Annotated in this window: 43 protein-coding genes (1 of these 43 running past the window's edge); 24 read left to right on the top strand and 19 right to left on the bottom strand. The window is 68.1% G+C overall.

The features are described 5' to 3' along the window. On the top strand, positions 1 to 527 hold the 3' portion of the coding sequence (locus BLS50_RS02555) for a lysylphosphatidylglycerol synthase domain-containing protein (protein ID WP_027813503.1). The gene continues 523 nt to the left of window position 1, outside the view; 527 of the gene's 1,050 nt are visible here — the last part of the coding sequence; its start codon lies off the left edge, out of view; the stop codon is at positions 525 to 527. A gap of 88 nt (positions 528 to 615) precedes the next feature. Next, complete coding sequence (locus tag BLS50_RS02550; RefSeq protein WP_074800519.1) at positions 616 to 1,170, top strand: hypothetical protein; 555 nt, start codon at positions 616 to 618, stop codon at positions 1,168 to 1,170. A 3-nt stretch (positions 1,171 to 1,173) separates the two neighbouring features. On the opposite strand, the gene BLS50_RS02545 is transcribed toward BLS50_RS02550, so the two are convergent. Then, on the bottom strand, positions 1,174 to 1,470 hold the full coding sequence (locus BLS50_RS02545) for a BrnA antitoxin family protein (protein ID WP_059836664.1): 297 nt from the start codon (positions 1,468 to 1,470) through the stop codon (positions 1,174 to 1,176). Then, entirely contained in the window at positions 1,454 to 1,750 is a 297-nt protein-coding gene (locus BLS50_RS02540; RefSeq protein ID WP_074800515.1) for a BrnT family toxin, read from the bottom strand. Before BLS50_RS02540 ends, BLS50_RS02545 begins: the two co-directional genes overlap by 17 nt. Before the next feature lie 406 nt (positions 1,751 to 2,156). Between BLS50_RS02540 and BLS50_RS02535 the strand changes: the two genes are divergently transcribed. The 11 genes from BLS50_RS02535 to BLS50_RS02480 all read left to right on the top strand — a co-directional run bounded on the left by BLS50_RS02535 (position 2,157) and on the right by BLS50_RS02480 (position 14,816). Next, on the top strand, positions 2,157 to 2,846 hold the full coding sequence (locus tag BLS50_RS02535) for an ABC transporter permease (RefSeq protein ID WP_074800513.1): 690 nt from the start codon (positions 2,157 to 2,159) through the stop codon (positions 2,844 to 2,846). Continuing rightward, complete coding sequence (locus BLS50_RS02530; RefSeq protein WP_006476443.1) at positions 2,843 to 3,556, top strand: ABC transporter permease; 714 nt, start codon at positions 2,843 to 2,845, stop codon at positions 3,554 to 3,556. The genes BLS50_RS02535 and BLS50_RS02530 overlap by 4 nt, the downstream gene beginning before the upstream one ends. A gap of 20 nt (positions 3,557 to 3,576) precedes the next feature. After that, the gene (locus BLS50_RS02525) at positions 3,577 to 4,377 is read left to right on the top strand and encodes an ABC transporter ATP-binding protein (protein WP_074800510.1); all 801 of its coding nucleotides are present in this window, start codon (positions 3,577 to 3,579) and stop codon (positions 4,375 to 4,377) included. Between the two features lie 22 nt (positions 4,378 to 4,399). Next, positions 4,400 to 5,440: a GlxA family transcriptional regulator gene (locus tag BLS50_RS02520; protein WP_011544983.1), complete on the top strand. Its 1,041-nt coding sequence runs from the start codon at positions 4,400 to 4,402 to the stop codon at positions 5,438 to 5,440. A gap of 1,005 nt (positions 5,441 to 6,445) precedes the next feature. After that, positions 6,446 to 7,678: an aspartate aminotransferase family protein gene (locus tag BLS50_RS02515; RefSeq protein WP_069232377.1), complete on the top strand. Its 1,233-nt coding sequence runs from the start codon at positions 6,446 to 6,448 to the stop codon at positions 7,676 to 7,678. Positions 7,679 to 7,708: 30 nt separating this feature from the next. Beyond that, positions 7,709 to 8,776, top strand: coding sequence for an arginine/ornithine succinyltransferase subunit alpha (gene aruF, locus BLS50_RS02510; RefSeq protein WP_074800507.1), 1,068 nt, complete (start codon positions 7,709 to 7,711; stop codon positions 8,774 to 8,776). After that, positions 8,773 to 9,804 (top strand): arginine N-succinyltransferase, encoded by a 1,032-nt coding sequence (astA, locus tag BLS50_RS02505; protein ID WP_074800505.1) that lies wholly within the window; start codon positions 8,773 to 8,775, stop codon positions 9,802 to 9,804. Before aruF ends, astA begins: the two co-directional genes overlap by 4 nt. A 7-nt stretch (positions 9,805 to 9,811) precedes the next feature. Next, complete coding sequence (astD, locus tag BLS50_RS02500) at positions 9,812 to 11,275, top strand: succinylglutamate-semialdehyde dehydrogenase (RefSeq protein WP_074800502.1); 1,464 nt, start codon at positions 9,812 to 9,814, stop codon at positions 11,273 to 11,275. A 14-nt stretch (positions 11,276 to 11,289) separates the two neighbouring features. Beyond that, a complete protein-coding gene (gene astB, locus BLS50_RS02495; protein WP_027810308.1) occupies positions 11,290 to 12,630 on the top strand; it encodes an N-succinylarginine dihydrolase in 1,341 nt (446 codons plus the stop codon). 7 nt (positions 12,631 to 12,637) lie between these two features. Further along, positions 12,638 to 13,666, top strand: a complete 1,029-nt coding sequence (gene astE / locus BLS50_RS02490) for a succinylglutamate desuccinylase (RefSeq protein WP_176934209.1) — start codon at positions 12,638 to 12,640, stop codon at positions 13,664 to 13,666. Between the two features lie 355 nt (positions 13,667 to 14,021). Further along, positions 14,022 to 14,816: an ABC transporter substrate-binding protein gene (locus BLS50_RS02480; protein WP_074800494.1), complete on the top strand. Its 795-nt coding sequence runs from the start codon at positions 14,022 to 14,024 to the stop codon at positions 14,814 to 14,816. Between the two features lie 99 nt (positions 14,817 to 14,915). Here the strand turns inward: BLS50_RS02480 and BLS50_RS02475 are convergent, their stop codons facing one another. Then, on the bottom strand, positions 14,916 to 16,439 hold the full coding sequence (locus BLS50_RS02475) for an HDOD domain-containing protein (RefSeq protein WP_027810990.1): 1,524 nt from the start codon (positions 16,437 to 16,439) through the stop codon (positions 14,916 to 14,918). 27 nt (positions 16,440 to 16,466) lie between these two features. Next, positions 16,467 to 18,209 carry a cyclic di-GMP phosphodiesterase CdpA gene (cdpA, locus tag BLS50_RS02470; RefSeq protein ID WP_195760328.1) on the bottom strand — a complete coding sequence of 581 codons (1,743 nt, stop codon included), beginning with the start codon at positions 18,207 to 18,209 and terminating at the stop codon, positions 16,467 to 16,469. Positions 18,210 to 18,487: 278 nt separating this feature from the next. On the opposite strand from cdpA, the gene BLS50_RS02465 reads away from it, so the two are divergent. Next, on the top strand, positions 18,488 to 19,036 hold the full coding sequence (locus BLS50_RS02465; protein ID WP_012328186.1) for a peroxiredoxin: 549 nt from the start codon (positions 18,488 to 18,490) through the stop codon (positions 19,034 to 19,036). Between the two features lie 97 nt (positions 19,037 to 19,133). Here the strand turns inward: BLS50_RS02465 and BLS50_RS02460 are convergent, their stop codons facing one another. Beyond that, positions 19,134 to 19,763 carry an SDR family oxidoreductase gene (locus tag BLS50_RS02460; protein ID WP_006476432.1) on the bottom strand — a complete coding sequence of 210 codons (630 nt, stop codon included), beginning with the start codon at positions 19,761 to 19,763 and terminating at the stop codon, positions 19,134 to 19,136. 271 nt (positions 19,764 to 20,034) lie between these two features. On the opposite strand from BLS50_RS02460, the gene BLS50_RS02455 reads away from it, so the two are divergent. Then, positions 20,035 to 21,531, top strand: coding sequence for an NYN domain-containing protein (locus tag BLS50_RS02455; protein ID WP_074800491.1), 1,497 nt, complete (start codon positions 20,035 to 20,037; stop codon positions 21,529 to 21,531). A 114-nt stretch (positions 21,532 to 21,645) separates the two neighbouring features. On the opposite strand, the gene BLS50_RS02450 is transcribed toward BLS50_RS02455, so the two are convergent. The 8 genes from BLS50_RS02450 to BLS50_RS02415 form a co-directional block, all read right to left on the bottom strand. Further along, positions 21,646 to 22,029 (bottom strand): VOC family protein, encoded by a 384-nt coding sequence (locus BLS50_RS02450; protein WP_027810488.1) that lies wholly within the window; start codon positions 22,027 to 22,029, stop codon positions 21,646 to 21,648. 135 nt (positions 22,030 to 22,164) lie between these two features. Beyond that, positions 22,165 to 25,473 (bottom strand): efflux RND transporter permease subunit, encoded by a 3,309-nt coding sequence (locus tag BLS50_RS02445; protein ID WP_074800488.1) that lies wholly within the window; start codon positions 25,471 to 25,473, stop codon positions 22,165 to 22,167. A 3-nt stretch (positions 25,474 to 25,476) separates the two neighbouring features. Beyond that, the gene (locus tag BLS50_RS02440; RefSeq protein ID WP_074800485.1) at positions 25,477 to 28,596 is read right to left on the bottom strand and encodes an MdtB/MuxB family multidrug efflux RND transporter permease subunit; all 3,120 of its coding nucleotides are present in this window, start codon (positions 28,594 to 28,596) and stop codon (positions 25,477 to 25,479) included. Between the two features lie 15 nt (positions 28,597 to 28,611). Then, positions 28,612 to 29,985 carry an MdtA/MuxA family multidrug efflux RND transporter periplasmic adaptor subunit gene (locus BLS50_RS02435; protein ID WP_011694235.1) on the bottom strand — a complete coding sequence of 458 codons (1,374 nt, stop codon included), beginning with the start codon at positions 29,983 to 29,985 and terminating at the stop codon, positions 28,612 to 28,614. Positions 29,986 to 30,239: 254 nt separating this feature from the next. Beyond that, positions 30,240 to 31,064, bottom strand: a complete 825-nt coding sequence (locus BLS50_RS02430; protein ID WP_027807099.1) for an IclR family transcriptional regulator — start codon at positions 31,062 to 31,064, stop codon at positions 30,240 to 30,242. 616 nt (positions 31,065 to 31,680) lie between these two features. Beyond that, positions 31,681 to 33,645 carry a PhoX family protein gene (locus tag BLS50_RS02425; RefSeq protein ID WP_027811439.1) on the bottom strand — a complete coding sequence of 655 codons (1,965 nt, stop codon included), beginning with the start codon at positions 33,643 to 33,645 and terminating at the stop codon, positions 31,681 to 31,683. Positions 33,646 to 33,835: 190 nt separating this feature from the next. Continuing rightward, positions 33,836 to 35,029 (bottom strand): ammonium transporter, encoded by a 1,194-nt coding sequence (locus tag BLS50_RS02420; RefSeq protein ID WP_011694238.1) that lies wholly within the window; start codon positions 35,027 to 35,029, stop codon positions 33,836 to 33,838. 254 nt (positions 35,030 to 35,283) lie between these two features. Continuing rightward, the gene (locus BLS50_RS02415; protein WP_011545006.1) at positions 35,284 to 35,619 is read right to left on the bottom strand and encodes a hypothetical protein; all 336 of its coding nucleotides are present in this window, start codon (positions 35,617 to 35,619) and stop codon (positions 35,284 to 35,286) included. 197 nt (positions 35,620 to 35,816) lie between these two features. Between BLS50_RS02415 and BLS50_RS02410 the strand changes: the two genes are divergently transcribed. From BLS50_RS02410 to BLS50_RS02395, 4 genes are all read left to right on the top strand, one after another. After that, positions 35,817 to 36,245: a hypothetical protein gene (locus BLS50_RS02410; protein ID WP_027807102.1), complete on the top strand. Its 429-nt coding sequence runs from the start codon at positions 35,817 to 35,819 to the stop codon at positions 36,243 to 36,245. A 90-nt stretch (positions 36,246 to 36,335) separates the two neighbouring features. Continuing rightward, a complete protein-coding gene (locus BLS50_RS02405) occupies positions 36,336 to 36,791 on the top strand; it encodes an Rrf2 family transcriptional regulator (RefSeq protein ID WP_011545008.1) in 456 nt (151 codons plus the stop codon). A gap of 132 nt (positions 36,792 to 36,923) precedes the next feature. Then, positions 36,924 to 37,565: an NAD(P)-dependent oxidoreductase gene (locus BLS50_RS02400; RefSeq protein ID WP_006476420.1), complete on the top strand. Its 642-nt coding sequence runs from the start codon at positions 36,924 to 36,926 to the stop codon at positions 37,563 to 37,565. Between the two features lie 235 nt (positions 37,566 to 37,800). Then, positions 37,801 to 38,271, top strand: coding sequence for an Lrp/AsnC family transcriptional regulator (locus tag BLS50_RS02395; RefSeq protein ID WP_027807103.1), 471 nt, complete (start codon positions 37,801 to 37,803; stop codon positions 38,269 to 38,271). 30 nt (positions 38,272 to 38,301) lie between these two features. On the opposite strand, the gene BLS50_RS02390 is transcribed toward BLS50_RS02395, so the two are convergent. Genes BLS50_RS02390 through BLS50_RS02380 form a run of 3 tightly spaced genes read right to left on the bottom strand, consistent with a single transcriptional unit; the run spans position 38,302 to position 41,807 of the window. After that, positions 38,302 to 39,075 (bottom strand): ABC transporter ATP-binding protein, encoded by a 774-nt coding sequence (locus BLS50_RS02390; RefSeq protein WP_027807104.1) that lies wholly within the window; start codon positions 39,073 to 39,075, stop codon positions 38,302 to 38,304. Positions 39,076 to 39,079: 4 nt separating this feature from the next. After that, the gene (locus BLS50_RS02385; RefSeq protein WP_074800483.1) at positions 39,080 to 40,780 is read right to left on the bottom strand and encodes an ABC transporter permease; all 1,701 of its coding nucleotides are present in this window, start codon (positions 40,778 to 40,780) and stop codon (positions 39,080 to 39,082) included. Continuing rightward, on the bottom strand, positions 40,770 to 41,807 hold the full coding sequence (locus BLS50_RS02380) for a Fe(3+) ABC transporter substrate-binding protein (protein WP_074800479.1): 1,038 nt from the start codon (positions 41,805 to 41,807) through the stop codon (positions 40,770 to 40,772). Before BLS50_RS02380 ends, BLS50_RS02385 begins: the two co-directional genes overlap by 11 nt. A 243-nt stretch (positions 41,808 to 42,050) precedes the next feature. Between BLS50_RS02380 and BLS50_RS35090 the strand changes: the two genes are divergently transcribed. Next, positions 42,051 to 42,212: a hypothetical protein gene (locus BLS50_RS35090; RefSeq protein ID WP_006476417.1), complete on the top strand. Its 162-nt coding sequence runs from the start codon at positions 42,051 to 42,053 to the stop codon at positions 42,210 to 42,212. A 147-nt stretch (positions 42,213 to 42,359) separates the two neighbouring features. Here BLS50_RS35090 and BLS50_RS02375 read toward each other — a convergent pair whose 3' ends face one another. Both BLS50_RS02375 and BLS50_RS02370 read right to left on the bottom strand, forming a co-directional pair. Continuing rightward, on the bottom strand, positions 42,360 to 43,727 hold the full coding sequence (locus BLS50_RS02375) for an amino acid permease (protein WP_069232396.1): 1,368 nt from the start codon (positions 43,725 to 43,727) through the stop codon (positions 42,360 to 42,362). A gap of 291 nt (positions 43,728 to 44,018) precedes the next feature. Continuing rightward, positions 44,019 to 46,313, bottom strand: coding sequence for an FUSC family protein (locus BLS50_RS02370; RefSeq protein WP_074800477.1), 2,295 nt, complete (start codon positions 46,311 to 46,313; stop codon positions 44,019 to 44,021). A gap of 179 nt (positions 46,314 to 46,492) precedes the next feature. Here BLS50_RS02370 and recC point away from each other — a divergent pair, with 179 nt between their 5' ends. From recC to arfB, 4 genes are read left to right on the top strand one after another with little or no spacing between them, the layout of a single operon-like run. Further along, positions 46,493 to 49,831: an exodeoxyribonuclease V subunit gamma gene (recC, locus tag BLS50_RS02365; RefSeq protein WP_074800474.1), complete on the top strand. Its 3,339-nt coding sequence runs from the start codon at positions 46,493 to 46,495 to the stop codon at positions 49,829 to 49,831. Further along, the gene (gene recB / locus BLS50_RS02360) at positions 49,828 to 53,535 is read left to right on the top strand and encodes an exodeoxyribonuclease V subunit beta (RefSeq protein WP_074800471.1); all 3,708 of its coding nucleotides are present in this window, start codon (positions 49,828 to 49,830) and stop codon (positions 53,533 to 53,535) included. The genes recC and recB overlap by 4 nt, the downstream gene beginning before the upstream one ends. Next, on the top strand, positions 53,532 to 55,853 hold the full coding sequence (locus BLS50_RS02355; RefSeq protein WP_074800468.1) for an AAA family ATPase: 2,322 nt from the start codon (positions 53,532 to 53,534) through the stop codon (positions 55,851 to 55,853). The genes recB and BLS50_RS02355 overlap by 4 nt, the downstream gene beginning before the upstream one ends. Further along, positions 55,850 to 56,254, top strand: coding sequence for an alternative ribosome rescue aminoacyl-tRNA hydrolase ArfB (arfB, locus tag BLS50_RS02350; protein ID WP_006476409.1), 405 nt, complete (start codon positions 55,850 to 55,852; stop codon positions 56,252 to 56,254). Before BLS50_RS02355 ends, arfB begins: the two co-directional genes overlap by 4 nt. Positions 56,255 to 56,305: 51 nt before the next feature. Here the strand turns inward: arfB and BLS50_RS02345 are convergent, their stop codons facing one another. Next, positions 56,306 to 57,586, bottom strand: coding sequence for a sensor domain-containing phosphodiesterase (locus tag BLS50_RS02345; protein WP_074802748.1), 1,281 nt, complete (start codon positions 57,584 to 57,586; stop codon positions 56,306 to 56,308). Positions 57,587 to 57,671: the final 85 nt, after the last annotated feature.

Raw genomic sequence — 57,671 nt, 5'->3', positions numbered from 1 at the left:
TCGAGCGTTTCGCGGGCCGCCTGCTCGGCGATTCGCACCGGCTGCTGCAGGGCGTCGACGGCCGCCGGCTCGACGCCGACATCGATTCGCTGATGTCGCGCACGGGCCTGCTGTTCAGCGCCTTCTTCTGGCAACTGGCCGGCTACGTGCTCGGCGCGCTCGAGATCTACTGGGCGCTCGCGTTGCTCGGCCATCCGGTGTCGATCGGCGGCGCGATCGCGATCGAGGCGATGACGCAGGCGGTGCGGCATGCGGCGTTCATGGTGCCGGGCGGGCTTGGCGTGCAGGAAGCGACCGTCGTGCTGCTCGCGCAGATGTTCGGCGTCGACCGCGAGACGGCGCTGTCGCTCGCGGTGGTCAAGCGCGGCCGCGAGGTGCTGTTCGGCTGCCTCGCGCTCGGCTCGTGGCAGCTTGCCGAGCTGGTGCGCACGCGCGGCCGTCTGGGCGCGCCGCCGGCCGGGCCGCGCCCGGCGCCGCCGGCGAACCGGGCGTCCGAAACCCGGACCGAAACCGAAACGACGCATTGAACACGGGACGGGCTGCACGGCCCGTCTCGCGCTTTTGGCGTCGCGCGGGTATCCTTGCCGCGTGTTTTCTCGACGCGCAACTCTTCCGATGATTTTTCGTTTCCGGCTGCTTTCCGTGACGATGCTGGCCGCTGCGCTGGCGCTGACCGGTTGCGACGACCAAGGCCATCTCGACGTGCAACGTATCAGGGACTTCTTCAACGCGATCAAGCCCGCGCCGCTGTTGCTGAAAGGGCTGAAGGTCGGCGCATCGACCGAGGCCGACGTGCGCGGCACGATGGGCAAGCCCGAGACCGAGCGCACGTTCACCGACGGCTCGAAGCGTCTCGAGTATCCGCGCGGCCCGATGGGCAACCAGACGTGGTTCGTCGATCTCGATGCGAACGGGCGCTACACGGGCGCGACGCAGGTGCTGACCGCCGAGAATTTCGCGAAAGTGCACCCGGGGATGGACGAGGACGAGGTGCGGCGCCTGCTCGGCAAACCCGGCGACGTCGCGCAATATCCGCTGAAGCCCGAGACGGTCTGGAGCTGGCGCTGGCTCGAGGACGGCGTCAACACCGACGCGTTCTTCAACGTCCATTTCGGCCCGGACGGGCTCGTTTATACGACGTCGCGCTCCGACATCCTGAAAGGGCGCTGACCTTCACGCGCGGCGTTTCTTCAGCCAGTCGCGCAGCGCGTCGTTCATGCGCGTCTGCCAGCCGGGGCCGTCGGCCCGAAACGCGGCGAGGATGTCCGCGTCGTAGCGGATGCTGACCTGCTCCTTCGGGTGCTCGAGCTTCGGGCGCCCGAATTTCTTCGCGACGACCTCGACGAAGGGCTCCATCGCATCGATTTCTTCGTCGCCGAGTTCACGAGCGTCCGGATCGGCGGCGATGCCGCGCGCGATCGCCGCTTCTTCCTCGGGCGTGTTGCGGATGAATTTAACCGCCTTCTTCATATCGACTTATCTCTCGGTTGTTGGCTTTTCGCAGGCTGACGACACGCAGCGCGCGGCCGCGCGGGACGACGATCGCCGTGTAAAGGCGCGCGCCGATCGGCACCAGACAGATCCAGCGTGCCTCGCCGTAGTCCCGGCGGGTGTCCGGCCACGTGCGCGCGGCTTCCCACTCGGCGAATTCGGCCATTCGCAACGAGATGCCGTGTTTCAGCCGGTTCGACAGATCCTTGGCCTCGTCGAAAACGAATGGAATTTCGACTAATTGTGGATGCAAAAACATAGGCAGGCAAGGCGTTTTTGTGGATGCAAAAAATAAGCCGCCGCGGCGGATGGCAGCGAATCGGCGCGCAGGCGGGCATCGTGTCGCGGGCATGAGCGAGCGATTGTGTGGCGTGGGTCCGGACCTGCCCATTCGGCCGGACGGCCAGCCCGGCGCTATATCGAAAAAGCGACCGGAAAATTGCAAAAAACCCGCTTCCCGGCGCGTCATCCGACTGTCAGGAAGCGGGTTTTTCCCTTTTGAAACAGCGGTGTAGGCCGTGCGCAGAAATGGTGGGACGAATTGTTGCGACGCAGCAACCGCGCGCACGGTGATTTGAGGCAATCAATTTCGCTTGCGACTATCCGCGTCACCCCGGCGCGGGACAGGCTGTCGCGTCGGCATTCATTCAACTCTGGAGACGCGCGTGTTCCTTTACGGCTTTGGTCCCGTCCTCTGGGCCGGCACCGTGCAGACCATCGAGCTGTCGGTGCTGTCGCTCGCCACTGCGGTGGCGCTGGGGCTGATCGGCGCGGTGGCGAAGCTGTCGCACAACCGGGTGCTGCGAGCGATCGCGACCGGTTATACGACGCTGATCCGCTCGGTGCCCGATCTTGTGCTGATGCTGCTGCTGTTCTACAGCATCCAGATCTGGCTGAACCAGTTCACCGACCTCGTCGGCTGGAGCCAGATCGACATCGATCCGTTCGTGGCCGGCGTGCTGACGCTCGGCTTCATCTACGGCGCGTACTTCACCGAGACGTTTCGCGGCGCGTTCCTGTCGGTGCCGCGCGGCCAGCTCGAAGCCGGTTCGGCTTACGGGATGAGCGGCGCGCGCGTGTTCGTGCGGATCATGTTTCCGCAGATGATGCGCTTCGCACTGCCGGGCATCGGCAACAACTGGCAGGTGCTCGTGAAGGCGACTGCGCTGGTGTCGATCATCGGTCTCGCGGACGTCGTGAAGGCCGCGCAGGACGCCGGCAAGAGCACGTTCAACATGTTCTTCTTCATTCTCGTCGCGGCGCTGATCTATCTCGCGATCACGACCGTCTCCAACCTCGTGCTGATCCAGCTCGAGAAGCGTTATTCCATGGGCGTGCGGCACGCAGAACTATGATCGAGATCCTCCAGGAATTCGGCAAGGCGTTCCTTTTCTGGGACGGCCAGCGCCTGTCCGGCCTCGCGGTGACGCTGTGGCTGCTCGTCGCATCGATTTCGCTCGGCTTCGTGTGCGCGGTGCCGCTCGCGGTCGCGCGCGTATCGAGGAACAAGTGGGTGTCGATGCCGGTGCGGTTCTACACGTACGTGTTCCGCGGCACGCCGCTCTACGTGCAGTTGCTGCTGATGTACACGGGCATGTACAGCCTCGAGTTCGTGCGTTCGCACTCGCTGCTCGACGCGTTCTTCCGCAGCGGTTTCAACTGCGCGATCCTCGCGTTCGCGCTGAACACCTGCGCGTACACCACCGAGATCTTCGCCGGTGCGATCCGCGCGATTCCGCACGGCGAGGTCGAGGCGGCGCGCGCGTACGGGATGTCGCCGTTCACGATGTACCGCCGCGTGATCCTGCCGTCGGCGCTGCGTCGCGCGCTGCCGCTGTACAGCAACGAGGTGATCCTGATGCTGCACGCGACGACGGTTGCATTCACCGCGACCGTGCCGGACATCCTGAAGGTCGCGCGCGACGCCAATTCCGCGACCTACATGGCGTTCCAGTCGTTCGGAATCGCCGCGCTGATCTATCTTGCGGTATCGTTCGCACTCGTCGCGGCGTTTCGCCGCGCGGAGCGCCACTGGCTCGCGTACCTCGCGGCCGCCCGTCATTGAATTACTTCGAGGAGAGCCAGTTGGCCGAGATCACCCAAACGAGCGCGTCCGCTTCCGTCAAGCTGGCCGCGGTCGACATCCACAAGCGCTATGGCGACAACGAGGTGCTCAAGGGCGTGTCGCTGAATGCGAAGGCCGGTGACGTCATCAGCATCATCGGCGCGAGCGGCTCGGGCAAGAGCACGTTCCTGCGCTGCATCAATTTTCTCGAGCGGCCGAATGCGGGGCAGATCGTCGTCGACGGCGAGGCCGTGCGCACCAAGACCGACCGTGCCGGCGCGCTCGAAGTCGCCGATCACAAGCAGTTGCAGCGCATTCGCACGAAGCTCGCGATGGTGTTCCAGCACTTCAACCTGTGGGCGCACATGAACGTGCTCGAGAACGTGATGGAAGCGCCCGTGCATGTGCTCGGCATTTCGAAGAAGGAAGCCGAGGAGCGTGCACGCGAGTATCTCGAGAAGGTCGGTTTGCCGCCGCGCGTCGAGAAGCAGTATCCGTCGCATCTGTCGGGCGGCCAGCAGCAGCGCGTGGCGATCGCGCGGGCGCTGGCGATGCATCCGGACGTGATGCTGTTCGACGAGCCGACCTCGGCGCTCGACCCGGAACTGGTCGGCGAAGTGCTGAAGGTGATGCAGAAGCTCGCCGAGGAAGGCCGTACGATGATCGTCGTCACGCACGAGATGGGTTTCGCGCGCAACGTGTCGAACCACGTGATGTTCCTGCATCAGGGGCGGACCGAGGAAGAGGGCGATCCGAAGGAAGTGCTGGTGCGCCCGCATAGCGAGCGGCTCAAGCAGTTCCTGTCGGGCAGCCTCAAGTAACGCGACAGGGCAGGTTTCAACCGTGGTACCGGTGTCTCGTCCCGCAGGCGCCACCCGCACGACGCAGGTGGCGATCGTTGCATTGCCGCCCGTGTCGATGTCGGGCGTGGGGCCGATCGTCGATGCGCTGAATCTCGCGAACGAGATCGACGGGCGGCTCCTGTACCGCTGGCAGGTGTGTTCGTGGGACGGGCGGCCGGTGCCGCTCGCGGGCGGTGCGCAGTGGCATGCCGATGCGGCGTTCAACGATGCGATCGCGTGCGACTGGTTGATCGTCGTGTCCGAGCGGTTTCAGCAGTTTGCCGATTACCGGTTGTTTCTCGCGAGTCTCGCGCGGGTCGGGCAGCGCACGCCGGTCGTGACGGGTATTCACCACGGCGTGTGGTGGTTGGCGATGGCGGGGCAGCTTTCCGGGTATCGCGTGAGCGTGAACTGGGAGACGTATCAGCAGTTCGCCGAGCAGTTCGAGCGGTCGATCGTCACGCAGCAGATCTTCGAGATCGATCGCGATCGGGCGACCTGTGCCGGTGGGCAGGCGACCGTCGATTTCATGCTGGCCATGATTGGCCGGGAGCATGGGGCGGATCTCGCGGAGCGGATTGCCGATGCGCTGGGGGCCGGCACGCTGCGCAGCGGCGAGGAGCGGCAGAGGATTCCTTTTGTTACTGCTCCGGGGGAGCGGCATCCTCGGCTCAATGACGCGTTGCTTTTGATGGAAGCCAATGTCGAAGATCCGCTTACTACCGATGAGATCGCCGGATTGGTCGGCGTTTCGCGCCGACAGTTGGAGCGGCTCTTTCGGCAGTATCTCGGGGCGATGCCCTCCAAGTATTACCTCAATCTTCGGTTGCTCAAGGCTCGGACTCAGTTGCAGCGGACCAGCAAGTCGGTTGTTCAGGTTTCTCTCGCCTGTGGGTTCTCTTCTGCTGCGCACTTTTCTAACGCTTATCGCGAAAGGTTTGGGGTTACGCCTCGGGAGGATCGGCGGGCGTGGCTCGAGAAGCAGACTGGCGGGGGCAGTGAACCTCGCGGGGGGGCGCTCGTCGAGCGCGGGAAAGATTGAGGTTTGGGTTTGGTTTGTTTGGTGGTTTGCTCGCGGTTGGCGTGAAGCACCTGCAATCGTGTCGGTCTATTAGCGTCGCCCCTGCGCGGGGCAGCGGTCACTTTTCTTTGTCTTGCCAAAGAAAAGTAACCAAAAGAAAGGCGCTCAGATATCGCATGACTTACCGGTGCCATGGCACCCCGAGTGGTCCGCACAAAAGTGTCCGCGCCAGTCAGGAATCCGGAGTGGTTCGAGCAATGGTTCTGACACCACTCGCTACACCACGGAGTGGTATACCGCTCGCTAGCTCCGTCCTCGCTTCGCTCGGCCGACAGGTCCATCCCCACCCAATCGCTATCACCGGCCCCCTCACAAGGAACCAACTCTCGATAAGCAGGAAATTCGCCACTCGCAAGAAAAATGGGGCGGCAAGCACATCGATGTCACGAAAATACCGACCGTCGAATAATCGGATCACACAAATGCTGGGAGCAGAAAAAATGCCTGGCACTCGACGGTTTGTGCAGAGAAGCACGAACGCGATCGCATGCCCCCTGAAGTACCTTGCAGCCGAGCGCAGCGAGGATGGAGCTAGCGGACGGTATACCACTCCGTGGTGTAGCGAGTGGTGTCAGAACCATTGCTCGAACCACTCCGGATTCCTGACTGGCGCGGACACTTTTGTGCGGACCACTCGGGGTGCCATGGCACCGGTAAGTCATGCGATATCTGAGCGCCTTTCTTTTGGTTACTTTTCTTTGGCAAGACAAAGAAAAGTGACCGCTGCCCCGCGCAGGGGCGACGCTAATAGACCGACACGATTGCAGGTGCTTCGCGACACCGGAAGCAGACCACGGACAGCAAGAAACAGCCCCAAAATACTGACACGGCGTAGCCGCCCCCCGGCCCTAAAGGACAAAACCAAAACCTTCCGATAGAACCCGTCGCAATTCCGCAAGACGCTTGCGTCACCCTTACCTAAACTTGATCCTGTTGAACCCTCTTACGAAACCGAAAGGAACGACCATGACGACCTCGACCGTGACCCGCCAGACATTCGACGAAGTGATGGTGCCGGTATTTTCTCCCGCCCCGTTCGTGCCGGATCGCGCAGAGGGCTCCCGCGTGTGGGACACGGCCGGCCGCGAGTACATCGATTTCGCGTGCGGCATCGCGGTCACGTCACTCGGCCACGGCCACCCGGAACTGCTGAAGGTGCTGGACGAACAAGGCCGCAAGCTCTGGCACATCGGCAACGGCTACACGAACGAACCAGTGCTGCGCCTCGCGAAGCGCCTCGAATCGCTGACCTTCGCCGACCGCGCGTTCTTCGCAAACTCGGGCGCGGAAGCGAACGAAGCCGCACTGAAGCTCGCGCGCCGCGTCGCCTTCGACCGCCATGGCGCGGACAAATACGAAATCGTGTCGTTCGTGCAGTCGTTCCACGGCCGCACGTTCTTCACGGTCAGCGTCGGCGGCCAGCCGAAATACTCGGAAGGCTTCGGCCCGGTGCCGGAAGGCATCAAGCACCTGCCGTTCAACGACATCGAAGCCGCGAAGGCCGCGATCGGTCCGAAAACCTGCGCCGTGATCGTCGAGCCGGTGCAAGGCGAAGGCGGTGTGATCCCCGCCGATCCGGCGTTCCTGAAGGCACTGCGCGAAGCGTGCGACGCCAACGACGCACTGCTGATTTTCGATGAAGTGCAAACGGGCGTGGGCCGCACCGGCCAGTTCTACGCATACATGGATACGGGCGTCACGCCGGACATCCTGACGACCGCCAAGGCGCTCGGCAACGGCTTCCCGATCGGCGCGATGCTGACGACCAACGAACTGGCCGCGCACTTCAAGGTCGGCGTGCACGGCACGACGTACGGCGGCAACCCGCTCGCATCGGCAATCGCGGACAAGGTCGTCGAGCTGATCGGCGACCCGGCGCTGCTCGAAGGCGTGCGCGAACGCAGCGTGCGCCTGAAGGGCGCGCTGGAACGCATCAACGCACGCTTCGGCATCTTCAAGGACGTGCGCGGCAAGGGCCTGCTGGTCGGCGCGGAACTCACCGCCGCATTCGACGGCCGCGCGAAGGACTTCGTCACCGCCGCCGCCGAGAACGGCCTGATCATGCTGATCGCCGGCCCGAACGTGCTGCGCTTCGTCCCGTCGCTGGTGATCCCGTTCGACCTGCTCGACGAAGGCGTGAAGCGCTTCGAGAAAGCGGTCGAACAAGTGCTCGCGGCCCAGGAAGCCACCGCGCGCTGATCGGCGCGCCCATCGCAGACAGGAACGACGATGCTATTTGTTCGCCCCGGCAAACTCACGGATCTCGATGCGCTCGCGCACATGGCGCGCACCGCGCAGCCGGTCCTGCACTCGCTGCCGCACGACCGCGCGGCGCTCGAAGCGCGTGTGGCGCTCTCCGAGGATTCGTTTCGCGCGGACGTCGACTTCGCCGGCGAGGAGTTCTACCTCTTCGTGCTCGAGGATTCGTCGACCGGCAAGCTGCTCGGCACGGCGAGCATCGTGGCCGCGGCCGGCTACTCGGAACCGTTCTACGCGTTTCGCAACGACGCGCTGATCCACGCGTCGCGCGAGCTGCACGTGAATCGCAAGATCCACGCGCTCACGATGTCGCACGAGCTGACCGGCAAGAGCCGGCTCGCGGGCTTCTACGTCGATCCGTCGCTGCGCGGCGACGCGGCCGCGCACCTGATCTCGCGCGCCCGGATGATGTACATCGCCGCGAACCGCCGCCGCTTCACGCCGGAAGTGTTCACGCTGCTGCTCGGCGTGAGCGACGGCAACGGCGCATCGCCGTTCTGGGAAGCGGTGGGCCGCAAGTTCTTCGGCCGCAACTTTACCGACGTCGACATCGCGTCGGGCGGCCGCAGCCGCACGTTCATCGCGGAAGTGATGCCGGCCTATCCGCTCTACGTGCCGCTGTTGCCCGAAGCCGCGCAGCGCGTGCTCGGCGAGCCGAACGAAACGGCGTTGCTCGCATACGACATCCATCTCGAGGAAGGCTTCGAGCCCGACCGCTTCGTCGACATCTTCGACGCGGGCCCGGTGCTGACCGCGCAGGTCGACCGTACCGCGTGCGTGAAGCAGGCGTCGGAGCGCGTCGTGCGCGAGGCCGCGCACCAGCAGGGTGACGTCGCGTACATGGTGTCGACCGGCAGCGGTGAGTCGTTCCGCTGCGTGCTGGCCGACCTGCCGGGCGACACGGCCGATGCGGGCGGCGCCGAGGCGCCGTTGGCCGGCGACGTGCGCGCGGCGCTCGACGTGAAGGATGGCGATGTCGTGCGCTGCGTGCCGCTGCACCGCCGCGACGATGAAGATTTGAAGGGAGACGCAGCATGATCGTCGTTCGGGTCGTACAAACGGGCGACGTCGACGCGCTCGTGTCGCTCGCGCAGGAAACCGGGCCGGGTCTGACCACGTTCAAGCCCGACCGCGACGCGCTCGCCGCGCGCATCGAACGCTCGCGCCGCACGCTCGAAGGCCGGGCCGCGCCAGGCGAAGCTGGCTACTTCTTCGTGATGGAAGAATCGAAGACGGGCGACATCGCGGGCGTGTGCGGAATCGAAACGCAGGTCGGCCTCGAGCAGCCGTTCTACAACTACCGCGTGAGCACGGTCGTGCACGCGAGCCAGGAGCTCGGCGTGTGGACGCGGATGTCCGCGCTGAACATCTCGCACGACCTGACGGGCTACGCGGAAGTGTGCTCGCTGTTCCTGAGCCCGCGCTATCGCACGGGCGGCGTCGGCGGCCTGCTGTCGCGCTCGCGCTTCATGTTCATCGCGCAGTTCCGCGACCGTTTTCCGGAACGCATCTGCGCGGAACTGCGCGGCCACTTCGACGAGGACGGCACGTCGCCGTTCTGGCGCGCGGTCGGTTCGCACTTCTACCAGATCGATTTCAACGCGGCCGATTACCTCAGCTCGCACGGCCGCAAGTCGTTCCTCGCGGAACTGATGCCGCGCTATCCGGTGTACGTCGACCTGCTGCCGCAGGACGCGCAGGACGCGGTCGGGCTCACGCACCGCGACACGCTGCCGGCCCGCAAGATGCTCGAAGCGGAAGGGCTGCGCTACCAGAACCACGTCGACATCTTCGACGCGGGCCCGGTGCTCGAATGCCACGTCAACGACCTGCGCACGGTGCGCGAGAGCGTCGTCGTACCGGTCGCGATCGGCGTGCCCGACGCGCGGGACGACGCCCCCCGGTCGCTGGTGTCGAACACGTCGCTGGGCGATTTCCGCGTCGGCGTCGCGCCGGGCGTGGTCGTGAACGGCTCGTTCGTGCTGTCGGCCGACGATGCCGCCGCGCTCGACGTGAAGGCCGGCGATCCGGTCCGCGTACTGCCGCTCAAAGTCAAACAGGGATAAACGAATCATGACGGAACTCTTCATCGACGGCGCCTGGGTCGCAGGCTCGGGCCCCGTCTTCGCGTCGCGCAACCCGGGCACCGACGCGGTCGCCTGGCAGGGCGAGAGCGCGTCGGCGGCCGACGTCGACCGTGCGGTCGCGAGCGCACGTCGCGCGTTCGCCGGCTGGTCGGCGCTCGACTTCGAAGCGCGCTGCGAAATCGTCAAGCGCTTCGCCGCGTTGCTCACCGAACGCAAGGAAGCGATCGCGACCGCGATCGGCCGCGAGACGGGCAAGCCGCTGTGGGAAGCGCGCACCGAAGTCGCATCGATGGCCGCGAAGGTCGGCATCTCGATCCAGGCGTATCAGGAACGTACCGGCGAGAAGCGCCAGGACATGGCCGACGGCGTCGCGGTGCTGCGTCACCGCCCGCACGGCGTCGTCGCGGTGTTCGGCCCGTACAACTTCCCCGGCCACTTGCCGAACGGTCATATCGTGCCGGCGCTGATCGCGGGCAACACGGTCGTGTTCAAGCCATCGGAGCTCGCACCGGGCGTCGCGCGCGCGACGGTCGAGGTGTGGCACGAAGCCGGGTTGCCGGCCGGCGTGCTGAACCTCGTGCAGGGCGAGAAGGACACCGGCATCGCGCTCGCGAACCATCGGCAGATCGACGGGCTGTTCTTCACCGGCAGTTCCGATACGGGCACGCTGCTGCACAAGCAGTTCGGCGGCCGTCCGGAGATCGTGCTCGCGCTCGAGATGGGCGGCAACAACCCGCTCGTGATCGGCGAGGTCGAGGACATCGACGCGGCCGTGCATCACACGATCCAGTCGGCGTTCCTGTCGGCCGGCCAGCGCTGCACGTGCGCGCGCCGCATCTTCGTGCCGCAGGGCGCGTTCGGCGACCGCTTCCTCGCGCGCTTCGCAGACGTCACGTCGAAGATCACCGCCGACGTGTTCGACGCCGATCCGCAGCCGTTCATGGGTGCGGTGATCTCGGCACGCGCGGCCGCGAAGCTGGTCGATGCACAGGCGCACCTGATCGAGCAGGGCGCGAAGCCGATCATCGCGATGGCGCAGCGCGATCCGCGCCTCGGCTTCGTGAATGCGGCGATCGTCGACGTGACGGGCGTCGCGAACCTGCCCGACGAAGAGCATTTCGGCCCGCTCGCGCAGGTCGTCCGCTATGCGACGTTCGATGACGCGATCGAACGGGCGAACGATACGGCGTTCGGCCTGTCCGCCGGCCTCTTGGCCGACGACGCGAAGGTGTGGGAGCACTTTCGCCGCACGATCCGCGCCGGGATCGTCAACTGGAACCGGCCGACCAATGGCGCATCGTCCGCCGCGCCGTTCGGCGGCACGGGCCGCTCGGGCAACCATCGCCCGAGCGCGTACTACGCGGCCGACTATTGCGCGTACCCGATGGCGTCGGTGGAAAGCACGCAACTGACTTTGCCCGCGAGCCTGTCGCCGGGCCTGCATTTCTGATCGAGGGAACGACGATGAACGCACAAGAAGCCAATTTCGACGGGCTCGTCGGCCCGACCCACAACTACGCCGGGCTGTCGTTCGGCAACGTGGCGTCGCTCAACAACGAGAAGTCGGCCGCGAACCCGAAGGCCGCCGCGAAGCAGGGGCTGCGCAAGATGAAGCAGCTCGCGGATCTCGGTTTCGCGCAAGGCGTGCTGCCGCCGCAGGAGCGGCCGTCGCTGCGTCTGCTGCGCGAGCTCGGCTTCTCCGGCAAGGACGCGGACGTGATCGCGAAGGCCGCGAAGCAGGCGCCCGAATTGCTCGCCGCCGCGAGCTCGGCGTCGGCGATGTGGACCGCGAACGCGGCCACCGTCAGCCCGTCGGCGGATACCAGCGACGGCCGCGTGCACTTCACGCCGGCGAACCTGTGCAGCAAGCTGCATCGCGCGATCGAGCACGAAGCGACGCGCCGCACGCTGTCGACGCTGTTCGCGGACCCCACGCACTTCGCGGTGCACGAAGCGCTGACCGGCACGCCGGCGCTCGGCGACGAAGGCGCGGCGAACCATACGCGCTTCTGCGCGGAATACGGCGAGCCGGGCATCGAATTCTTCGTGTACGGCCGCGCGGAATACCGTCGCGGCCCCGAGCCGAAGCGCTTTCCGGCACGTCAGACCTTCGAGGCGAGCCGCGCGGTCGCGCATCGCCACGGCCTCGCGGAGGAAGCGACCGTGTACGCGCAGCAGGACCCGGACGTGATCGACGCGGGCGTGTTCCACAACGACGTGATCTCGGTCGGCAACCGCGACACGCTGTTCACGCACGAACGCGCGTTCGTCAACAAGCAGGCGATCTACGACACGCTGACGGCCGCGCTCGACGCACGCGGTGCGCGCCTGAACGTGATCGAGGTGCCCGACGCGGCGGTGAGCGTGAACGACGCGGTGACGTCCTACCTGTTCAACAGCCAGCTGTTGTCGCGCGCGGATGGTTCGCAGGTGCTCGTCGTGCCGCAGGAATGCCGCGAGAACGCGCGGGTCGCCGCCTATCTCGACCAGCTGGCGGCCGGCAACGGCCCGATTCACGACGTGCTCGTGTTCGACCTGCGCGAAAGCATGAAGAACGGCGGCGGCCCGGCGTGCCTGCGCCTGCGCGTCGTGCTGACCGAAGCCGAGCGCGCGGCCGTCACGTCGAACGTGTGGATCAACGACACGCTGTTCGCGTCGCTCGACGCGTGGATCGACAAGCACTATCGCGATCGCCTCGCACCGGAAGACCTCGCCGATCCGGCGCTGCTCGACGAATCGCGCACGGCGCTCGACGAGCTCACGCAGATCCTGCGCGTCGGTTCGCTGTATGACTTCCAGCGCTGAGGCACGGATGCCGGCCGCCGCGTTGCTCGACGATTTTCTAGCGTTCACGCTCGCTGGTGAGGCGCCCGCCGAACGGGACGGCGTCTGCGCGAGCGGCGCGGTGCGCTGGCAATGGCTCGGCGACGGGCTGCTCGCGTTCGAACCGGCGGCGGCCGACGCCGCGGCGCGCGCGAGCGTGCTCGTGTCGGCCGGCGTGCATGGCGACGAGACCGCGCCGATCGAGCTGCTGTCGATGCTCGTGCGCGACCTCGCGGCGGGTGCGCTGCCGCTCGCGTGCCGGCTGCTCGTCGTGCTCGGCAACGTGCCGGCGATGCGCGCGGGCGAACGCTATCTCGACGACGACCTGAACCGCCTGTTCAGCGGTCGTCACGCGCAGGTGCCCGCGAGCCGCGAAGCACCGCGCGCCGCGCAGCTCGAAGCGGCGGCATCCGCGTTCTTCGCGGCGGCGCCGGCGGGCAGCGCACGCTGGCACATCGACATGCACACGGCGATTCGCGCATCGGTGTTCGAACAGTTCGCGCTGCTGCCGCACACGGGCACGCCGCCCACGCGCGCGATGGTCGAATGGCTCGGCGATGCACGCATCGCGGCCGTGCTGCTGCATACGGCGAAGGGCAACACGTATTCGCATTTCACGGCCGAGCATTGCGGCGTGCTCGCGTGCACGCTGGAGCTCGGCAAGGTGCGGCCGTTCGGCCAGAACGACCTGACGCGCTTCGCGCCGGCCGACCGCGCGGTGCGCAAGCTCGTGTCGGGCGAGCGGGCCGAAGGCGGCGCCACGTTGCCGCGCGTGTTCACCGTCATCGACCAGATCACGAAGCAGAGCGACGCGCTCGAGCTGTTCGTCGCGGCCGACGTCGCGAACTTCACCGCATTCGCGCGCGGCACCGTGCTCGCGCAGGACGGCGACTACCGCTACACGGTGAAGCACGACGAGGAACGGATCGTGTTTCCGAATCCGACCGTGAAGCCCGGCCTGCGCGCGGGCCTGCTCGTCGTCGATACGACGCGCGACACGCTGGCCGCACTCGTCTGATCAGGGTGCGATCGTGCGGGCTGCGGCGACTCGCCGCCCGCACATCGTCTCGCGGTCCATTCATTTTTTGCGATAACACCCGCCCGCCGCACGGACGGCGCACGCGCCACGCTTGCGTATTTGCGACACCGTCTTGCGAGTTCGACGGGGCGCGTGGCGGCCGCCGGACGCGCAGCGCAGCATTGCGCATCGGCGAGCGCTTTGCCATATCGGGCCGCTCGGATTGGTACAATCGCGCCCTTGCGGCTGTTGCGCCGCATCACGGCGCGGCATCGGCATTGTCGGTGTCATCCGACCCTGCAATGATGCATGCGCCCGTAGTTCCGGAACATTCGAGTATCGAGGAGAACACCTGATGAAGTTGGATTGGCGTAAAGTGACCGCGCATGCGGTGGTGGCGGCATCGGCGATGGCGGCAGGCAGCGCGTTTGCCGCGGATCTGAAGGAGATCCGGTTCGGCGTCGAGGCCTCGTACGCACCGTTCGAATACAAGACGCCCGACGGCAAGCTGACCGGCTTCGACATCGACATCGGCAACGCGGTGTGCGCGAAGCTGAAGACCAAGTGCGTGTGGGTCGAGAACGACTTCGACGGCCTGATCCCGGCGCTGCAGGCGCGCAAGTTCGACGCGATCAACTCGGACATGACGATCACCGAGCAGCGCAAGCACGCGATCGCGTTCACCGATCCGATCTACACGATTCCGAACCAACTGATCGCGAAGCAGGGCAGCGGCCTGCTGCCGACCCCGCAATCGCTGAAGGGCAAGCGCGTCGGCGTGTTGCAGGGCACGATCCAGGAAGCGTACGCGAAGAAGAAGTGGGCGCCGGCCGGCGTTGAAGTCGTGCCGTACCAGACGCAGGATCTGGCGTACGCCGACCTGAAGTCGGGCCGCCTCGACGCGACGTTCCAGGATTCGGAAGCCGGCTCGAAGGGTTTCCTGACGAAGCCGCAAGGCCAGGGCTTCGCGTTCGCCGGCGGCACGGTCAGCGACACCGAGATCCTCGGCTCGGGCGTCGGCTTCGGCCTGCGCAAGAACGACGCGGCGCTGAAGACCGCGCTCGATCAGGCGCTGAAGGAACTGAAGGCCGACGGCACGATCGACAACCTCGCGAAGAAGTACTTCAGCGTGCCCGTCACGCTCAAGTAAGCGCATCGCTCGAGCGCACGCTGTTGTAAAGAAAACCCGGCCGCTGATGCGGCCGGGTTTTTCTTTGGGGGAGCGAAAACGCCGGACGCGCGCCGGCCGTCAGCCGGGCTGCGCGGGAAAGAACCGCCCCAGCTCGCGCGCGAGTTCGTTGAGCACGGCCATCTCCTGCTGCGAGATCTTGCGCGCGGGTTGCGCGCCGGCCCAGTCGCCGTACAGCAGCGCGACACTCGTCGCGCCGACGCGCACGGGCAGCAGCACGAATGCGCGCGTGTCGTCGAACGCGTCGAGATACCACGCGGGCAGGCGCTTCATCATCTTCGGCTCCTGCGCCTGCTCGATGAAGATGCCGACCGAGTTCGAGATCGCGAGATGAAACACGTCCGGCTCGAAGCGTTCGTCGAAGCGCAGCCGGTCGAGCGCCGTGTCGACGCCGGGGCCGAAGCCCAGGCGCGCGGCGAACGTACCGTCGTCGTGACGCACGAACATCACGGTGCGCGTGAAGGCGAGACCGGCCAGCAGGCTTTCCGACGCGAGTGCGAGCACCGGCGTCAGCACGTGCTCGGACGGCAGCGCGCGCAGGTCGGCCAGACCGGCTTCGAGGCAGGCCTCGGGCGCGGCCTGCGCGCGTGCGATCGCATCGGCGTTCGCGCGCAGCTCGACGATCTCGCGCATCACGGTGTCGCTCGCTTCCTCGCGCGCGAGCCGTTCGGCGATCTCGACGAGCGCGTCGGATTCCATGTCGAGCTCCGCGCCGTAGTGCTGCGCGAGCGCCGCGATGCGCGCGTCGCGCTGCGGGCTCGCGGGCATGACGAGCGCGCCGGCGACGTCGGTCGAGCAGCGGCTCACCGCGCGCAGCCAGCGGATGCGCTCGGCCGGGCCGCGATCGGCCGGGCCGTCGTCGGCCGCCGGGCCTGCGTGGCGGGCGTCGCCGTCGTCGTCGAACGCATCGGCGTGCGCCGCGTGATCTCCGTTGGCCATCCCCGCGCGGATCACGTCGGGCAGCCGCCAGCGCGCGGCAGCCTCGAGACCGATCTCGTCGAAGCCGACGCCGAGCACGTCGACGCAGGCGGCCGATTCGTCGCCGTTCAACTCGGCCGCGCGGCGGCGGATGTGATCCCATTCGTTGTCGAGATAGCAGACCACCAGCAGCTTGCCGACCTGGCGCATCAGCGTGCAGACGACGGCTTCCTCGCCCGAGCGCAGTTCGGCGCGCTCGGTGAGCTTGCGCGCGACGCAGCCGGACAGCAGCGCGCGGTTCAGCGCCAGCTTCGCGTCGATGCGCCGCGGCGTGCTCTGATGGAAATGGTCGACGAGCTTCAACCCGACCACGAGATGGCCGACGGCGTCCATGCCGAGCACCATCAGTGCGCGGGTCACGGTGGTGATGTTGCCGCCGAACGCCATGTACATCGCGGAGTTCGCGAGCCGCAGCACTTTCTGCGTGAGCGCGAAGTCCGACAGCACGACGCGCACGAGCGCGGTGAAGTCGAGGTCGTCGTTCTTCATCGCGGCCATCGTCGCGCGCAGCGATTCCGACAGCAGCGGGAAATCGCCCCGTTCGTTCATCCGGGCCCACAGCTTGTCGAGCAGCGCGGTGCGGGGCAGGTATTCGGTGGTTGACATACGGATCTGTTCGGTTCGCCGCGCGCGTCAGGCGGCGGCGTGCAGGTGCAGCTGCTGCGCCTCGAAGCGCCGCGCGAGCTCCTCGGACGGCAGCGCCTGGCAGACGAGCCAGCCCTGGATGTGATTGCAGCCCATCTCCGACAGCAGCGCGCGCTGCGCCTCGGTCTCGACGCCTTCGGCGACGAGCTCGAGATCCAGTGTTTGCGCGAGGCCGACCACCGCCGACACGATCGCGCGGTCGTTGCGCGACGTCAGCAGGTTCTCGACGAAACTGCGGTCGATCTTCAGCTTCGCGAGCGGGAAGCGCTGCAGATAGGCAAGGCTCGAATAGCCGGTGCCGAAATCGTCGATCGCGAAGCGGATGCCGAGACCGGTCAGCTCCTCGAGCAGGATTTTCGCGTGCGCGGGATCGTGCATCAGCAGGCTTTCGGTGATTTCGAGCACGATGCGGCGCGGGTCGATGCCGGTCAGCGCGATCGCCTCGCGCACGCTCTGCGTGAAGCGCGGGTCGCGGAACTGCTGCGGCGACACGTTGACCGCCACGTATTGCAGCACGAGCCCCTGGCCGTCCCACGCGACGAGCTGCATGCACGCGGCCTTGAGCACCCAGTTGCCGAGGTAGTTGATCAGGCCGATCGATTCGGCGAGCGGGATGAAGGTGGCCGGCGGCACGAGGCCGTGCACCGGATGGCGCCAGCGGATCAGCGCCTCGACGCCGACCACCGCGCCCGACTGGCTGCGCGTGATCGGCTGGAAATGGAGCGAAAACTCGCCGTTGCGCACGCCGTCGTACAGATCCGCCTCGAGCTTGAGCCGTTCGGCGTCGGCCGGATCGTCGACGGGCGCATGGAACGCGAGCGCGTTGCCGCCCGACGCCTTCGCCTGCGCGAGCGCGTGGTCGGCGCGGCGCAGCAGCGGGCTGTGATGCTGCGCCCGGTGCGGCGCGGCACGTTCGTCGGGATAGAGCGCGATGCCGATGCTCGCGGACAGGTGCACGGTCTGCCCCTGGAATACATAGGGCTCGCGCACCGCGGCCTGCAGCCGGCGCGCGAGCGCATCGGCGGCATGGCTCGCCTGCGCGCGGTCCGCTGCGCCCAGCACGACCGCGAACTTGTCGCTCGCGACGCGTGCGAGCCGCTCGTTCGGCGTGACGAGCGCCTTCAGCCGCTGCGCGGTCTCGCGCAGCAGCATGTCGCCGGCGTCGTAGCCGAGCGCGCGGTTGATCCGCTGGTAGTCGTCGAGGTCGAGCAGCAGCAGCGCCGCGCAGGTGCCGTCCTCGTCGGCCGTCTGCTGCGCGGCCATCAGCGCCGGCACGAGCGCGGACAGGTTGTCGAGCCCCGTCATCGGGTCGTGGTGCATTTCGTACGTCAGGCGAGCCTCGAGCGCGCGCCATGACGACACGTCGAACGCCGCGATCGCGAAGCCGTCGACGCCGTGGTGGCGGCTCTTGAACGCGCGGATCTCGACGTCCAGCGGGTAGGTGAGCGACTTGACGATGCACATCGTCGCCTTCTCGACCTGGCCGGAACGGGCGGCGCGTGCAAGCAGGCCTTCGAGCGCCGGGGTATCCTGTTCGGCGATCAGGTCGCGCAGCGTCAGCGTATGCAGATAGTCGCGGTGGTAGCCGATGAAGCGCAGGCTGGCGTCGGACACGTACAGAAAGCGCAGCTCGCGGTCGACGTGGGCGAGGAAATCCACCGTGCCGACCGTCTGTTCCAGCCAGTTGCGCACGGAGTCGTCGCGGCGCGGCGCGACGGCGCGCGCGGGCATCAGCGCGCCGCCCGACCGAGCGAAGCGTCGCAGCGTATGCAAGGCGCTGCGCCAGGAGCCCTTGCGTGACGTCTGTTTCCTGTTGGCTTCCATGTTTCTCGCTGACGTGAAGGGCTGGAACCGGTTGTCCGGAAGGAATAACGGCAGACTGTCAGAAATCTTTAACGGGCCGGCCGCGGGCGGCGCTGCCGCGGTCCGGATCAACGAGGCAGGCGTTCGACAGGCGAACGCCTGAATGGCCTGCATCGAGGCCGACTTTATAAGAAATGAGGACGCAGATGAAGCGAAAACTGTTGCTGGGCGCCATGGCGGCGCTGGTGGCCGGCCATGCGCTGCTGGCGCAGGCGGAACTGAAGCCGGGCGCCGCGGCGCCCGATTTCACGACGCAGGCGTCGCTGGGCGGCAAGACTTACACGTACTCGCTCGCGGACGCGCTGAAGCAGGGGCCGGTCGTGCTGTATTTCTATCCGGCGGCGTTCACGAAGGGCTGCACGATCGAGGCGCATGCGTTCGCGGATGCGGTCGACCGTTACAAGGCTTACGGCGCGACGGTGATCGGCGTGTCGGCCGACAACATCGACACGCTGACGAAGTTCTCGGTGAGCGAGTGCCGCAGCAAGTTCCCGGTGGCGGCCGACCCGGACGCGAAGATCATCCGCGAATACGACGCGAAGCTGCCGGCGCTCGACCGGGCCAACCGCGTGTCCTATGTAATTTCGCCGGAAGGGAAGGTTCTCTACGAATACACGAGCCTGTCGCCCGACAAGCACGTCGAGAACACGCTCGCCGCCGTGAAGGCGTGGGCCGACGCGCATCCGAAGCAGTAAGCGGCTGCCCCGCACGTGAAAACGGCCCGTCGTGCGGGCCGCGGACACGGGCATGCGCTGCCCTTTCGGGCGGAGCGCGACGGGCCGTTACGGGCCGTCAAGCGCGCAATGCCTGTTCGATCGGCACGCTGCCGCCGACGAAGCCGACGATCTTGCGCGAAATGCCGAGCTTGATCGCCTCGATCGCGGCCCATGCAACATCCTGGCGCGAGACGGGCGGCGCGGGCTCGAGCCACCTGTCGGTCAGCGCGATCTTGCCGACGCCCGGATCGTCCGTGAGCGGGCCCGGGCGCAGGATCACGTAGTCGACGCCCGACGCGATCACGCGCTCGTCGCCTTCGCGCTTCATCTGCGAATAGTGGTGCAGCGCGTCCGGGCCCTGCTCGGGCCGGTACGCGGACAGCGAGCTGACCACCACGAGCTTTTGCGTGTTGTAGGCCAGCGCGTAGTCGGCCGCGCGGGCGACCGCGTCGCGGTCGACCTGCTCCTCTTCGGTCGCACCGTCCGATTCCGCCGAGCCGGCCGTGTAGATCACGTGCGTGATGCCCTGGAACGCGTGCGAGAAATCGTTCGTCAGATCGGCCTCGACGACCCGTGCGCCCGCCAGCGCATAGCCGTGCCGGCGCACGAGCGCCGTGACCTCGAACTCCGGCTGCTTGAGCAGCAGATCCGCGCAGGCCTGGCCCGTCCGGCCGGTCGCGCCAATCAGCAGTACCTTCGTCGTCATGAAACCGCTCCTTGCTCGATGCGTCATCCATCCAGATAGGGACGGACGACCGATAACTCAAGTGTAATGTCGAATCGACCCGGCGGCGGATGCGTAATAAGGGGCGTACCGGCAGCGGGCGTACCGGCGTCGGGCGTACCCGGCACGCGGCGGCCCGGCGTTCATTCATTCACACGGATGCGGGAATGACGCGCCGACCGGCTATCATGTGCGCGATGCATTTTTCGCCGCTACGTGTGAATAACGCGGCGGCCCACCGGTTGGAGTACACATGGCATTACCTCTGGACAACGTCAGCATGGCCGTGTTCTGCGACTTCGAGAACGTCGCGCTCGGCGTGCGCGATGCGAAGTACGAGAAATTCGACATCAAGCCCGTGCTGGAGCGCCTGCTGCTGAAAGGCAGCATCGTCGTGAAGAAGGCCTATTGCGACTGGGATCGCTACAAGGGCTTCAAGGCGTCGATGCACGAAGCGAGCTTCGAGCTGATCGAGATCCCGCACGTGCGCCAGTCGGGCAAGAATTCGGCCGACATCCGGCTCGTCGTGGACGCGCTCGACCTCTGCTACACGAAGTCGCACGTCGATACGTTCGTGATCATCAGCGGCGATTCGGATTTCTCGCCGCTCGTGTCGAAGCTGCGCGAGAACGCGAAGAAGGTGATCGGCGTCGGCGTGAAGAAATCGACGTCGGATCTGCTGGTCGCGAACTGCGACGAATTCATCTTCTACGACGACCTGGTGCGCGAGCAGCAGCGTGCGCTCGCGAAGCGCGAACAGCAGCAGCGCGCGGGCAACGGCGGCGCGAAGCGGCCGGACGAGCCGTCGCGCAAACACGACATGGATGCGCGCAAGGCCGAGGCGATCGCGCTGGCGGTCGAGACGTTCGACGCGCTCGCATCGGAGCGCGACGACGTCGGCAAGATCTGGGCGTCGGTGCTCAAGAGCGCGATCAAGCGCCGCAAGCCGGATTTCAACGAGTCGTACTACGGGTTCCGCGCGTTCGGCAACCTGCTCGACGAAGCGCAGGCGCGCGGGCTGCTCGAAGTGGGGCGCGACGACAAGTCGGGCGCGTTCGTGTCGCGGGCTCGCCAGTCGGCCGCAGCCGAGCACGTTGCCGCAGGGGGTGAAGGCGGCGCGGCGCACCACGGCGGCCACCACGGTACCCGCGCGGCGGAGGCGGTGCCGGCCGGCCGCGAGGCGCGCCGTCGCGGGCAGCGCGCGCAAGCCGTCGTCCACGAAAGCGTGCAGGTCGAAGCTGAGGACGCGGAAGGCGCGGAGTTTGCCGAGGTCGCCGATGCGACGCCGGCCGACGCACCCGATGCACCCGACATGCCCGACGTGGCCGAAGCGCACGGCGACGCGAAGGATGGCCGCAAGCGTGCGCGCAAGAGCGCGGCGAAGAAGACCGGCGCGAAGAAGGGCGCGGCCGCGAAGGGCACCGGTCGCCCCACGGCCGGCAAGCCGGACGCCGCCGCGCAGGGCGATGCGGCGCACGGTGGCGATGCGCACGCGCCCGGCCAGCGTGGGGACGAGTCGCATCGCGACGCAGCGCATGACGAGCGGCACGCGGCGGCGCCAGACGAACCGGCGCCTCGCGCTTCCGACGCTCGGGACGAGGCCGCGCAATCGTCGCACGACGTGGCGCCGCTCGACGCGACGCCCGAAGGCGCTGCCGAAGCGCCGGCCGCCGCCAAGCCGAAGAAACCGGCCCGCAAAGCGGCACCGCGTGCGCGCCGTCCGCGCAAGACGACGGCCGCTGCCGAGTAACCGGGTAACGGTAGCTGGCAGTTGGCGACAGTCTGACGATCGGCCGGGTCTCGTCCGCAACCGGGCGACACCCGCGCCGCGCCATCCGGGCCGGCGCAATGCCGGCCTGCCGCGCTACCCGTTCACCACGTACGGCTGCGTCATCACTTCGAGGAAGTGGCCGTCCGGATCGTCGAAGTACACGCCGCGGCCGCCGTTGTGGCGGTAGATGTCACCGGGTTGCCGCTTCGCCGGATCGGCCCAGTGCGGCAACCCGCGTTCGCGAATGCGTGCGAGCACGCGATCGAAGCCGGCTTCGTCGATCAGGAACGCGTAATGCTGCGACCGGATCTCTCCCGCCTGCTCATAAAAATCGAGCGACACACCGTTGTCGAGCGCGACGACCAGCATCGCGCCGAACGGCGTCGGCGGCGGCAATTCCAGCAGTTCGGTGAGAAAGCGGCTCGACGCATGCTTGTCGCGGCACCAGACGATCGTGTGGTTGAGCTGGACGTTCATGGCGGGCTCCCGTGTGGCGGGGCGGCGGTGGGCATGGACACACGATAGCCGATTGCGGCCGGCAATCAAGCCAGGCAAACGAACCCGACAATCAAGCGAAAAAAAAGACGGCTGCCCGAAGGGCAGCCGCTTTCGTCACTCGCCCGCGACCGCCGGCCCGCCGGTATTGCCGCGGCGATTGCGGCGCTTCTCGGCCCACACGCGGAACCGGTCCATGTACAGGTAGACGACCGGCGTCGTATAGAGCGTCAGCACCTGGGACATGACGAGGCCGCCAGCGATCGCGATCCCGAGCGGCGCGCGCAATTCGGCGCCGTCGCCGTTGCCGAACGCGAGCGGCAGCGCGCCGAGCAGCGCCGCCATCGTCGTCATCATGATCGGGCGGAAGCGCAGCAGGCACGCCTCGTGGATCGCGTCGAACGACGATTTCCCGTGATTGCGCGTCTGGTCGATCGCGAAGTCGACCATCATGATCGCGTTCTTCTTCACGATGCCGATCAGCAGGATCACGCCGATCAGCGCGATGATGCTGAACTCCGTCTTGAACAGCAGCAGCGCGAGCAGCGCGCCGACGCCGGCCGACGGCAGCGTCGACAGGATCGTGATCGGGTGGATGTAGCTCTCGTACAGGATGCCGAGCACGATGTAGACGGCCAGCAGCGCGGCGAGGATCAGGATCGGCTGATCGTTCATCGACTGCTGGAACGCCTGCGCGGTGCCCTGGAAGCTGCCGACGATCGTCGGCGGGACGCCGATCTGCGCCATCGTCTGATAGATGATCTGCGTCGCCTGCGACAGCGACACGCCCGGCGGCAGGTTGAACGAGATCGTGGTCGCGACGAACAGCCCCTGATGGTTGACCGACAGCGGCGTCGTGCTCGGCCCGAACGTCGCGATCGCCGACAGCGGGATCATCGTCGACTTCGACGTCGACACCGACGCGCCCGACGACGCGCTCGACTTGCCGCTCGCCGCGATCGAATTGAGCGCCTGGTTGCGCGCGGAATCGGACGCGATCGCCGCGGCGCTCTGCGCGGCCGTGCCGGCGCTCGACGTGCCGGCCGAGGTCGCGACGAAGGTGCCGGCGGCTGCGTTGGTGGTCTGCGAGCCGTTCGCGCTGCCCCCCGACGTGCTGATCCACACCTGGTTCAGCATCTCCGGGCTCTGCCAGTACTTCGGCGCGACTTCCATCACGACGTGGTACTGGTTCAGCGGGTTGTAGATCGTCGAGACCTGGCGCTGGCCGAACGCGTCGTACAGCGTGTTGTCGATCTGCGCGGGCTTGATGCCGAACCGCGCGGCGGTGGCGCGGTCGATCGTCACCATCGCCTCGAGGCCGCCTTGCTGCTGGTCGGAGTTCACGTCGGTCAGTTCGGGGCGCTTCTGCAGCGCCTCGGTCAGGATCGGCCCCCACTTGTACAGGTCGGCGCTCGAATCGCCGAGCAGCGTGAACTGGTACTGCGCGTTGCTCTGCCGGCCGCCGACGCGGATGTCCTGCGCCGCCTGCAGGAACGTGCGGGCGCCCGCCACGTCCGCCAGCCGCGGGCGCAGCTGCTGGATCACCTGGTCGGCCGAGAGCTTGCGCTCGGTGCGGTCCTTCAGCGTGACGAACATGAAGCCCGAGTTGGTCTGCGTGCCGCCGGTGAAGCCCGCGACGCTCTTCACGTTCGGGTTGCCCTGCACGATCCGCATCATCTCGGAGAATTTCAGCTTCATCGCCTGGAACGACGTCGACTGGTCGGCCTGGATGCCGCCGATCATCAGCCCGGTGTCCTGCTGCGGAAAGAAGCCCTTCGGCACGACGATGTACAGGTAGACGTTCAGCCCGATCGTCGCGAACAGCGTCAGCAGGATCAGGAGCGGCCGGCGCAGCGCCCACGACAGCGAGCGCTCGTAGCCGCGCTGCATGCGCGCGAAACCGCGTTCGAGGAAGCGCCCGAAGCGGCCCTCGCTTTGCGGGTCGTGCTGTTCGGGCAGCAGGCGCGCGCACATCATCGGCGTGACCGTGAGCGACACCGCGAGCGACACGGCGATCGCGAGCGACAGCGTCAGCGCGAACTCGCGGAACAGGCGCCCGACGATCCCGCCCATCAGCAGGATCGGCAGGAACACCGCGACGAGCGAGATGCTCATCGACAGCACCGTGAAGCCGACTTCGCGCGCGCCGTCGAACGCGGCCTGCATCCGCGGCTTGCCGTTCTCGATGTGCCGCGAGATGTTCTCGAGCACGACGATCGCATCGTCGACGACGAAGCCGGTCGCGACGATCAGCGCCATCAGCGACAGGTTGTCGATCGAGAAGCCCAGCAGATACATCGCGCCGAACGTGCCGACGATCGAGATCGGCACCGCGACGCTCGGGATCAGCGTCGCGCGCCAGTTGCGCAGGAACAGGAACACGACCATCACGACGAGGCTGATCGCGATCAGCAGCGTGTGTTCGGTGTCCCGCAGCGACGCGCGGATGGTGGTCGAGCGGTCGAGCACCGGCGTGACCGTGATGTCGGCGGGCAGCGATGCGGTGAGCTGCGGCAGCGCCGCGCGCACGCGGTCGATCGTCTCGATGATGTTCGCGCCGGGCGAGCGGTAGAGGATCACGAGCACCGCGCGCTTGCCGTTCGACAGGCCGAGGTTGCGCAGATCCTCGACCGAATCGACGACGTCCGACAGATCGGACAGCCGCACGGCCGAGCCGTTGCGGTAGGCGACGACGAGGTCGCGGTATTGCGACGCCTGGGACGCTTGGTCGTTCGTATAGAGCTGGAAACGCTGCGGGCCGAACTCGATCGCGCCCTTCGGCGCGTTGGCGTTCGCGGAAGCCAGCGCCGCGCGCACGTCCTCGAGGCCGATCCCGTAGTGGAACAGCGACTGCGGCTCGAGCTCGACGCGCACGGCCGGGTTCGCGGAGCCGCTCACGGTGACCTGGCCGATTCCGTCGATCTGTGACAGCGACTGCTGCAGCACCGTCGACGCGGCGTCGTACACCTTCGCGGGCGACGCCGTCTCCGAGGTCAGCGATACGACCATGATCGGCGAATCGGCCGGGTTGACCTTGCGGTAGGTCGGATTGCTCTTCAGCGCGGCGGGCAGGTCGGCACGCGCCGCGTTGATCGCGGCCTGCACGTCGCGCGCGGCACCGTCGATGTCGCGGTTCAGGCCGAACTGCAGGATGATCCGCGCATTGCCGACGGTGCTCGTCGACGTCATTTCGGAGACGTCCGCGATCGAGCCGAGGTGCCGCTCCAGCGGGCTCGTCACGCTGGTCGCGACCGTTTCCGGGCTCGCGCCCGGCAGCGACGCCTGCACCGAGATCGTCGGAAAGTCGACCTGCGGCAGCGGCGACACCGGCAGCTTGATGAACGCGAACAGGCCCGCGAGCGCGACGCCGAGCGCGAGCAGCGTCGTCGCGACGGGGCGGGTGATGAAGGGGCGCGACAGGTTCATCGGTTATGCACCCGTGTGCTTGCCTGCATCGGCGCCCGGCCCGTGCCGCTCGAACCAGCCGCGTACGCGGCGCGCGAGCGAATCGAAGCCGAGGTAGATCACGGGTGTCGTGAACAGCGTCAGCACCTGCGACACGATCAGGCCGCCGGCGATCGCGATCCCGAGCGGCTGGCGCAGCTCGGAGCCCGCGCCGGAGCCGACGATCAGCGGCACCGCGCCGAGCAGCGCGGCAAGCGTCGTCATCAGGATCGGCCGGAAGCGCAGCAGGCAGGCCTGGTAGATCGCCTCGCGCGGCGGCTTGCCTTCGACGCGTTCGGCCTCGAGCGCGAAGTCGATCATCATGATCGCGTTCTTCTTCACGATGCCGATCAGCAGCACGATGCCGATGATCCCGATGATGTCGAGGTCGTGGCCGGTGATCATCAGCGCGAGCAGCGCGCCGACGCCGGCCGACGGCAGCGTCGACAGGATCGTGATCGGGTGGATGTAACTCTCGTACAGCACGCCGAGCACGATGTACATCGTGACGACCGCCGCGAGGATCAGGAACAGCTGGTTCGACAGCGACGCCTGGAACGCGAGCGCCGCGCCCTGGAAGCGCGTCTGGAACGAGCCGGGCAGGCCGATGTCCTTCTCGGCGGCCTCGATCGCCTTGACGGCTTCACCGAGCGATGCGCCCGGTGCGAGGTTGAACGAGATCGTCGTCGACGGGAACTGCGACAGGTGCGCGACCAGCAGCGGCGACGGCCGCTCGTGGAACGACGCGATCGACGTCAGCGGCACCTGGCCGCCGCCGGCCGACGGCAGGTAGATGTCGTTCAGCGATTGCGCGTAGTGCTGCTCCTTCGGCTCCGATTCGAGAATCACGCGGTACTGGTTCGACTGCGTGAAGATCGTCGACACGATGCGCTGGCCGAACGCGTCGTACAGCGCGTTGTCGACGGTCGCCGGCGTGATGCCGAAACGCGCGGCGCTCGCGCGGTCGATCTCGATGTACACCGACTGGCCGTTGCTCTGCAGGTCGGTCGCGACGTCGGCGAGCGACGGCTCCTGCTGCAGCCGCGCGACGAGTTTCGGCACCCAGGTCGCGAACTCTTCCGAGTTCGGGCTCGTCAGCATGAACTGGTACTGCGTCGGGCTGACCGTCGAGTCGATCGTCAGATCCTGCACCGGCTGCATGAACAGCGAAATGCCCGTGATGTTCGACACACGCTGCTGCAGGTCGCGGATGATCTGCGCGGCGGTTTCGGTGCGTTCGTCGCGCGCCTTCAGGTTGATCAGCATCCGGCCGCTGTTCAGCGTGATGTTGCTGCCGTCGACGCCGATGAACGACGTGAGGCTGTCGACGTTCGGGTCCTTCAGGATCGCGGCCGCGAGCGTCTGCTGGCGTTCGGCCATCGCGCCGTACGAGATCGACTGCGGCGCCTGCGTGATCGCCTGGATCACGCCGGTGTCCTGCGCGGGGAAGAAGCCCTTCGGCACGTACACGTAGAGCAGGGCGGTCAGCCCGAGCGTCAGCAGCGCGACGACGAGCGTCGAGCGCTGGCGGTTCAGCACCCATTCGAGCGCGACTGCGTAGCGCGCGATCACCCAGTCGATCGCGCGGTGCACGCGCGCCTCGAAGCGGTGGCTCTCGGGCGGCGGCGAGTGGCGCAGCAGCTTCGCGCATAGCATCGGCACGAGCGTGAGCGACACGATCGCCGAGATCACGATCGTCACCGCGAGCGTGATCGCGAATTCATGGAAGAGGCGCCCGACCACGTCACCCATGAACAGCAGCGGGATCAGCACCGCGATCAACGACACCGTCAGCGAGATGATCGTGAAGCCGATCTGCCGCGAGCCCTTCAGCGCGGCCTCGAGCCCCGATTCGCCTTCCTCGACGTAGCGCGCGATGTTCTCGATCATCACGATCGCATCGTCGACGACGAAGCCGGTCGCGATGGTGAGCGCCATCAGCGACAGGTTGTTCAGCGAGAAGCCGGCCATGTACATCACCGCGAGCGTGCCGATCAGCGACAGCGGCACCGACAGGCTCGGGATGATCGTCGCGTAGACGTTCGCGAGGAACAGGTACATCACCAGCACGACGAGCGCGACCGCGAGCAGCAGCTCGAACTGCACGTCGCGCACGGCCGCGCGGATCATCGTCGTGCGATCGGTGACGATCTCGACGTCGAGCGCGGCCGGCAGCGTTTCCTGCAGCTTCGGCAACTGCGCCTTGATCGCGTCGACGGTCGCGATCACGTTCGCGCCCGGCTGGCGCTGCACGTTCAGGATGATCGCGGGGTCCGAATTCACCCACGCGCCGAGCTTGGTGTTCTCCGAGCCGGCGACGACCGTCGCGACGTCGGTCAGCATCACCGGGCGGCCGTTCTTGTACGCGACGACCGCGCTGTTGTACTGGTCGGCGCTCGTCAGCTGGTCATTCGCGTTGATCGTGTACGCACGCGTCGGACCGTCGAAGTTGCCCTTCGGCGTGTTGACGTTCAGGTTCGAGATCGTCGTGCGCAGGTCGTCGAGGTTCATCCCGTACTTCGCGAGCGCGGTGGGGTTCGCCTGGATTCGCACCGCCGGGCGGTTGCCGCCCGACAGGCTGACGAGGCCGACGCCCGCGATCTGCGAGATCTTCATCGCGAGGCGCGTGTCGGCGAGATCCTGCACCTGCGTGAGCGGCAGCGTCTTCGACTTGACGGCGAGCGTCAGCACCGGCGCATCGGCCGGGTTCACCTTCGCGTAGATCGGCGGAGCGGGCAGGTCGGACGGCAGCAGGTTGCCGGCCGCGTTGATCGCGGCCTGCACTTCCTGTTCGGCGATGTCGAGCGGCAGGTCGAGCGAAAACTGCAGCGTGATCACCGACGCGCCGGCCGAGCTTTGCGACGACATTTGGTTCAGCGACGGCATCTGCCCGAACTGGCGTTCGAGCGGCGCGGTGACCGATGACGTCATCACTTCCGGGCTCGCGCCCGGGTAGAAGGTCTGGACCTGGATCGTCGGGTAGTCGACCTCGGGCAGCGCGGCGAGCGGCAGGAAGCGCAGCGCGACGAGGCCTGCCAGCATGATCGCCGCCATCAGGAGAGCGGTGCCGACCGGCCGGAGAATGAAGAGGCGGGATGGATTCATCGAGCGGCCCGCGCGTTACTGGGCCGCGGGGGCCGCGGCTTGCGACGCGCCGTGCCGGTGTCCGCCGCGATGGCCGCCGGCACCGGACGCAGCCGATGCACCCGATGCGGCCCCTGCGCCGCGCGCGCCCGATGCGCCCTTCGGCTTGTCGGCCGGAATCGAGATCTTCGAGCCTTCGCGCAGACGGTCCGAGCCGTCGGTCACCACGCGCTCGCCGAGCGTCACGCCGCTGACGATGCTCGTGCGCTCGCCGTCGACCGGGCCGACCGTGACCTTGCGCACCGTCACCGTATTGTCGGGTTTCACGACATAGACGAACTGGCCGATCGACCCCGTCAGCACGGCGGAGGTCGGCACGATCGTCGCGTTGCGCATCACGTCGACGAGCAGCCGCGTGTTCACGAACTGATTCGGGAACAGCATGCCTTCCTTGTTATCGAAATTCGCGCGCAGCTTGACCGTGCCGGTGCTCGTGTCGATCTGGTTGTCGAGCGTCGCGAGCGAGCCCGTTTCGAGCGGCACGGTGTTGTTGCGGTTGTAGGCGGTGACCGACAGCTTCTGGCCGGCGTTCACCTGCTTGAGGATCTGCGGCAGGTTGTCTTCCGATGTCGTGAAGATCACGCTCATCGGCTGCAACTGCGTGATCACGACGATGCCGTTGGTGTCGCCCGGCGTCACGTAGTTGCCGGGGTCGACCTGGCGCAGGCCGACGCGGCCGGAGACCGGCGCCGTGATGCGCGCATAGGTGAGATTGAGTTTCGCGGAATCGATCGCGGCCTGGTCGGTCTTCACCGCGCCTTCGTATTGCTTGACGAGCGATGCCTGCGTATCGACGGTTTGCGACGCGATCGAGTCCTGCGACAGCAGCGTCTGGTAGCGCTTCAGGTCGAGGCGGGCCGTCGCGAGCAGCGCCGCGTCGCGCGCATGCGTGCCTTCGGCGTTCTCGAGCGCGACCTGGTACGGGCGCGGGTCGATCTGCGCGAGCACGTCGCCTTTCTTGACGATCTGGCCTTCCTGGAACGACACCGACTGCAGGTAGCCCGACAGCTGGGTCTTGACCGTCACGTTCGCGAGCGGCGTGACGGTGCCGAGCGCGGACAGCACGATCGGCATCTCGCCCTGCGTCACGGGGGCGACCTGCACCGGCTGCGGAACGTTCGCCATTGCAGCGGGGCCGCCGCGGCCGCGATGGCTGCCTGCGGCCGCGCTGGCGCCCGCGCCTTGCGCCGAGCTGCCTGTCGCGGGCGTGCGGTTCCACGGATGCCACCACAGCAGGCCGCCGATGACGACGACCGCGACGGTGCCGATCAGCAGCGTGCGGCGCGGGCGCCGTGCAGCGGCGGGCGCGGAGTCTTTCGAAGGGGGCGTGGGCTTTTGTTCGTTATCCATCGTGTTCTGTCAGGAAGACGGCGCGGCGGGCCGGAAAATCGGACTGCTGGGCTGCGCGTGGGCGTGCGGGTGACGGGACGGGGCGGCCCGGCTCGGTCCGGGGCCCCGCCGATCCGCGGGAAAAGAGCGGTGCGCACCGCGAATGCGGCGCGACGATGGGCATGATCCTACGTGCCGTCCCCGTTACAGTCCAGCGGTCTATCTTTCAACGGGTTACGGTCGTTACAGAACGCGACACGGCGATGACGAAACGATTACACGCCGACGCGCCGGGCCGGCGCGCCGCCGATTTCGCGGGTGATTTTCGCGATGCATTCCTGCAGCGCGGGCACCACCTGTTCCTGCAGCCATTCGGGCGGACACTGGTGCGCCGCGCCGCCGCAATTCACCGAATAGCGTTGACCGGACGGGCCGACAAACCCGGCCGCGACCGCATTCAGGCCCTCGCGCCATTCGCCGATCGCGATCGCGTGGCCGTCGCGCATCGCTTCGTCGAGCGCGGGCGTGAGGCGAGCGGACACGTGCGGCCAGTCGTCGCCGGCCGTGGTGCGCAGCGACTCGAGCAACTGCCGCCGCTCGTCGTCCTCGAGCGCGGCGAGGTACGCGCGCCCCACGGCCGTACGCGCGATGTCCATCCGCGAGCCGATCTCGAGGCGCGTGACGAGCACGGCCGAGCGCGGGCGGATCACGTCGATCGCGACCATGTCGAGGCGGTCGCGCACCGCGAGATGCACGGACAGCGACGTGCGTTCGGCCAGTTCGATCATGAACGGCCGCGAACGCGCGCGGATGTCGAAGTTGCGCAGGAAGCCGTGGCTCAGTTCGAGCACCGACGCGGTCAGCACGAAGCGCTCGCTGTCGGGCAACTGGAACAGGAAGCCGGCGCTGACGAGCGTCGCGGTGATGCGCGAGACGGTCGGCTTCGGGATGCCGGTCAATTCGGTCAGTTCGCGGTTGCTGACGGGGGCGTCGGCAGCGGCGATGCGGCGCAGCACGGCGAGGCCGCGGGCGAGGGCGGTGATCTCGTCGGGCGACGATTCACGGTCCCGCGACGCGGGAGAGGTTACAGTTGTCGACACGAGGGATTCTCTCTAATTCCGAAACTCGATTTCAATTTTGTTGGTATTGTAGGACTATTGTCAAAGGATGCATGTTCCGCGGGCGAACCGGTCATTCGATGCGATTTTACGGGTTCACCCTTGGTTTATTAGGAAAACGCTCAAATGAGCGTTGCTGGAAAGTGCATGAACCGGTGCAAATACCGCTTGACTTGTCGGGCGGAAACGGAAAGAATGTCTCACGTTTTCGAAACATCGTTTCAAGAGTTTAACCGGCAACGATGTTTCGCGCAGTCTCTCAGGTTCTAGCACGGCCCTCGGAATGGCTAGAACTTTTTTAGCGCCACGGTCTCCGTGGCGCTTTTTTTTGCCTGTCTTTCCGACCGTCCGTCCGGACGCGTCAGGCCCGTATTATCCCCCGATCGCCGCAAACGTCTGTCCAGGGCTGCTTCGCGCCTGCTTGCAGGCGCGATGTGCGCCGCTCTCACGATCCCCGCACGCAAAAAAAAGCGCGACGCCCGCAGTGGGCATCGCGCGTGAAACGGCGTGGAGCGCCGACGAATGAACGGTGATGAAGAAACGACGCCTGGTCGGAGGCGCCCGGTCAAGGGAGCAACGCCTCCGCCTCGCGTGGGAATCAGCCCTTCGCGAGCTTGATGCTGGTCTGCTCGGCCGTCAGGTAGCCGACGCTGGCGCCGAAGCGATCCTTGTAGTTCGCGCGCACGAGCGGGTCGAGCGTCGGCTTGACCTTGTCGTGCAGCGGCGATTCCCAGTCGCCCGCGTGCTGGAAGTTGCTCATGATGTAGGTCCAGCCGTTGATCTCGTCGACCGCGTGCAGGCCCGTCGATTCGGCGCCGGCCGGGCACGACAGCACGCGCGAGAGCGACTTCGTGTCGACGTTGTAGGCCCACAGGAAGTTGTTCACGTGCATGCCCGAGTCTTCGCCGATGAAGAGGGTGCGCAGCTTTTCGGAGAACTTCAGGTTGTCGGGGTTCGCGATTTTGTCCGGGTTCGCGAGGTTGCCGAGCGCGTCGGCCGCGGCGAGATCCTCGCCGACCAGCGCGGCCGGCGCACCCATGTCGACCGGCACCCATTCGCTGTCGATCGCGCCGCCCGTCGTGTCGCGCTGGCCGGTCTTCAGGTTCAGCGCGTAGACGGCGCCCGCGGCGATCTTCTTGTCGACCGCGACGTCGCGCGACACCGCGTTGCCCTTGACCATCGACGTTTCGATCCGCGACATCGCCGTGTAGACGATCTTGTCCTTCGCGTTCACGGTCGTGCCTTCGAGCTTCGTGAACGCCATGCTGCCGCCGAGCAGCGCCGCGTAGCGGTGCGTCTCGAGGAACGCGGCCGCTTTCTCCATTCCCGGCTTCACGCGCATCCAGTTGAACTTGCCGCCGAAGTGGATCTTCGTGTAGCTCGCATCGTTCGGATCGGTCGTCACCAGGTCCATGATGTCCGACGCCTTCAGCGTGTTCGCGAGCGTCTCGATCTCGCTGCTGGTCGCGTGGCCGATCTTGATCCACGTCAGCGTCGCGGTGCCGGCGCCGGCGGACGACGTCTGCGTCCACTTCGCGACGTACAGCGTGCCGGCCGACAGGTCGGCCGCCTTGTCGGCGACGAACATGAACAGGCCGCCGTTGGTGGCGTCGTCACCCATCATCACGGTGCGCTGGTCCGGCATCACCTGGATCAGCTCGTGCGAGATGCGGCCGAGGCAGTAGTGCTTCTTCACGGTGCCGGTGCCGTCCGGATTCACGGTGATCTCGGGCAGGTGGCCGTAGTGGTAGGGGTTCGCCTTCGTCTCGTCGCCGAACGTGTTCTTGCTGAACGCCTTGAACTGCGCGTCGGTCGCGGCCTTCGTCGCGTCCGGCTCGTATTCCTCGCTCGACAGGTGCGTGCCCCACGGCGACAGGCTCGCGCCGCAGGTGATCCACAGGCCGTGCGCCTTCGACGTGTCGACGTTGTGGTACTTCACGACCTTCAGCGCGCCGGTGGCCGGGTCCTGGTCGAGCGTGAGCACGGCGATCGGCGACGGCAGCTGGCCGTACTGCGACGCGCTCGCCTGGTCGCGCGTCGTGTATTCGAACTGCACGACCGCGAACACCGCGTTGCCCTTCACGCCGGGGACATTCGCGTTCTTCAGCGTCAGCAGCGAGCTGCCGTCCGGGCAGTCGGAATAGAACTGGCGTTCCTTGCCGGCGACCGAGCGATCGATGATCGGCTGGTTGTTGATGTCGTAGTAGCCGCCCGCGAGCGTCGTGCCGCCGTTGCCGTCCGGCACCATGTCGCCGGTCACGAAGAACGGCTTGTACGCGAGCTTGAAGTTGCGCGACGAGCCGTCCGAGAACGACACCGACAGCGTCGAGCCGACCGTCGTCGTGGCCATCGCGGCCGCGTTGTCGAGCGTCGGCGCGGCCATCGCCGAGAATGCCGCCGACGTGTAGGCAGCGGCGACCGGCGCCGGCGTGGACGCGGGATCGTCGTCGCCGCCGCAACCCGTCAGCAGGGCCGGCAGCGCGAGGCCGGAAAGGGGCAGCATCGGCGCGCCGGCGAGGATCTTCAGGGCCTGACGACGGGAAGCATTGGGCAACGCGGGCATGTGGAGTCCAGTTTCGGTTGTTGGAAGAATGGCCTTCGCGAAGCGGGCGAGCGGCAAGCTTCGCGAAGGCATATTGAAAACTGGACGGAAGTGTAAGGACGCTAGATGAAAGTTTTTTGAATCGAAAACGTAATGAGACGTCGGGCGTCCGTCAGGTGAGCTGACGGACGCCGGTCGCAAGCGTTTGCGCTCAATCGCGCTCGGGCGTGGCCGAGATGCGGTGGATCGACAGGTCGGCGCCGTCGAATTCGGCTTCCCGATCGAGACGCAGGCCGACGGTCGCCTTCAGCGCGCCGTAGACGAGCGTGCCGCCCGCGGTCGCGATCGCGATGCCGCCGAGCGTGCCGACGAGCTGCGACAGGAACGACACGCCGCCGAGGCCGCCGAGCGCCGGCAGCCCGAACACGCCGGCCGCGAGGCCGCCGAGTGCGCCGCACATCCCGTGCAGCGGCCACACGCCGAGCACGTCGTCGATGCGCCAGCGGTTCTGCACGCAGGTGAACATCGCGACGAACAGCGCACCGGCCGCGGCGCCCGTGACGAGCGCGCCGATCGGGTGCATCACGTCGGAGCCCGCGCATACCGCGACGAGGCCCGCGAGCGGCCCGTTGTACGTGAAGCCCGGGTCGTTGCGGCCGGCCATCCACGCGGCGAGCGTGCCGCCGACCATCGCCATCAGCGAGTTCACCGCGACGAGGCCGCTGATCTTGTCGAGCGTCTGCGCGCTCATCACGTTGAAGCCGAACCAGCCGACCGCGAGCACCCACGCGCCGAGCGCGAGGAACGGGATGTTCGACGGCGGGTGCGCTGCGATCCGGCCGTCCTTCGCATAGCGGCCGTGGCGCGCGCCGAGCAGCAGCACGGCGGGCAGCGCGACCCAGCCGCCGAACGCGTGCACGACCACCGAGCCGGCGAAGTCGTGGAACGGCGCGCCGAACGCGTGCGCGAGCCAGGCCTGCACGCCGAAGCGCTCGTTCCACGCGATCCCTTCGAAGAACGGATAGATGAAGCCGACGATGATCAGCGTCGCGACGAGTTGCGGGTTGAACTTCGCGCGCTCGGCGATGCCGCCCGACACGATCGCCGGGATCGCCGCCGCGAACGTCAGCAGGAAAAAGAAGCGGACGAGCGCGTAGCCGTTGTGCTGCGACAGCGTGCCGATATCGTCGAAGAATTCGACGCCGTACGCGATCGTGTAGCCGATGAAGAAGTACGCGAGCGTCGACACCGAGAAGTCGACCAGGATCTTCACGAGCGCGTTGACCTGGTTCTTCTTGCGGACCGTGCCGAGTTCGAGAAACGCGAAGCCCGCGTGCATCGCGAGCACCATGACGGCGCCGATCAACAGGAACAGTGTGTCGACGCCGGATTTCAGACCATCCATGCCGTGGCTTCCTTGCGCAAAAAACGGGCAAGGAATGCAAATATCGAGCCAACCTGGTGAACGATTGCGTGGAATTGGTGCCCGGATGCCGCGCCATGCGGCATTCCGGTGAATCATGCACGGGATCGAGGCGTGATCGGCGCCGCTCGAGGGGCGCGGCGATTGCACGGAGGTGGTGCGAGGCGTGCTGAACTGGTGCGTGCGCTGAACGAGGCGGTGCGCGGCGATGCGGTGTCACGCACCGATCTGGCGCGTCAGTGGCGTGCGAACAGCGCGGGCGGCCGGCGCAGCCGCAGCGCGCAGGCCGACCAGTAGGCGGCGACGGTCGCCAGCCCGAGCGCGGCGAAGGCAAGCGCCGCGAAGCCCGCGAGGGACTGGCCGTCGGCGTCGGCGCCGAGGATACCTTGCGCGACGATCAGTGCAGCGGTCCAGAACCCGATCACGGCCTGCGTGAGCAGGCGCGCGCAGGCGATGCGGCGCGGACGCCCGGATTCGGCGAGGCGGCGCGCCGACGGCGCACGCAGGCACAGGAACAGGGTGGCGGCGAGCAGCGCGGCCAGGGCGATGAGCCAATCGACGAGGAAAGCCATAACGAGGAAAAGGGGGACACGTATGAAGCGGATTGAAGCGTGCCCACTTTAGAGGCGTGGCGCGTGCGATTGAATCAGACGAATCCGAAATTGAAAGGCATTTTTAATGACGGGTCGTTATTTGGCCTGTTCCACAGGCGGTATCATCGACACCGGTCCAACCACGAGGTCGCGCCACGCGCGGCCGGAGATTGCTGATGAACATGAAGACATCGCGGGCGCGTCGTGTGCCCGGGTCCGTGCTGGCGGCCGTGGCCGCCGGTGCGCTGCTGTTGCTCGCGGGCTGCGAGAAGTCCGGCACGCCGGCCGCGCAACCCGATACGGCCGCGAGCGCGGCCGCCGATGCCGCCAACAATGCGGCCAAGGCGCTCGACCAGGTGGCGAGCACGGTCAATCAACAGATCAATGCGGCGAAGGCCGGCATCGCGTCCGCGGCGTCGGCCGTGCCGCCGCTGTCCGCGAGCGGCCTCGCATCGGCCGCGCAGGCGCAGATCGACGCGGCGGCGTCCGCGGTCGTCGCGCATGCGGCTTCCGAAGCGGGCGCGAAGATCGCCGAAGCCGGCAAGAAACTCCAGCAGTGGAGCCAGCAGAGCGCCGCGGGGGCCAAACCCGCGAGCGGCGAATGACGCGGGCTTGCACGATTCGTAAAATGTAATTATGATGGTTACACATGTCGCCGGTTGCGGGTCGGGCCGGCGTCGCCGAGTGAGTCAGGAATGAATACCAGCAGCCGGTTCGCGTTTGCCGTTCACGTGCTTGCCTTGCTGTCGATGCAGGAAGGCGTGCCGTTGTCGTCCGACATCATCGCGGGCAGCGTGAATACGAATCCGGCGCTGATTCGCCGGTTGCTGTCGATGCTGGCGGCCGCGGGCCTGACCACGTCGCAGCTCGGCGCGGGCGGCGGTGCGCTGCTGGCGCGCGAGCCCGGTGAAATCACGCTGCTCGACGTGTATCGCGCGGTCGACGATGCGCAACTGTTCGCGCTGCACCGCGAGGCGCCGAATCCGGCGTGTCTCGTCGGGCGGCACATCCAGGGCGTGCTGACCGGCTATATCGGCGATGCGCAGCGCGCGATGGAGGCTTCGCTCGCCACCCGCACGCTGGTCGACGTGACGGCCGACATGCTGGACCGGGAGCAGCGCACGCAACGGGCGGCGCGCGCCGGCGGGTGACCGACGGCGGGCAGGGCAGGAAGCCGGACGGCGCGTACGCGCGGCGATCGGCGCAACGGGGGCTTCGCCCCGTTTTTTTCGGTCTTATGTGTAATTAACTGTGTTACATATTTTCATTACTGGAGAATCGATATGACGCAACGTTCGTTGAATATCGCGCTGTTCGGCGCCACCGGCACGATCGGCTCGCGCATCGCGGCGGAAGCCGTGCGACGCGGCCACCGCGTCACGGCGCTGTCGCGCCATCCGGGCGCATCCGGCGACGGCATCACCGCGAAGGCGGCCGACCTGTTCGACGCGGCCAGCATCGCCGCCGCGCTGCCGGGCCATGACGTCGTCGCAAGCGCGTACGGCCCGAAGCAGGAAGATGCGGCGCAGGTCGTCGCGGCCGCGAAGGCGCTGGTCGCCGGCACGCGCCAGGCCGGCCTGAAGCGGCTCGTCGTGGTAGGCGGCGCCGGTTCGCTCGAAGTCGCGCCGGGCAAGCAGCTCGTCGACACCGAAGGTTTTCCGGACGCGTACAAGCCGCAGGCGCTCGCGCACCGCGACGCATTCGACTACCTGAAGACGGTCACCGATCTCGACTGGACCTTCTTCGCGCCGGCCGCGCTGATCGCGCCGGGCGAGCGCACGGGCACGTTCCGCACCGGCGTCGGCAAGCTGATCGTGGACGCGCAGGGCAACAGCAAGATCTCGGCGGAAGACTACGCGGTCGCGTTCGTCGACGCGCTCGAGCAGGACAGCTTCGTACGCGAAATCGCGACGGTCGCGTATTGATCGGCGTGGCGGCCGGCGGCGTGTGAGCGCCGGCCCGGGCGCGGCGTGCAAGCCGCGACGCGCGACGATGTCAGGCGACGCCACCCTTCGCGGGTGGCGTCGCCTGTTTCGTTTGGGGCGGCGAGCGCGTGGCGGATCGGTATTTACACCGGTCGACGTGCCGAGACACTTTTCCTATTGTTCCCCGTTGGGCAGGATGAATAGAATAAATTTCTATCGACGAGGGAATGGAGAAATGGACGCCATCGATCGCAAGCTGCTGGAGCTGCTGCAGGCGGATGCCACGCTGCCGATCGCGGAGCTGGCGCAGCGCGTGAACCTGTCGCAGACGCCGTGCTGGAAGCGCGTGCAGCGGCTGAAGGAAACCGGCGCGATTCGCGCGCAGGTCGCGCTGTGCGATCCGCGCAAGCTCGGGGTCGGCACGACCGTGTTCGTCGCGATCCGCACGAACCAGCACACCGAGGAATGGGCGCAGCGTTTCACGCAGGCGGTGCGCGACATGCCGGAAGTGGTCGAGGTCTACCGGATGAGCGGCGAGACCGATTACCTGCTGCGCGTGGTGGTGGCCGGCATCGACGATTACGACCGCGTCTACAAGCAACTGATTCGCACGGTGCCGCTGTTCGACGTCAGTTCGTCGTTCGCGATGGAGCAGATCAAGTATTCGACCGCGCTGCCCGTGCGCGATCTGGTCGAGCCGGCCTGACGGGCCGGCCGCCGCGTCGGCCGCGCGGCTTCAGCGGCCGCGCGCCAGCGCGCGTGCGCGCTCGTCGGCGAGCGCGTCGCGGCGCACGAAAGCCGCGACGAACGGGCTGGCCGGATGATGGTGCAGCGCATACGGCGTATCCCATTGCGCGAGCCGGCCGTCCTTCATCACGCCGATCCGGTCGGCGATCGCGAACGCTTCCGCCTGATTGTGCGTGACGAGGATCGCGGTGTGGCCCGTGTGCTTCAGGATGTCGCGCAACTCGAACGCGAGCCGCTCGCGCGTATCGACGTCGAGATTCGAGAACGGCTCGTCGAGCAGCAGCAATTCCGGCGACGGTGCAAGGGCGCGTGCGAGGGCGACGCGCTGCTGCTGGCCGCCCGACAGTTCGTGCGGATACGCGTCGCCGGAATCGGCGAGGCCGACGAGGTCGAGCATCTCCGCGACGCGCAGGCGCCGTTCGGCCTTCGGCATGCGCCGCAGGCCGAACGCGACGTTGTCGGCCGCGCTCAGGTGCGGAAACAGCGCGTAATCCTGGAACATCATGCCGATGCGCCGCCGCTCGGGCGGCACGTCGAGCGACGGCGCCGCGACCGGCGTGCCGTCCAGCACGATGCGCCCCATGCGCACGGGTTCGAAGCCGGCGATCGCGCGCAGCACGGTGGTCTTGCCGCAGCCGGACGCGCCGAGCAGGCAGCCGATGTCGCCGCGCGGCAGCGCGAGGCTCAGGCCGTCGACCACGGTGCGGCGGCCGTGCGGCGTGTCGTAGGCGACGCAGAGGTCGTCGAGTTCGAGCAGGTTCACGGTGTCAGGCTCCGATCTTGTGGCGGGTGCGGGCGAGCAGGATCACGGGCACGAGCCCGGCCAGCACGATCGCGAGCGCGGCGACCGCGCCTTCTTCATAGGTGCCGCGCGCAGCTTCCGCATACAGCCAGGTCGCGAGCGTGTCGAAATTCAACGGACGCAGCAGCAGCGTGGCCGGCAGCTCCTTCATCGCGTCGACGAACACCAGCAGCGCGCTCGTCGTGAGCGCGGGCCGCAACAGCGGCAGGTGGACGCGGCGCAACGTGCCGCCGGCCGTCTCGCCGAGCGAGCGCGCGGCCTGTTCGAGCGACGGCGGAATGCGCGCGAGGCCGGCCTCGATGCCGCCGGCCGGGATCGCGAGAAAACGCACGGTATAGGCGATCACGAGCGCGGTCGCCGAACCCATCAGCAGCAGCCCGTCGCGGCCGAGCGCCGCGCCGAACAGCCGGTCGGCCGCCGCGAACGGAATCAGCAGGCCGATCGCGAGTACGGTGCCTGGCACCGCGTAGCCGAGGCTCGCGATCCGCGCGCAGAGGCGGGCCGGGCCCGCACCGGCGCTGTCGCGCTGCGCGCGGGCGGCCCACGCGACGACGAGCCCGCACGCGAGCGTCGCGACGGTGGCGGCGGTCGCGATCGTCAGCGTGTTCGCGAGCCCCGTCATCAATTGCGCGGAGACGCCGCCGACGAGGTGCAGCCGCTTGGCCGTTTCGACCGCGAGGTACGCGGCCGGCGCGCCGAAGCCGAGCAGGACGGGCAGCCAGCCGAGCATGGCGGCGCCCAGCGCGGCCGCGCCGGTCAGGCGGCGCGGCGCGATCGGCCGCATGCGCCGGCCGTGCGCGTAGCGCTGGCGGCGGCGCCCATAGCGTTCGAGCGCGATCATGCCGACGACGATCGCGAGCATCGCCAGCGCGATCTGCGCGGCGCCGGCGAGATCGGAGCGCGTGATCCACGTCGTATAGACGGACACGGTCAGCGTCTGCACGCCGAGGAATTCCGACGCGCCGATATCGTTCAGCGTTTCGAGCAGCGCGAGGCTCACGCCGACCGCGATCGCCGGCCGGGCCAGCGGCACGACGACGCGCCAGAACGTCGCGAGGCGGCCCGCGCCGAGCGTGCGCGCGGCCTCGAGCAGGCTCGCGGACTGCGTGACGAACATCGCGCGCGTGCTCAGGTAGACATACGGATACAGCACGAAGCCGAGCACGAAGATCGCGCCGGGCAGCGAACGCAGGTCGGGCAGACGGAACTGGCGCGGGCTGTCGAAGCCGAGCAGCCAGCGGATCGCGCCTTGCACGGGGCCGATCGGGTGCAGCAGATCGAGGTACGCGAACGCGACGATGTAGGTGGGCACCGCGAGCGGCAGCAGCAGTGCCCAGGTCAGGGTCCGGCGGCCGGGAAAATCGTAGGCGGTGACGAGCCATGCGCAGCCGGTGCCGACGATCGACACGATCGTGCCGACCCCGGCGAGCAGCAGCAGCGTATTGACGAGCGCCTGCGGCAGCACGAATTCCGCGAGATGCCGCCAGTGCGCGAGATCGGCGTCGAACGCGGCGGCCACGAGCACCGCGAGCGGCGCCGCGACCGCCGCGGCGATCGTCAGCGCCGCGAGCAGCCACAGGCTGCCCGCGCGCGGTCGCAGACGCAGATACGGCCGCGGACCGCTCGGCTCGCGGCAGGCGCGGGCGGGCGATGCGTCAGTTGTCAAAGCCGACCTTGTCGACGAGCTGGCTCGCCTGCTTGCGATGCTTCGCGATGTCCGCCAGCGGCAGCGGATCGACTTTCAGCGTGCCGAAGCTGGCGATCACCGGGTCGAGCTTCACGTTCGCGCGCACCGGGTATTCGTAGTTCGCCTGCGCATACAGCGCCTGCGCTTCCGGCGACACGAGATATTCGAGCAGTTTCACCGCGTTGGCCTTGTGCGGCGCGTGCTTCGCGACCGTCGCGCCGCTGATGTTCACGTGCGTGCCGCCGCTCTTCGCGTTCGCGAAGGTCGGGCGCACCACCTTGATCGCGTCGCCCCATTTGCGCGCATCGCTGCCCGGTTCGGCGTTTTTCATGTGGCCGACGTAGTAAGCGTTCGCGAGGCCGACGTCGCAGATGCCGCCGAGGATGTCGCGCGCGACGTCGCGGTCGCCGCCGGTCGCCTTGCGCGCGAGGTTCGCCTTCACGCCGCGCAGCCATGTCTCGGTCGCGGCCTCGCCGTCGTGCGCGATCATCGCCGCGACGAGCGCGGTGTTGTACGGATGCTGGCCCGAGCGGATGCAGACCTTGCCCTTCCATTTCGGATCGGCGAGATCCTCGTAACGGAACGCATCGACCTTCAGGTCCTTTTCGACGTACAGCACGCGATCGCGCAGCGACAGCGCGTACCAGTCGCCGTTCGTGGCGCGCAGGTTCGCGGGAATCGCGTCGTCGAGCACCTTCGAGCGCACCGGCTGCGTGACGCCGCCGTCGACGAGGTCGAGCAGGTTGCCGACGTCGACCGTCATCAGCACGTCGGCCGGCGACTGCGCGCCTTCCGCCTTCACGCGCTCGAGCAGGCCGTCCTTCACGAACACCGTGTTGACCTTGACGCCGCTCTGCTTCGTGAACGCGTCGATGAGCGGCTGGATCAGCTTCGGCTCGCGGGTGGTGTACAGGCTCACTTCCTCGGCCGCGTGGGCAAGCGGCGCGAAGGCTGCGACGGCGAGGGCGCCGGCGAGCGGCAGCAGGCGGGTGCGCGGATTCGACATGAAGACTCCGGTGCGGCAGGTGGACGAGGGAGCGTTCCGGGGCGCGCCTGCCGCCCGAGCGACCCGAAACATTACAAAATGAAAGACTTGGGATTCTAGATCGAAATGGGAACGATTAACAATCGAAAGCTGACGGAAAGCGGAGGAGAAGCCGAGGCCGGAGGGCGGCGAACGGGGCGGTGCAGTGTGGGCGCAAGCGCGTAGAATGCCCGCTTCGACGAATTTGACGGAGCCGCACCGACCATGAACGATCAGCGCAAGAAGAACCCTGTCCGCAACGTGAGCATCCTGATCGTCGTGGCCGTGCTGCTCGTGATCGGGACGATCCTGTACAACGCGATTTCGCAGAAGCACGCGTACGACGAGGCCCATCCGGCCGAGGCCGCGAGCGCGGCGTCGCACTGACGTGCCGCTACGCGGCCCGATCGGGTCGCGTGCGGGGCATGCCAACAGAGTCGATCCGCGGCTTCCGGCGCGACGGGCGCCGCGCGGAACCGGGACATCGGAAGGCGCGCCGGAACCGGCGCGCCGCACCGGCCAGTCAGCCGTGCGTCAACGTGACGCAGGTGCGAATTTCGGGCGAATCCGTGCGTAGAACACGGCCGCGAGCAGCGCGAGCCATGCCGCGCCGACATACAGCGCCACGCGCGTATCCTCGAACCAGCCGAGCATCACGATCACGAAGCCCATGAAGGCGATCGTCAGCGCGGGCGCGACGGGCCACAGCGGCACCTTGAACTTCAGCGCGGCGACTTCGGCGTTCGACAGGCGGCGACGCATCGCCACCTGCGACAGCAGGATCATCAGCCACACCCACACGGTCGCGAACGTCGCGATCGCGGCGACCACCAGGAACACGTCCTTCGGCATCAGGTAGTTGAGCAGCACGCCCACCAGCAGCGCGCCGGCCATCACGAGCACCGTGACCCACGGCACGCCGTGGCGCGACGTCGTCATCAGCACGCGCGGCGCCTGACCCTGCCGCGCCATCCCGAACATCATCCGGCCCGCGCCGAAGATGTCGCTGTTGATCGCCGAGATCGCCGCGCTGATCACGACGAGGTTCAGGATCGTCGCGGCCGATTTCACGCCGAGCGCCGAGAAGATCTGCACGAACGGGCTGCCGTCGCTGCCGACGCCCGTCCACGGGCTGATCGACATCAGTACCACCATCGTCAGCACGTAGAACAGCAGGATGCGTGCGGGCACCGCATTGATCGCGCGCGGAATCACGCGTTCCGGGTCCTTCGCCTCGCCGGCGCTCATCCCGATCACTTCGATCCCGCCGTACGCGAAGATCACGACCGACAGCGACGCGATCAGCCCGCCGATGCCGTTCGGCAAGAAGCCGCCGTGGTTCCACAGGTTCGCGAACGTCGGCAAGTCGGCCGAATGACCAAAGTGCATGCCGGTCAGCAGGATCGCGACGCCGCCGCCGATCATCGCGACGATCGCGCCGACCTTGATGATCGACAGCCAGAATTCGAGCTCGCCGAACACTTTCACGTGGCACAGGTTCAGCCCGCAGATGATCGCGACGACGCCGAGCACCCATATCCATTGCGGGACGTCCGGAAACCAGAAGCCCATGTAGATGCCGAACGCGGTGATGTCCGCGATCGCGACGATCACCATTTCGAGTGTGTAGGTCCAGCCGGTGACGAAGCCCGCGAAGGGGCCGAGGTTCTCGGTCGCGTAGTGGCCGAACGAGCCGGCGACGGGTTCGCGCACGGCCATCTCGCCGAGCGCGCGCATCACCATGTAGACGGCCGCGCCGCCCAGGATGTACGCGAGGATCACGGCCGGGCCGGCAAGCTGGATCGCGGACGCGGAGCCGTAGAACAGGCCCGTGCCGATCGCCGAGCCCAGCGCGAGAAAGCGGATGTGCCGCGCGCTCAGGTGGCGCTGCAAGTTTTTCATCGAGTCTCCGATATCGTTATGCGACGAACCGTGCGAGCGGGGCCGGTTCGAGTGCGTCAAGTTGTCTATACAACTTGAATGTGAACGAATGATAACAAGCCGGACCCGGTGACCGGAATCGGGTATTCCCTGACTGGCGCGGCAAACGGAATGGGGCGTGGGGCGGTCGCGCGCCGGATGCGCGGGCCGCGTGGAGCGGGTGGGGCATGCTTCGGGGATCGTTGAATCGGCGTGCGCCGGTGGCCGACCCGCGCCATGCGCGGGCCGCCTTGCCGGCGCGGACATTCGGGGTCAGGCGGGCAGGCGGATCACGCTGGCGTCCTTGCGGATCAGCAGCGACGACGCGAGCATCTGCTTGCACTGGTGCGCGAGCACCTTCAGGTCGTGCGTGAGCTCGGCGCCGACTGCATCGGATTTTTCCGCGGACACGACCATCGCATCGAGATCGCGCGTGATCTGCTTCGACGCTTCGAGCTGGTCGGCAGGCGGCGGCTCGCCAGCCTCGGCCTTCTCGAGATTGTCGAGCACCGCGGCGAGGCCGCGCTGCAGCGCATCGTCGTGGACGAGGCTGCCGTCGGCCGCGCATGCGCTGCGGATCAGCGGCGCGGCGGCCGTGATCTGCGCGCCGAGCACGTGCGTCTGCACGAGCAGGTCGTTCAGTTCGGGCACGAAGCGCTGGTGCGCCTTCGGCTCGATCATCATCCGCTGGAACGCCTGCCCGAGGTTCGCGAACGCGATGTGCACGTCCTTGCGGGCGAGGCGGTAGCGGTAGTCGTCGTCGAGGCTGGCCGTCGGGGATTCGATCGCGGCGGCGACGCCTGCGACGACGGCGGCACCGTCGGCGGTCGGCACCGGCACCGGCGGCGACATGCCGCGCCCGACGCGCCACACGGCCTCGAAATACTTGCGGGTGGACGTCAGCATGTCGGTGACGAGCTTGCCCATCAGCCGGTATTCCCAGTACGGGAACAGCCGGCTCGCGGCGATCGCGATCATGCAGCCGACCACCGTGTCGATCGCGCGTTCGCCGATGATCCGCATGCTGCCCGGCGCGAGCAGGTGAAACATCAGCAGCACGTACGACGACGTGAACACGACGCTCGCCGCATAGTTGAACAGCAGCAGGCTGTAGCTCATCACCATCGACCCGAACATGATCGCGATCAGCAGGTGCGTGTCCTTGACCGTGTAGATCAGCGCGACGCTCGCCGCGCAGCCGATCAGCGTACCGACGATACGCGCCGCGTTGCGCTGCTTGGTCAGCGAATAGCCGGGCTTCAGGATGATGATGGTCGTCATCACGATCCAGTACGCGTTGGTGAGCGGCAGCAGCCGGCCGATCCAGAAGCCGACCGCCACCGCGATCGTCACGCGCAGTGCATGGCGAAAGCTCGGCGAGCGCATGTTCAGGTTCGAGAAGATCAGCAGCGGCGACATGCGGCGGCGCTGCAGGAAGCGCGTGAGCGCCTTGTCGATCTTCAGTTCGGTTTGCTGCGGATCGGCGTGGCCCGACAGGTTGCGGCGCATCCGGTCGATCAGGCGCGTCGCGCTCCAGATGCGCCGGAACGTCGCGACCACGGCCGCATAGGCTTCCGCGTGGGTGGCCGCGAAGTTTTTCTTGCGCATCAACTCGATCTCGTACTCGATCGCGCGCAGCTCGGCCTTCACGCTGATGTGCGAATGCGGCGCGCGGTTTTCGAGCACCGCGAGGCCGACCTCCTCGAGATCGGCCGCGGCCTTGCGGATCAGGTCGCGATAGAAAATGATCAGGTCCGAGCCGCCGAACGTGTTGCGCACGAGCGGGTAATCGGTGTGCGCGCCGACGAACAGCTCGTGCAGGTCGACGCTGTTGATGAACAGGTTGTACATCGTCGTGCGGCCGGGATCGAGCTTGCCGCGCCGCAGCTTCGGCAGGTTGCGCAGCACGATGTCGCGCGCGGTTTCCTGCGTTTCGACCGCGGTAATCTGCCGGGCGACGAGATTGCGGTAGCACTCGTCGAGATCGGCGTCGAGGTCGTAGAACTGCGCGCGTGCGAGCAGATAATCGGCGCAGGCGAACAGGCTTTCGGCCAGCGCCTGCTGCTCGATCCGGCGCGCCTGCCACTGCGACACGAGCGTGGCCCAGTACGTGTACCAGAGGCCGCCCGCGAGAATCCAGCCGGCGTTGACGAACGCCTGCAGCGGCGTGAACTTCTCCTCGAGCGTCATCACCATCATGAACAGCGTCGCGAAGCTGATCTGCGGCCAGCGGTTGCCGTAGACGACGATCAGCGACAGCACGAACGTGAGCGGCACGATCGTGAGCCACAGCGCGAAGATGTTCGGGGTCGCGAGGCCGGTCGCGAGCGCGGCCAGGAAGCCGATCACGCTGCACGCGAGCATTTCGTTGTGTTTGTACTTCAGCGGGCCCGGCATGTCGACCACGCACGCACCGAGCGCGCCCGTCGAGATCGTGAAGCCGAGCTCCCGGTTGTGAAACACGATCAGGCACAACACGGCCGGCAGCGACACGCCGACCGCGATCCGCAGGCCGCCGAAAAAGTACTGGCTGTAGAAAAACTTTCTGATTTCGACCGAATAGCGCATCGATGGGCTGAATGACAGACGAAGACGCCGGGGCGGCGTATTGACTGGCGACGAGTCTATCGTATTTCGCGGCTCGCAAAAGCTGGCTGTCCGGACGATGGCCGTGGCTGCGGCCCTTTGCTATCCTTGGTCATCCTGTTCGCCCGGCCCCGTCGGTGCGAGGTTCCGACGCCCGCCTCATGCTCCATCTCTTCTATTCGAACCGTCACGAAACGCTGGCCGACGCGCTGCTCGAGGATCTGGCCGCGTTCCCGGCCCGCAACGGCCCGTGGGCGCCGCAACAGGTCATCGTGCCGAGCGCGGCGCTGCGCCGCCGTCTCGAGCTCGACATCGCCGCGCGCAATGGCGTGTGCGCGAACGTCGAGTTCACCTATCTCGCGCAGTGGCTGTGGGCGCAGATCGGCCGCGTGCTGACGGTGCCCGCGCGCTCGCCGTTCGCACCCGACCGGCTCGTGTGGCGCTGCTACCGGCTGTTCGCGCAGGCGGCCGATGGTGCGCCGTGGCTCGCGTCGCCGCGGCTCGCCGCGTATCTGTCGGCCTCCGACGATGCGATGCGCTACGAACTGGCCCATCGCGTCGCGGCCGTGCTCGATCATTACCTGACCTATCGCCCCGAATGGCTGGCCGCGTGGCAGGCCGGCGAATCGGTGCTCGCGGGCGACGCCGCGCCGCGCGGGATCAGCGACGCCGCGCGCGACGACGAGCGCTGGCAGGCTGCGGTGTGGCGTACGCTGCTCGCCGAGCTGAGCGACAGCGGCACGCCGCCGGCACACCGCTTCCTCGTCGAAGCGCGCCATCTCGATGCCGACGCGGTCGCGCGGGCCGACTGGCCCGAATCGGTCAGCGTGTTCGCGCTGCCGACGATGCCGCCGCTGCACGTCGCGCTGTTGCGCGAACTGTCGCGCTGGATCGACGTGCGCGTCTACGCGCTGAACCCGTGCCGCGAATTCTGGTTCGACATCGTGACCGCCGCGCATGCCGAGGCGCTCGATGCGGCCGGGCGGCGCGACTACCAGGAGGTCGGTCATCCGCTGCTCGCCGAGTGGGGCAGGCAGACGCAGGCGCAACTGCACATGCTGCACGAACTGACCGAAAGCGCCGCGTCGGGCGATGCGTCGCGTTTCGTCGAGAATCCCGCGCCCACCTGGCTCGCGCGCGTGCAGAACGCGATCCTCGAATTGCAGCCGGAAGCCGACATCGGCGACACGCCGGTCGAGCGGGGGATCGAGGTGCATGTGTGCCACAGCCTCGCGCGCCAGCTCGAGGTGCTGCACGACCGGCTGCTTGCCTGGTTCGACGCCGATGCGAGCCTGCAGCCGTCCGACGTGCTCGTCGCGGTCGCCGATCTCGCCGCAGCTGGGCCGTTGATCGACGCGGTGTTCGGTACGGCCGGCGCCGGCGGCGCGCGGGTGCCGTACCGGATCACCGGCCTGCCACCGTCGCAGGCGAACCCGGTCGCGCGCGTGCTGCTCGACTGGCTCGCGTTGCCGGAACGGCAGGTCGGCGCGCCGGAGCTGGTCGAATGGCTGCGCGTGGATGCGGTGGCCGCGCGCTACGACATCGACGCGGCCGCGCTCGAAACCGTGCAGACCTGGCTTGCGGCCGCCGGCGCGCGGCGCGGGCTGTCGCCGCTCGAGAGCGACGACGCGGCCGTGCCCGCGCCGCGCCATACGTTTTCCGATGCGCTCGCGCGGCTCTTTCTCGGCTATGCGATGCCCGAAGGCGCGGCGCCGATCGGCGCGTGGCTGCCGATCGAGGCGGCCACCGGCAGCGAGGCCGAACTGCTCGGCCGGCTCGCACGTTTCACCGACGATCTCGACGGCTTCGCGCGCCGGCTCGCGGAGTCGCACACGCCGCGCGGCTGGAGCGAACTGTTTGCCGACACGCTCGCGCGCTTCTTCGATTCGGGCGCTGCGTATGCCGATGCGCTGGCCGGCGTGCGCGACGCGCTCGACGCGATGCTGGCCGCGATGACGGAAGGTGCGCCGGACGAGGCGTTGCCGGCGGCCGTCGTGCGCGCGGGGCTCACCGCGGCGCTCGACGATCCGGCCCGCGGCGGGGTGCCGTGGGGCGGCGTCACGTTCTCGTCGCTGACGAGCTTGCGCGGCCTGCCGTATCGCGTCGTCTGCCTGCTCGGGATGGACGACGGCGTGCTGCCGAGTCTCGCGCGCGCGGATGAATTCGACCTGATGGCCGTGCTGCCGAAGCTGGGCGACCGGCAGCGTCGCGACGACGAGCGCAATCTGTTTCTCGACCTGTTGCTCGCCGCACGCGACCGGTTGCTGATCGCCTATACGGGCCGCAGCATCCGCGACAATGCGCCGTTGCCGCCCGCGGCGCTCGTCGACGAGCTGCTCGATCATCTGGCGATCGTCACGGCCGGGCCCGGCGCCGCACCGGATGCGGTCGATGCCGCGCGGCGCGCGTTCATCGTCGAGCATCCGCTGCAACCGTTCGCGGCCGCGTATTTCCAGCCGGGCAGCGAACTCGTGTCGTACGACGCCGAGCGGGCGACACTCGCGTCGCTGCTGGCCGCCGAAGCGTCGCGCGGCGAGCCGCGCGAGCAGCCGTTCTTCGCGCAGCCGCTGCCGGCCGAGCCGGTCGAGCCCGTCGCGTTCAGCGAATTCGAACGCTTCTGGCGGCATCCGGCGCGTGCGTTGCTACGCGGCCGGCTCGGCATCGTGCTGGCCGACGCGCAGGCCGAACTGCTCGATACCGAGCCGTTCGCGCTGGACTTTGCCGGCAGCGACGCGCTGGCCGAGCGCGTGCTGCCGCTCCTGATCGAAGCGGGCGAGGGTGGCGTGCACGATCACGCGCTGCGCATTGCGGACGCGAGCCCCGAACTGCCCGGCGGCGCGACGGGGGCGGTGTGGCGCGACCAGGCGCTCGGTTCGATGACGCAGCTTGCGTCGAACGTGCGCCGTGCGCTGGCCGACGGCATCGAGCGGCGGCCGTTCTCGCTCATCGTCGCACCGAAGTGGCCCGACACCGAGCAGGCGCTGTTCGGCGCCGACGACGCGATGCTGACGGCCGACGCGGTGAGCGCGCCGCTCGAATTGCACGGCACGCTGAACCGGCTGACGCCGGCCGGGCAGGTCATCTACCGCTATGCGCGGCCGAGCGCGCGCGATTACCTGTCCGCGTGGCTCGCGCATCTCGTCTACTGTGCGATCGAGCCCGGCGGCCCGCGCCGCACGCTGTGGTTCGGCAGCGGCGGTGCGTTCGAACTGACGCCCGTCGCGACGCCGCTCGAACGGCTCGCGCCGCTGGCCGCGCTGTTTCGGGCGGGGCGGCGCATGCCGCTGCGTTTTTTCCCGCGTAGTGCGTGGGCGCGGGTGTCCGACGGCGAGGCGAAGGCCGCGAGCGTGTGGATCAACGAGCGGGTCGTGAGCGAAGCCGACGACCCGGCCATCGCGATCGCGTGGCGCGGCGCGCATCCGTCGCTCGACGAGCCGTTCGGCACGCTCGCGCAGCTCGTGTTCGAGCCGCTCGTCGAACATCTGAAGGAGGTCGCATGAGCGCCGTGTCGCAGCAGCAGGCGCTCGAACTCGACGTGTTCGCGTGCCCGCTCGACGGCGTCAACCAGATCGAGGCGTCGGCCGGCACCGGCAAGACCTGGAACATCTGCGCGCTGTACGTGCGTCTGCTGCTCGAAAAGGATCTCGGTGCGGACGAGATCCTCGTCGTGACCTTCACGAAAGCGGCGACGGCCGAGCTGCACGAGCGGATTCGCAGCCGGCTCGCGCAGCTTGCGCATGCGCTCGACACGGGTGACGACGGCGGAGATCCGTTCATCGCGCGCCTGCTGGAGACCACGCTCGGCGATGACGGCGCGCTCGACTCGGAGACGGCCGCGAAGCGGATCCGGCGCGCGCTGCGCGCGTTCGACCAGGCGGCGATCCATACGATCCACGCGTTCTGCCAGCGTGCACTGCAGGAAGCGCCGTTCGCGGCCGCGATGCCGTTCGCGTTCGACATGGAGGCCGACGATGCGTCGCTGCGCTTCGAACTCGCGGCGGATTTCTGGCGCACGCGTGTCGAACCGGCGGCCGCGCGCTGGCCGGGCTTCGCGACCTGGCTCGTCGAATCGGGCGCCGGCCCGGCCGCGCTCGATGCACAGCTTGCACGCCGGCTGAAGAAGCCGCTCGCCGCGCTGCGCTGGGATGGCGTGACCGAGCCGGACGAATCAGCCGAAGCGGCGGCGGCCGAATGCTTCGCCGAGGCGGCGCGGATGTGGGCGGCCGAGCGCGACGCGATCGATGCGTTGCTGCGCGCCGCGCAGCCCGTGCTGAATCAACGCTCGCACAAGCCCGACGCGGTCGCCGATGCGCTCGCCGCGTGGGCCGTGCATTTCGAGCAGGGCGACGCGACGGCCGCGCTGCCGAAAGCCGCGCTGAAGCTCACGCAAACCGCGCTGACGAAGGCGACCAAAAAAGGCGGTGCGACACCCGCACACGCGTTCTTCGACGTGGCCGACGCGCTCGAAGCGGCCGTGGCCGCAGCCGAGGCCGCGCAGCGCGCGCGCTGGCTCGCGCTGATCGCCGAATGGCTCGACATGGCGCCCGGCGAGCTGGCCGAGCGCAAGCGCACGCGACGCGTCGTGTCGTTCGATGACCTGCTCGCGAACCTGTATCACGCGCTGCACGCGCATCCATGGCTCGCCGAGACGCTGCGCGCGCGCTATCCGGCCGCGTTGATCGACGAGTTCCAGGATACCGATCCGCTGCAGTTCGCGATCTTCGACCGGATCTTCGCGCCGCGCGGCCCGCTGTTTCTCGTAGGCGATCCGAAGCAGGCGATCTACAGTTTCCGCGCGGCCGACCTGCATACCTATCTCGCCGCGCGCGCACGGGCGAGCGCGTGCTACACGCTCGCGGTCAACCAGCGCTCGACACCCGCGATCGTCGAAGCGTGCAACCGCTTCTTCCTGTCGAATCCGCGCGCGTTCGTGCTCGACGGGCTCGACTATTACGCGGTGCGCGCCGGCACGCGTGTGCGTGCGCCGTTCGTCGACGAGACCGATCCGGGCCCGGCCGGCGATTTCCGGGTGTGGGCGCTGCCGGGCGGCGAAGGTACGCTGCTCAAGCGCGATGCGCAGGCGGAGGCTGCACAGGCCTGCGCGGCCGAGATCGCTCGGCTGATGCGCGGCGCGCGTGAAGGGCGAGTGCGGTTGGGAGAGTCGCCGTTGTCGCCGGGCGACATCGCGGTGCTCGTGCAGACGCACCGGCAGGGCAGCCTCGTGAAGCGCGTGCTCGCGACGTGGGGCATCGGCAGCGTCGAGCTCGCGCAGGCGTCGGTGTTTTCGACCGGCGACGCCGAACAGCTCGAACGCGTGCTGGCGGCGATCGATGCGCCGGGCGACCTGCGGCGTCTGCGCGCGGCGCTCGCGTCCGACTGGTTCGGGCTCGATGCCGGCGCGCTGTGGCGCATGGAGCAGGGCGACGGCGATGCGCCATCCGGCGCGTCGGCGGCCGACAGTGCCGACGCGATGAGCTGGGTCGAGCGCTTCTCGCGATATCGGCTGCTGTGGCGCGAACGCGGCTTCGCGGTGATGTGGCGTACGTTCACACGCGAGCTGCGGATCGCCGAACGGCTGATGGCCGGTGCGGACGGCGAGCGCCGCGTGACCGACATTAACCATCTGGCCGAGTTGACGCAGGCGCGGGCATCCGAGCAACCGGGTATCGCGCCGACGCTGCGCTGGCTGGCCGCGCAACGGCTGGACGGCGGCGGCGAGGAAGCGCAACTGCGGCTCGAATCCGATCGAAACCTCGTGCAGATCGTCACGGTGCACAAGTCGAAGGGGCTCGAATACGCGGTCGTGTTCTGTCCGTTCCTCAACGACGGCGGGCTACGCGAGCCGCCGTCTTCCGCGCTGCCCGATGCGCGCGAGTATCACGACGACGCGGGCGATGCGGTGCTGCATTACGGATGCGATGACGAAGCGGCCGCGCACGCGGCGCGGCAGGCGCTGCGCGAGCAGGCCGCGGAGCGCGCGCGACTCGTCTACGTGGCGCTCACGCGCGCGGTGTATCGCTGCTATGTCGTCGCCGGGCCCTACCTGTCGTCGCGTTCGACGCGCGAAGCGCGGCGCAGCGTGCTCAACTGGCTCGTCGCCGGTGCCGGCCATGCGTTCGATGCGTGGCTCGACGAGCCGCCCGACGAAGCCGCGCTCGAGGCGGCATGGCGCGCGCTCGCGGGCGGCCCCGTGAGCGTCGCGTCGCTGCCCGTGCCCGCGCGCCGCGAGCGTCTCGCGGCCGGGCACGACGCGTCGCAGACGCTCGCGGCGCGCCATGCGACGCGCGTGCTGCGCGATGCGTGGCGGATGGCGAGCTTCAGCTCGCTGACCGCGTCGATGGCGCGCGAGGAGGCGGGTGTCGCGGCCGTGCCCGACGACGAACTGCGGCCCGATCACGATGCGCTCGCCGCGGTGACGCCGGACGGCGAACTGATATTCGCCGATACGGTTGCGACCGACCCGCCGGACGACGACATCCTCGTGTTCCCGCGCGGCGCGGCGGCCGGCGAATGCCTGCACCGCCTGTTCGAACTCAGCCGGTTCACGGAGCCCGAATCGTGGCACGCGGCCGCGCTCGGCGCGCTGCACGACCGGCCGGTCGAGGCCGAGCCGGCGCTTGCGGCGCGTCTGCCGGCGATGATGGTGCGGCTCGTCGACGACGTCGTGCACACCGAGCTCGTGCCGGGCATGCGGCTCGTCGATCTCGATCCGGCGAAGCGGCTCGACGAAATGGGTTTCCTGTTTCCGGCGCCGTCGCTGGACCTGCTGGCGCTGCGCCGGCTGCTGGTCGCGCACGGTTATCCGGACGTTGCACTGGAGGCGGGTACGCTCGCCGGTTTCATCAAGGGTTTCATCGACATGATCGTCGAACACGACGGCCGTTTCTGGATCGTCGACTGGAAGTCGAACCACCTCGGCACGACACCGGACGCCTACGGCCCGCGCGCGCTCGACGTCGCGATGGCCGATCACGCATATCATCTGCAGGCGCTGCTCTATACGGTCGCGCTGCATCGCTATCTGCGCGGCCGGTTGCCGGATTACGACTATGACACGCATATCGCGGGTTACCTGTACCTGTTCGTGCGCGGCGTGCGGCCAGGTTGGCGCAGCGGCGGCGAGCCGGCCGGCGTGCATGCGCGGCGGCCCGCCCGCGCGCTCGTCGACGCACTCGACCGGATGATGGAAGGGAGCCGCGCATGACCGCATCCGACGACATGCTCGAATTCACCGGCGGTCTCGTTGCGCGGCTGCCCGAGCCGGCCGATTTCGGCATTGCGCTCGCGGAAGGCTTCGCGCGCCGCATCGGCGACCTCGCGCGACGTGCCGGTGCGCCGTCCGCGTCGGCACGCTGGGCGGCGCGCGCCGCGTTCGCGACGAGCCGTGCGACCGCGAGCGGCCACGTGTGCGTCGCGCTTGGCGCGCTTGCACAGCGTTACGAAGCGCCGCTCGACGAGGTCCGCGCGGCGCTTGCCGCGAGCGGCGTGGTCGCGTTCGGCACGCTCGCGCGCGGCGACGAGCGGCCGCTGATCGTCGACCGGCTCGATCACCTGTACCTGTCGCGCTATTTCGATTACGAACGGCGGCTCGCCGATGCGCTCGTCGCGCAGGCCGGCGTCGCCGCGCCGGACGAAGGCCTGTCGCCCGACCGGTTGCGCGACAGTCTCGCCCGTTACTTCGGGCCGGCCACCGGTGAAGTCGACTGGCAGCGCGTCGCGGCGATCGTCGCGCTGACGGGCCGCGTGACGATCGTCAGCGGCGGGCCGGGCACGGGCAAGACGACGACGGTCGTCGGCGTGCTGGCCTGTCTGCTCGACGCGCACCCGGGGCTGCGCATCGCGCTGGCCGCACCGACCGGCAAGGCCGCGCAGCGGATGCAGGAGGCGCTGCACGCGCGCGCCGGCGATCTGCCGCCCGAGCTCGCGGCGCGCCTGCCCGACACGTCGTACACGCTGCATCGGCTGCTGGGCGGCGGCGGGGCGGCCGGCTTTCGGCATCATCGCGACAATCCGTTGCCGTACGATCTGATCGTCGTCGACGAGGCGTCGATGATCGACGTCGCGCTCGCCGCGCATCTGCTCGACGCGCTCGCGCCCGGTGCGCGGCTCGTGTTGCTGGGCGACAAGGACCAACTGGCGGCGGTCGAGGCCGGCGCCGTATTCGCGGAGCTGAGCGCGCGGCCGGCGTTCACCGCCGCGGCGCGCACGCGCATCGCGCAGGCGCTGGGCATCGACGAGGCGACGTTCGTCGCGGCGTTGCCGGTGTCGGACGAGGCGGCGCCGGCAGCGGTTCCGGCCGCGCATCCGGTGTCCGCTTCCGCACGGGCTCCGGCGTCGCCATCGGCATCTGCGCCTGTTTCGCGCAAATCGGCGCTTCGGTCGTCGAAAGTCGATGCGCGACAGGCGTCGCTTTTCGACGATGAACCGCAGGATGACGAAGTGTTGTCGACGGCCGGCATCGCGCCGTCACCGCCCACCGAGTCGGCACTGACCGCCGATGCCGGCGTACCAGACGGCAAGGCACCGGCCTGGATCGAGGCCGACGAACTCGCATGGCTCGACACCGTCGAGCTGCCGCCGTTCGACGCAGGCGATGCGGCGCTTGCATCGATGACGGCGCCCGCATCGCCATTGGCCGGCGAAGCGGCAGCCGCAGCCGCGTCCCCCGACACGCCCGCCGCGGCGCCGCTCGCGGACTGCGTCGTATGGCTCGAACGCAATTACCGCTTCGGTCTCGATTCGCCGATCGGGCGGCTGTCGCTCGCGATCCGCCGCGGCGACGTGCAGGCGGCGCTCGAAGCGCTGCCCGCCGACGATTCGGCCGCCGCATCGTTTCACGACGATGCGGGCGACACGCTGGCGTCGTCGACGGTCGAGCGGCTCGCACGGCGCTTCGGCGCCTACCTCGACGCATTGCGCGACGCGCTGGCCGCGCCGGTGCCCGATCCGCTGCCGCTGTTCGACGCGCTCAACCGGTTCCGGATCCTGTGCGCGACCCGCAGCGGCTCGCGCGGGGCGGAACACGTCAATGCGCTGGTGGCCGCGCACGTGCGGCAGGCGGCGCGCGTGCCGCTCGCGGTCGGCGCGCACTGGTTCACCGGGCGGCCGATCATGGTCACACGCAACGACTACGCGCTGGGGCTGTTCAACGGTGATATCGGCATTGCGTTGCCCGACGCGCACGGTGTGCTACGCGTGTGGTTCCGGCGTGCGGACGGCACCGCGCGCGCGGTGTCGCCAGCTGCGCTGCCGCCACACGAAACGGCGTTCGCGCTGACGGTGCACAAGTCGCAAGGCTCCGAATTCGACGAGGCGGCGATCGTGCTGCCCGCGTCGTTCGGCCGGGTGCTGACGCGCGAGCTGGTCTATACGGCCGTCACGCGCGCCCGCACGCGCGTGCAGGTGATCGGGCCGCGGCGCGTGCTGGCGCAGGCGGTCGCGACACGCACGCAGCGCGATTCGGGGCTCGCGGCCCGCGTCGACGAGGCGCTTGCCCGGCGCCGCACGGAGGTTTCGCGATGATGATTCGCTACACGCTCGATCCGGCCGAGGTCGAATGGACGGCCGTGCGCGCGCAGGGCGCGGGCGGGCAGAACGTGAACAAGGTGTCGAGCGCGATTCATCTGCGCTTCGACATTCGCGCGTCGTCGCTGCCGCCGGTCCTCAAGGAGCGGCTGCTTGCGCTGTCCGACCAGCGCATCACGCGCGACGGCATCGTCGTGATCAAGTCGCAGGAATATCGGACGCAGGAGAAGAACCGCGAGGCCGCGCTGGCACGGCTCGATACGTTGATCGGCAGCGTCGCGTACACGCCGCGTGCCCGGGTCGCGACGCGGCCGACGCGTGCGTCGAAGGAACGGCGGCTCGAGCACAAGTCGCGCCGCAGCACTGTGAAGTCGGGACGAGGGAAGGTGATCGACTGACGAGCGAAGGGCCGGTGCGGGTCGCCGGCGAACGTGCGCCGTGCGCGCCGGCTACCGCATCACGGTTCCGGCGCTGTCGAGCACGAAGTCGACGCAGAACACGACGAGCCGGCTCTGCGCGCGGATCGCGACGGCGGCCGTATAGCAGTCGCGGCCTTCCGTCAGCGAGAAGTGCGGGCCCATCAGCGCGACGCGCCCGGGGGCGGCGATCGCGCGCTGGAAATACGGGCGTCGCGACCAGTTGCTGTGGGTTTCCGGGAACAGCGGCGCGAGACGCGTCACGCTCGCCTGGCTGTCGTCGAGCGGCGCGCCGATCGACGGCAGGAACTGTTCGCCGGTCTCGTCCGTGACGAACACGCGACGCGCGGCCGGCACCGCGAACACGCGTTGCGCGGCGTCCTGCAGGTTGCCGCTCGCTGAAAACGCGGCCGCGCCGCCGAGCACGAGCCGTTCGATCGCGTCGAAGCCGGGCTGCTCGGGGGCCACCGGCGTGTGCCGGCGGGCGATGAAGCGCCGCCACGCGGCATCGAGCATCGCAGGCGCCGCGGCGCTCGCGTGCGCGATCGATGCATCGGGCTGGCCGAACTGGAAACCCTGCACGAAATCGATGTCGGCTTCCATCAGCGCCTGCAGCGCGTCGTCGCTTTCGACGCCTTCGGCCAGCACCATCGCGCCGGCCTGGTGCAGCATCGACACGAGGTGATGCATGATGCGGCGATCCTCGGCCGAGCCGGTCGAACGCTCGACGAGCGAACGGTCGAGCTTCACGATGTCGGGCCGTGCCCGCCACACGCGGTCGAAGTTCGAGAAGCCGGTGCCGAAATCGTCGATCGCGATCAGGAAATCGCGATGCTGGATCATGTCGATCGTGCGGGCGAGCGCGGCTTCGTCGCGCGCCGGCTGCTCGATCACCTCGAGCACGATGCGGTTCGGCGGCAGCGCGAAATGCCGGCACAGCGCCTCGACGAACTCGCGCTGCACGAGGCCCGTGTCCAGCACGCGCGGCGTCACGTTCAGGAACAGCCAGCCGTCGCCGATTCCCTGCGCGACGAAGTTGGCCGTGTGCAGGCAGCGCGCGAGCCGGTCGAGCAGCAGCGCGTCGGCGTCGCCGCGTGCCTTGTCGAACAGGGCGGTGGGCGATGCCAGCGCGCCGTTGCCGTCGACGACGCGCAGCAGCGCCTCGTAGCCGACGACACGCTTGTGCGTGATCGACAGCACGGGCTGGAACACGCTGCGCAAGGTCGTGGTGCGATAGGTGGCGAGCCAGCCCTGGGGCGTCGGCGTGAGGCGTTCGAGCAGGGCGTCGAGCGACAGGTCGCGGGTGGACTTCATGTCAACGGTGCCCGGCAGCGGGCGGCGGGGCGGCGGCGCATCGCCACGCCGATGCAGCCGCATGCGCAGGCGGACGCAAAAGAAC

Origin of the sequence: Burkholderia orbicola (assembly GCF_900100915.1) — a bacterium.
Lineage (GTDB): Bacteria > Pseudomonadota > Gammaproteobacteria > Burkholderiales > Burkholderiaceae > Burkholderia > Burkholderia orbicola.
The sequence above is the reverse complement of the archived record's forward strand: the minus strand, read 5'-3'. Positions and strand labels throughout refer to the sequence as shown.

Bases quoted from the DNA above. Each gene is read 5' to 3' on its own strand.
- BLS50_RS02480 (WP_074800494.1), top strand. From the start codon at position 14,022: ATGAAGTTGGATTGGCGTAAAGTGACCGCGCATGCGGTGGTGGCGGCA.
- BLS50_RS02345 (WP_074802748.1), bottom strand. From the start codon at position 57,586: ATGAAGTCCACCCGCGACCTGTCGCTCGACGCCCTGCTCGAACGCCTC.
- BLS50_RS02550 (WP_074800519.1), top strand. From the start codon at position 616: ATGATTTTTCGTTTCCGGCTGCTTTCCGTGACGATGCTGGCCGCTGCG.
- astA (WP_074800505.1), top strand. From the start codon at position 8,773: ATGATCGTCGTTCGGGTCGTACAAACGGGCGACGTCGACGCGCTCGTG.
- BLS50_RS02370 (WP_074800477.1), bottom strand. From the start codon at position 46,313: ATGCGCTATTCGGTCGAAATCAGAAAGTTTTTCTACAGCCAGTACTTT.
- BLS50_RS02475 (WP_027810990.1), bottom strand. From the start codon at position 16,439: ATGTCAACCACCGAATACCTGCCCCGCACCGCGCTGCTCGACAAGCTG.
- BLS50_RS02410 (WP_027807102.1), top strand. From the start codon at position 35,817: ATGAACATGAAGACATCGCGGGCGCGTCGTGTGCCCGGGTCCGTGCTG.
- BLS50_RS02420 (WP_011694238.1), bottom strand. From the start codon at position 35,029: ATGGATGGTCTGAAATCCGGCGTCGACACACTGTTCCTGTTGATCGGC.
- BLS50_RS02530 (WP_006476443.1), top strand. From the start codon at position 2,843: ATGATCGAGATCCTCCAGGAATTCGGCAAGGCGTTCCTTTTCTGGGAC.
- BLS50_RS02455 (WP_074800491.1), top strand. From the start codon at position 20,035: ATGGCATTACCTCTGGACAACGTCAGCATGGCCGTGTTCTGCGACTTC.
- BLS50_RS35090 (WP_006476417.1), top strand. From the start codon at position 42,051: ATGAACGATCAGCGCAAGAAGAACCCTGTCCGCAACGTGAGCATCCTG.
- recC (WP_074800474.1), top strand. From the start codon at position 46,493: ATGCTCCATCTCTTCTATTCGAACCGTCACGAAACGCTGGCCGACGCG.
- astD (WP_074800502.1), top strand. From the start codon at position 9,812: ATGACGGAACTCTTCATCGACGGCGCCTGGGTCGCAGGCTCGGGCCCC.
- BLS50_RS02545 (WP_059836664.1), bottom strand. From the start codon at position 1,470: ATGAAGAAGGCGGTTAAATTCATCCGCAACACGCCCGAGGAAGAAGCG.
- BLS50_RS02460 (WP_006476432.1), bottom strand. From the start codon at position 19,763: ATGACGACGAAGGTACTGCTGATTGGCGCGACCGGCCGGACGGGCCAG.
- BLS50_RS02445 (WP_074800488.1), bottom strand. From the start codon at position 25,473: ATGAACCTGTCGCGCCCCTTCATCACCCGCCCCGTCGCGACGACGCTG.
- BLS50_RS02540 (WP_074800515.1), bottom strand. From the start codon at position 1,750: ATGTTTTTGCATCCACAATTAGTCGAAATTCCATTCGTTTTCGACGAG.
- BLS50_RS02465 (WP_012328186.1), top strand. From the start codon at position 18,488: ATGAAGCGAAAACTGTTGCTGGGCGCCATGGCGGCGCTGGTGGCCGGC.
- cdpA (WP_195760328.1), bottom strand. From the start codon at position 18,209: ATGCCCGCGCGCGCCGTCGCGCCGCGCCGCGACGACTCCGTGCGCAAC.
- BLS50_RS02375 (WP_069232396.1), bottom strand. From the start codon at position 43,727: ATGAAAAACTTGCAGCGCCACCTGAGCGCGCGGCACATCCGCTTTCTC.
- astE (WP_176934209.1), top strand. From the start codon at position 12,638: ATGCCGGCCGCCGCGTTGCTCGACGATTTTCTAGCGTTCACGCTCGCT.
- BLS50_RS02395 (WP_027807103.1), top strand. From the start codon at position 37,801: ATGGACGCCATCGATCGCAAGCTGCTGGAGCTGCTGCAGGCGGATGCC.
- astB (WP_027810308.1), top strand. From the start codon at position 11,290: ATGAACGCACAAGAAGCCAATTTCGACGGGCTCGTCGGCCCGACCCAC.
- BLS50_RS02515 (WP_069232377.1), top strand. From the start codon at position 6,446: ATGACGACCTCGACCGTGACCCGCCAGACATTCGACGAAGTGATGGTG.
- BLS50_RS02415 (WP_011545006.1), bottom strand. From the start codon at position 35,619: ATGGCTTTCCTCGTCGATTGGCTCATCGCCCTGGCCGCGCTGCTCGCC.
- BLS50_RS02435 (WP_011694235.1), bottom strand. From the start codon at position 29,985: ATGGATAACGAACAAAAGCCCACGCCCCCTTCGAAAGACTCCGCGCCC.
- arfB (WP_006476409.1), top strand. From the start codon at position 55,850: ATGATGATTCGCTACACGCTCGATCCGGCCGAGGTCGAATGGACGGCC.
- BLS50_RS02355 (WP_074800468.1), top strand. From the start codon at position 53,532: ATGACCGCATCCGACGACATGCTCGAATTCACCGGCGGTCTCGTTGCG.
- aruF (WP_074800507.1), top strand. From the start codon at position 7,709: ATGCTATTTGTTCGCCCCGGCAAACTCACGGATCTCGATGCGCTCGCG.
- BLS50_RS02450 (WP_027810488.1), bottom strand. From the start codon at position 22,029: ATGAACGTCCAGCTCAACCACACGATCGTCTGGTGCCGCGACAAGCAT.
- BLS50_RS02425 (WP_027811439.1), bottom strand. From the start codon at position 33,645: ATGCCCGCGTTGCCCAATGCTTCCCGTCGTCAGGCCCTGAAGATCCTC.
- recB (WP_074800471.1), top strand. From the start codon at position 49,828: ATGAGCGCCGTGTCGCAGCAGCAGGCGCTCGAACTCGACGTGTTCGCG.
- BLS50_RS02405 (WP_011545008.1), top strand. From the start codon at position 36,336: ATGAATACCAGCAGCCGGTTCGCGTTTGCCGTTCACGTGCTTGCCTTG.
- BLS50_RS02400 (WP_006476420.1), top strand. From the start codon at position 36,924: ATGACGCAACGTTCGTTGAATATCGCGCTGTTCGGCGCCACCGGCACG.
- BLS50_RS02380 (WP_074800479.1), bottom strand. From the start codon at position 41,807: ATGTCGAATCCGCGCACCCGCCTGCTGCCGCTCGCCGGCGCCCTCGCC.
- BLS50_RS02440 (WP_074800485.1), bottom strand. From the start codon at position 28,596: ATGAATCCATCCCGCCTCTTCATTCTCCGGCCGGTCGGCACCGCTCTC.